A 55,453-nucleotide genomic window follows, 5' to 3' on the forward strand; every position below is an offset into this window, starting at 1 on the left:
CGCCGTTGGCGGTCAGGCGGCCGTGAAAGGCCGAACCGTACCAGGAAGCGAGGCCGACCTTGTTATAGCCGAAATCTTCCTTGGGGTAATACCACTTGCCCTTCACCTGATAGGGATTGCCGACCATGAAGCGGCCGCCGCCCTTCGGCACCGGGCCATTATTGACGACGCGAGGGCTCGCCTTCACGCCATATTCCTTCTCGGAGAAATATTCCTTGCCGTGCTGGCGCTTGCTGGGCACTTTCTGCGTCGTTCCGCAGGCCGTGATGGTTGCGCACATCAGTGAGAGAGCAAACCAACGCATGGCCGTTGTGTATGTCACCGCCCGATTTTCGAATGTCATCTGTCCCAAGCCGCTACTCATTACTTTGACGGAGGTCCACTACCGGTAGTCCCTCGTTCCGGTATCCTGCTACGCTCCAACCACCTAACGGTGCTTTAATCATGATTGCAGTTTGTCCATTTTGCGATGCAAATTGAGCGCACCGAAGAAATTCCGAAGATCATGGTTAATACTCAGTAAAGCAATGCCGGCTTCAAGTAGTCTCGATCAAAATCGTTTCGCTCCGGTAATGGACTGCTTTCTGATCGCCACCCGTCTGTCCGGATTGCAACAGTTGCTTTCGGTTTGTGATTGCGCTGGGATTTTGATGGACAGATTTGGAGCGGTTCTTTCAAGTGCTTGTATCAAGTCGCATCAGTAGTTCGTCGCGATAGATATCGCCGACTCTACCGCCCCGATAACGTGCTTCAGCTTGTCCGGGTTGCGGGTACAATAAATGGCGACGACTTTTTCCCGCTCGATCTGCAGCGCGGTGGTCTGCATGATGTTGCCGCCTTCTATCGTCACGAAGCCGGGTAAGCCATCAATGATCGCATAATGGATCAGTTGCGAGGGCTGTGCCCGGAAGATTTGTGCCAGCTGCTCATGAAGCCGTAGGGTGGCAGGAAGCCCGATATGTGGTCGCAGCGATGTCGGCACCTTGCCGCCGCCGTCGGCATAGACAACGACATCCTCCGAAAGCAGGGCCTGAAGAGAGGCCATGTCACCCGTTCTCGACGCAGTGAAGAAGGCAGTGGCAAACTTGAGCCCCTCTTCCTTGCCGATGGCGAAACGCGGCCGGGCCTCGGTGACATGCGCCCTCGCCCGACTTGCAAGCTTGCGGCAAGCGGCCGCTTCGCGACCGATCGCCAAGGAGACGTCGTCGAAATCCATGCCGAACACGTCATGCAGGAGAAAGGCGGCCCGCTCTAGCGGTGAAAGACGCTCCAGCGCCAGCATCAGCGGCATGGTTATATCGTCAGCGGCATCGCCGTCCTGCGGATCGAAAATCGGCTCGGGCAGCCAGGAACCCACATAGGATTCCCGGCGGCGGCGTGCCGATTTCAGCTCGTTCAGGCAAAGCCGGGTGACGATAGTCCGCAGGAACGCCGCCGGTTCGCGGACCGAGGCGCGATCGGTTGCCAGCCAGCGCAGCCAGCTATCCTGCACGATATCCTCGGCATCCGCGACCGATCCGAGCATTCTATAGGCAAGCCTGACAAGGCGCGGACGCAGTTCGGAGAAGATCGGGTCGGACGTCACCTCATTCATTGGCCGCAAACTCGCGTGCGAATGGATTGGCCTCGCGGCCACGGGCGTACTGCAACGCCGTCAGCGCCACCCGGCGGCCAAGATGGCGGGCCGTGGCGAGATCGGATGCGGGCGGCGCGGTCTCCGGACCTTCGTCCGTATTCGCCTGCGCTGCCGCGCCAAGCCAGAAGCCGAGGCGGTTCATGTCTTCTTCCGAGCCTGTCGAAGAGCAATTGGCCGGCGGCAGATCGAGACCGACCCAATGCATTCCATGCTGAGCTGCGAAGATTACCATCTGCATCAGCGTCGAAAGCTTGTCACCGGATCGTGACCCAGAGGTGGTGAAACCGGCCGCGATCTTGTCCCTCCACAAATAACCCCTCGCAAGAACGGTCTGCGACGTCGCCTCCTGGAATGCTTTGAATGATGCAGAAACTGCGCCCATGTAGGTCGGCGAGCCAAAGATGATCGCCTGCGCCGCATTGAGATCACCCCAATGGTGCTCCACCCTGTCCACGGTCACGACTATCGCCTCCGCGCCGTCAACCTCTTCGACCCCTGCCCTGACGGCCTCGGCCTGCCGGCCGGTATGTCCGTAGCCGCTATGATACACGATTGCGATGCCCTGGCGGATCATTGTCATCTCCTTCGAATTTAGTCTTGCGAAGGACATGACAAGGCATGAGTGCGGATTGTGACGTGCCTGGATTTCACGAGAACGTAAAAATTGGGAACTGCCCGGCCTGAGAGGTAGGTGACGTTTCGTACCGGAGACATGGGTAACACTTTTCGCTTTTTGGCGGGAGGTGTTGATGCCTTGGAAAGAGACTTCGGTGATGGAGGAACGTCTACGTTTTGTCGCCCGGCTGCTGGAGGGCGAAGGCATGAGCGATGTGTGTCGGGAGTTCGGCATCTCGCGCAAGACCGGTTACAAGATCTTCAATCGCTATAAGGATGACGGACTGGAGGCGCTGACGGACCGGTCTCGAAGGCCCGTGCGTTATGCCAATCAGTTGCCTGAGCCGGTCGAGGCGATGATCGTCTCGTGCAAGAAGAACAAACCCCACTGGGGTGCCAGGAAGATCAGGGAGCTTTTGGTGAAGCGCCTGGCCGGCGACGTGCGCGTACCCGCCAAGAGCACGGTGCATGCCGTTCTTGACCGGCACGGGTTAGTCGCTCATGCCCGCAAGCGGCAACGACACCGAGCCGAAGGAACCGTCTTATCTCAGGCCTTGCTGCCCAACGATCTGTGGTGTGCCGACTTCAAGGGCGAGTTCAAGCTTGGCAATGGTCAATACTGTTACCCGCTGACGGTCACCGACCAGACGTCACGTTATCTTCTTTGCTGTGAAGCCTTCGAGTCGACGCGCGAGCGAGGTGTTTTCGACGCCTTTCGGCGGTTGTTTGCCGAGCGTGGCCTGCCGGCGGCGATCCGCAGCGACAATGGACTACCCTTCGCCAGCCCCAACGGGCTCTACAATCTCTCGAAGCTGTCGGTCTGGTGGCTGAGGCTTGGCATTGCCCTCGAGCGCATCAGGCCGGGCCGTCCTCAACAAAACGGCCGGCATGAGCGCATGCACCTGACGCTGAAGCAGGAGGCCACCCGACCAGCTGGCAGAAATATCCTCCAGCAGCAGGCCCGCTTCGATGCATTCGTCAGCGAATTCAATGAGGAGCGGCCACACGAGGCGCTGGACATGAAGGTGCCGGCAGATCTCTACACCGCCTCGTCGCGCCCCTATCAAGGCCTGCCGCAGATCAACTACCCCTTCCATGACAGGAAGGCGCTGGTCACCAATTGCGGCCGCATCTGCATCTATCGCAAGAAGATCAACATCTCGACCGTCATGGCCGGCCAGAAGCTTGGAATCAAGGAAGTCGACGACGGTATTTGGCTCCTCAGCTTCATGCATTATGATCTGGGATATATCGATCTGGAGCAGAGAACTTTGCAAACCATCGACAAACCGTTCGGCACGAGGTTGTCACCCATGTCTTAGGGACGATCCGTTACCTATCTATCCGGGCTGGACAAAAGCCCTTTGGCGGAAGAGGTGGGATTCGAACCCACGGTACGGTTTCCCGCACGCCGGTTTTCAAGACCGGTTCCTTAAACCACTCGGACACTCTTCCAAGCAACTGAAAAGGCCTGAAAAATCTAAGCAGTGCCGATTTTTCGAAACCGGGTGTGGCTACCGGTTTTTTGCCCAATCACTCGACGGCTGGCTTTTTAGCAGCTTTGGTCGCCGCGTCAACTTGTTCCGCCTAGCTCCCTCGCATTCGAGAGGTCGGCTGGAATGGCGATTGAGGAATATCGGTCGGTTCAGGTGGCGCTGTGGTGAATTCATGTGTCAGCGCGCTAAAAATAAGGTGGCCCGGCCGCTGGAAAGGGCCGGCCACCTTCGCCAGGTCAGGGGTCAAATCTGACTGAAGCAAGCAATTAATAAGTCAAGCTTAGTTTTTGTCAATTGTCAGCGCGCCGCACCAAGCAATTGATGTTCGTCGTCCTGTTGATGGCTTCGGCTGTCCGGGATAGTTTCCTCCCATGACTTCGGACGATCATTCCCTCTCGCTCGGCACCAAGCCACTCGCTGGCCCTGCCCTCACCGCTTTTTTTAGTCGAGATGCCGTCGTGGTCGCGTCGGAGTTAATCGGAATGCGTTTCACGGTTGCGGAGATAGGCGGTCATATCGTCGAGACGGAAGCCTATAGGCCCGATGACGAGGCGTCCCATGCATATCGCGGGCCGACGCCGCGCAATGCGGCCATGTTCGGACCGGCCGGCCATGTCTATGTCTACCGCTCCTACGGCATTCACTGGTGTCTGAATTTCGTTTGCACCAAGGGGAGCGCCGTGCTCATCCGGGCGATCGAGCCGGAGAACGGGATCGAGGACATGATCCGGCGGCGGGGATTGGCTGACATCGTCTCGCTTTGCAACGGGCCGGGAAAGCTTTCGCAGGCGCTTGCTATCGATATAAGCCTCGACGGGCGCTCGCTGGATGCGGCACCATTTTCGTTGTCTCGGGCGGAACCGGTGCCGATCGTCTCGGGCAAGCGCATCGGCATCACGAAGAATATCGATCCGCTCTGGCGCTTCGGTGCTGCTGGCTCGCGCTTCGTCAGCCGCCGTTTCCCGTAATCCTGGTCAAGTCATGACCTCCACCAGAGGTGGAGGTTTGAAACGCTGCGCTTGAACCGCTAGAAGCGGTATTGTTAGCGCTTAGTAGCTACGATTGAAGAGGTCGGCAAAGTCGGAAGCTTTGTCGGCCTTTTCCTGATGACGGATATATTGTCTGACGACCTGCTCATTGTAGCCCGTCGTCGATACGAAATACCCGCGCGCCCAAAAGTGATAACCTTTGTAGCGGCGCTTGCGCGCATATTTGTTCGCTACGTAAAGGGCCGTCTTACCCTTCAAGAAGCCGACAATATGCGAAACCGAGTATTTCGGCGGGATCGATATCAACATATGCACATGGTCGGGCATCAGATGACCCTCCTCGATCTGGCAGCCTTTCTGCTGTGCCAGCCGACGTAAGAGTTCTCCCAACTCACGCCGCACGTCCCCGTAGAGTCTCTTCGTGCGGTATTTGCTGCCAAAAACAACGTGATACTTGCAGTCCCACGTCGCATGCGAGAGCGTTTGCTCATCCATATAACCTCCTTGTTCGAAGTCTGGGCCACGCCAGCGGTTCAAGCAGGAGGTCTCTTAACTACCGTGTAGAACTCGTCCAGTCCTCCACCGTAGGTGGAGGTTTATTTATGGATATAAAAAAGACCGCCGGGGTGGTGCCCGGCGGTCGTCTGGCCACGCAGTGAAACTGGAAAGACTGCGTGGCAAGCTTTTCCGCTCTCCATCGAATCGCGAAACGCTTGTCCTATGATTTCTCAACGCATTCCGGACGGAAAACCGCTTCGCACTTTTCCTGGAAATGCTCTATTCCATCGCGACACTGTGGTCGACCGCCGGTGGCGCTTTCGGCTTGCGCAAGAGCACCAGCAGCGGCATGGCGAAGATCGACATCAGCATCAGCAGCTTGAAGTCGTCGATATAGGCGATGATGGTCGCCTGCGTCGTGATCATGCCGTCAAGCGAGGCCCTGCCGACCGCTGTGAACGGGCTCACGCCCTGCGCGGCAGTGAGGTCGAAATAACGGTTGAATGGCGTGACATAGGCGGCAATGTTGGCATGGTTGACCTGTGTGTTCTCGGTAATCAGCATCGAGACGACCGAGATTCCAACGCTGGAGCCGATGTTGCGCGAGAGATTGTAGAGGCCTGTCCCCTCGCCGCGCATCTGCGCCGGCAGCGTCGCAAATGCGATCGTGGTCAGGGGCACGAAGAGGAAGCCGAGGCCGGCGCCCTGGACGAAGCCGACCGATATCAGCGTCCATTGTGAAACATCCGGCGTCCAGCCCGTCATGTCGTACATGGCCCAGGCGGTCAGTGCGAGACCGATGAACAGCAGCCAGCGCGTATCGATCTTGCCGATCAGGCGCCCCACAAGGAACATGCAGAACATCGTGCCGAGGCCGCGTGGCCCCATGACGATGCCGGCTGTGACGACCGGATAGCCCATCAGCGTCTGCAGATAGGGTGTCATCAGAGCCAGCGAAGCCAGATAGGTCACGCCGACGATGAAGATGAACAGGATGCTGACGGCAAAGTTCTGGTCCATGAACAGGCGTGGATTGACGAAACTTCGCTCGGCCGTGAACATGTGTACGAGGAAGAGGTAGAAGGCGCTGACGCAGACGAGTGCCTCGATGATGATTTCGCTCGAATAGAACCAGTCGAGCTGCTCGCCGCGGTCGAGAAACAGTTGCAGGCCGGCAATCCCGATCGACAGCATGCCGAAGCCGAACCAATCGAGCTTGGCGAGTGCATCGAGCTTCGTTTCCGTCACGTAGACGACGATTCCGAAGAAGGCGAGCGCGCCGATCGGCACGTTGATGTAGAACACCCAGCGCCAACTGATATTGTCGGTCAGCCAGCCGCCGATAACCGGGCCCAGCACCGGTCCGACCATGACAGAGACGCCGAACAGCGCCATGGCGCGACCGCGCTCCTCGACATTGTAGATATCGAGCAGAATGCCTTGCGACAACGGCACGAGCGACGCGCCGAACAGGCCCTGCAGCAGGCGGAATCCGACGATCTGTATCAGCGATTCCGACAGGCCGCATAGGACCGAGGCAACGACGAAGCCGGCGATCGCCACCAGCAAGACGCGCTTGCGGCCGAATTTCGCCGAGAGGAAGCCGGAGGGCGGAGTCATGATGGCAGCCGCGACGATATAGGACGTCAGCACCCAGTTGATCTGGTCGGCGCTGGCCGAGACGTCGCCCTGGATATGCGGCAGGGCGACGTTGGCGATGGTGGTATCCAGCGCCTGCATGATGACAGACAGGATGACACAGGCGGTGATCGCGCCGCGATTGGCGACGGGCGCTGATGGCGAGGCGGTGGTGGCGTTACTCATGATCCTGACCGCGGGAATGGCCCGACAGATTGGTAATGAAATCAGGCAGGCCGCGGGCGTGGCCAGTGTCGACATCGGCGACGACGCTCATCCCGACGCGCAGCGGCGACTTGCCTTCGGTGTCGTCGATATCGATGATCATCGGTATACGCTGGACGACCTTGACCCAGTTACCGGTCGTATTCTGCGCCGGCAGAAGCGAGAAACTGGAGCCGGATGCCGGCGCAATGCTGGCGACCGTGCCCTTCCAGCTCACACCCGGATAGGCGTCGACGGAGATATCGACCTTCTGGCCGGATCGCACATAGGTCAGCTCGGTTTCCTTCGGGCTGGCATTGATCCACATATGCGTGGTCGAAACCAGCGAAAAACCAGGCTGGGACGCGGTTAGATAAGCGCCGACCTGCAGGGAGGGAACGTTGGCAGTCACTCCGTCAAAGGGAGCCCTCACCACGGTATCGTCAAGCTCGCGCTGCGCATTGTCGACAGCGGCCTTGGCCTGCAGATAAAGCGGGTTCTGTTCCGCAGGCAGATCGGCAGCGCCTTCACCGCCCAACTGTGCAAGGGTCGCGGCGGCCGTGGCCTTTGCGACCAATACCTTCTGCTGTGCCGCTTCGAGATTGTGTCTGGCTTGGTCGAGAGCTGCCTTGGAAGCGACCGAATTGGTGATCAGGTTCTGCTGGCGGTCGAGTTCCGTCTGATAATACGGAATATCGGCCTGCGCCTGGGCGATTTCCGCCAGGGATTGCTTGTAGCTCGCCTGCAGGTTCAGGATCTGATTCCTGGCATTGCCGAGCTGCGCCTTCGCGCCGTCCAGTGCGATCCGGAATGAATCAGGTTTCAGGCGGAAGAGCACCTGTCCTTTCTTCACCGTTTCGTTTTCATGCACGTCGACCGATATCACCGTGCCGGAAACGTCGGTGGAAACACCAACCATATCGGCCTGGATATAGGCATTGTCCGTGGACATGATCTGCCCGCCGGTGACGTAGTAATAGCCGCCGATGACGAGCGCGACAGGCAGCAGTGCAAACAGCACGGGTCGCGTCAGCTTGCGGCGCTTGCGAGGCATTTCCGGGGGCGAGACCGGCGCCGCCGCTGCAGCCGCCGGCTGTGGCGAGGGATTGGAGGACGGGGCCTCGGCCACCGGGGCCTCAGTCTGTTCTGCGGAATTTGCGTTCGCGGGTACGCGGATTGAGGAAGAAGCTTCAGCCATGTTGTAACTCTTTGTCGACTGCCTTTGAACGGCAGGCGCTAATCAGGTTCGATTTCATAAGGATAAGCAATTCGTAGAGGCGCTCTTGATCCTCTTGCGAGGCTCCTTCGAGCGCTTCCCTGCGTGTCAGGTCGCCCATACCGCGCATCGTGTCCATCAATGGTCGGGCTTCGTCGCGCATGTAGAGCAGCCAGCTTCTTCGATCGTTTGGATGCTGCCGACGCTCCACCAGGCCGCGTTCGCTGAGCTTATCGAGGATGCGAACCAAGGTGATCGGCTCGATTTCCAGCATTTCGGCCAGGCCAGCCTGGTGAATGCCCTCGTTGTTTGCGAGGTAGGCGAGCGTCTGCCATTGCGAACGCGTCAGGCCCAGATCTTTTGCGCGCTGCTCGAATCGCTTCCGAAGAAGCCGGGCAACGTCATGGAGAAGAAAGCCGAGAGTAGGTGTCGAACTCATCTATAAGAAGCCTGCTATTCATAAGCAACCTTATAATGATTGCTACGTATAGTAAGCGCGCATGCGATACAAGGGGTATGTGATCAACAAATGGCGATGGCACAAGATGTCGCAGCCGCCGGCGGCGCTTTGGGCCAGGTATGAACGAAGCGCCTACAAAGGCCTTTAACGTTCAATCAAAAAAAGCGCAGCTCACTCGGCTGCGCCTTTGAACAGATTCGCAAATTGTGAGAGCCAGCCCCCACTAGCGGCGATTCAGCAGCCCGATGAGATAGCCGAGCCCGGCTGCTGCGGCGATCATGAAAATCGGCTCCTCGCGAACGCGCTCGCGCAATTGCTCAGTAAGTTCCTGGGCTTCTTCCGTGACGACAGACTTCGCTCCCTGCCCTATGGCTGCTACGCTCTGCGAAAGCTTTGCCAAATCTTCCCGCAATGCTGCGACCTGGGCGGCAAGATCTTCCATTGCCGTTTCCGTCTGCGCCCGCGCCGAAGATGAGGGAGTAGAAGCTGATTTCGTGTCTGCCATCATGTGCTCCTCATGTTTTCTCGTTGCTAAAACGCCGCTGCCTATCAAAGGTTCCGGCGTAGCTGCGCCTCATCGGGCGATTTCCCCACTGGCTCTTCAATTCCGGTTCGGATTGTTCTAAGGAACTCCGATTGTTTCGCCGTGTGCGAAGACTTGATGATGACGAGGTTTGCTTTCCGATGTTCGACGTGCTGAGAAAAATCGCCCAGACTTGGCTTGCCAAGGGCCTGTTGCTTCTTCTTGCGGCAGCTTTCGGTGTATGGGGCGTCGAGCGGTCCCTCATCAGCGGCGGCAGCAGCAATACGGTCGTCACCGTTGGCGATCAGCATATCGATACCAATGAATTCCGTCTCGCCTATCGTCGACAGATGCAGGCGATCAGCCAGCAGTTGCGCATGCAAATCACGCCGGAACAGGCGCGCGCCTTCGGTATCGGGCAGCAGACGGTGTCACAGTTGGTCGCCGGCGCTTCCCTCGATCAACTTGCCGCCGATATGGGGCTCGGTCTTTCGCAGGATCGGCTGGCCAAGCTGATCGGCGACGATCCGGCCTTCAAGGCTGCGAACGGCGCCTTTGACCGTCAAAAATTCGATACGCTTCTGCGCAACAGCAACATATCGCCCGATGATTACATCAAGGAGCGCAGCAAGGTCGCGATCCGTGGCCAGATTGTCGAGGCCGTATCGAACGGCTTTACCGCACCGACAATCCTTGTCGACGCCGTCAAGCAATACCACAACGAGACCCGCAGCATCGATTACCTGTTGTTGACCAACGCCAATATCGATCCCGTCAAGGCCCCGGCCGACGATGTCCTGCAGAAGTGGTTCGATGGCGTGAAGTCGAAATACCGCGCGCCCGAATATCGCAAGTTCGCCTTTGTAAAGTTGCAGGCCGAGGATATCGCCGACACCGCGAGTGTTACGGATGACGAAGTGCGTGCGCAGTTCGATAAGCGCAAGGACAGCTTCACCACGCCCGCAACCCGCACGATCGAGCAGCTGACCTTCGCCAACAAGGATCTCGCCAATGCCGCAGCCGATGCGCTGAAGACGGGGACCACCTTCGATCAGCTTGTCTCCGACCAGGGCAAGAAGCCTTCCGACGTGCTGCTCGGTACCTTCACCAAGGATCAGGTTCCGGATAAGATCGTTGCCGAAGCAGCCTTCGCCGTTTCCAAGGAAGGCGGCACCACTCCCGTTGTCGAAGGTTCGTTCGGCCCGGTGATCCTGCGCGTGACCAATGTGAAGAACGAAACGGCGAAGAATTTCGACGAGGTCAAGGAAGATATTCGCAAGCAGATTGCGCTCGGCAACGCCGCAAACGAGATCACCAGCGTTCACGACAAGTTCGAAGACCTGCGCGGCTCCGGCGCATCGCTGCAGGATGCAGCATCGCAGCTCAAGCTTAAACTCGTCACCGTCGATTCGATCGATCAGACCGGCCTTGATCAGAATGGCAACGAGATAAAGGACCTTCCGGCCCGCCAGCAGCTGCTTTCTGAAGTCTTCAAGGCCGATCAGGGCGGCAACCCCGCTCCTCTGACGGTCGGCAATGATGGCTATATCTGGTATGACGTGACGAACATCATGCCCGATCACGATCGTCCGCTTGCGGAAGTGCGCGAAAAAGCCGTTGCCGACTGGACTGCCGAACAGCAGAAGATTGCGCTCGCTGCCAAGGCGGTCGAACTGAAGCAGGAAGCGCAGAAGGGCAAGTCGCTTGCCGATATCGCCGCGCCGCTTGGTATCGCTGTTGAAAGCAAGAGCGGCATTACCCGCTCGACGGACGATCCGGTTTTGGGTCGCGGCGGTATCGCTGCAGCTTTCTCCGGTCCCGTCGATACGGCCGGAAGCGCCACCGGCGCCGATGACACCACGCAGATCCTGCTCAAGGTCACCGATGTCAACGACAATCCGACGACCGATGCGCTGAGCAACGACGATCAGCAGGTTGCCCAGATCGCCAACGCCGCCGGCGACGACATTCTCGATCAGATGGTCAGCCAGCTGCAGGGCAAATATACCGTCACGGTCAACCAGAGCCTCGCCGAACAGGCGATGTCCCGCTAGACCCGGTCGGGAGGATGGATAGTCGATGAGCGAATTGAAACCTTTTCTCGCCAAGGTCGCCAATCGCGAGGCATTGACGCGGGATGAAGCCCGGCAGGCATTCGAAATCCTGATGTCGGGTGAGGCCACGCCGTCTCAGATCGGCGCATTCCTGATGGCTCTGCGCGTGCGCGGCGAAACTGTCGACGAAATCGTCGGCGCCGTGACCACGATGCGTGCCAAGATGCTGCCGGTGAAAGCCCCGGCCGATGCCATCGATATCGTCGGAACAGGCGGCGACGGTGTCGGAACCTATAATATCTCGACGCTGGCAGCATTCATCGTTGCCGGCGCCGGCGTGCCCGTCGCCAAGCACGGCAACCGCGCCCAGAGCTCCAAGGCCGGCACCGCCGATACGCAATCCGTGTTGGGCATCAAGCTCGATATCGGGCCGGAGACGATCGCCCGCTGCATTCGGGAAGCCGGCATCGGCTTCATGTTCGCGCAGCTGCATCATTCCTCCATGCGCCATGTCGGTCCCTCGCGCGTCGAACTCGGCACGCGGACGATCTTCAATCTTCTTGGTCCGCTTTCGAACCCTGCTGGCGCCCGTCGCCAGCTGCTGGGCGTCTTCGCGCCGCAATGGGTGCTGCCGTTGGCCGAGGTGCTGAAGGATCTCAATGCGGAAAGCGTCTGGGTCGTGCACGGCGACGGTCTGGACGAAATCACCACGACCGGCAAGACCTCCGTCGCAGCACTTGAGAATGGCAAGATCCGCACTTTTGAGCTGACACCAGCCGACTTCGGCCTGCAGCATGCCGACCTTGCCGACCTCAAGGGTGGCGATGGCGTTGCCAATGCTGCAGCCCTTCGTGCCGTGCTCGCCGGCGAAAAGAACGCCTATCGCGATATCGCCCTTGCCAATGCGGCGGCCTCGCTGGTCATTGCCGGCAAGGCGGAAACGCTGCATGATGGCATGAAGCTCGCGGCCCATTCGCTCGATAGCGGCGCCACCGCCGTTGCGTTGGAAAAGCTTATCGCCGTTTCCAACGAGGAAGAACAGGACTAGGACGTCATGACCGATATCCTTCAAAAGATCGAGGCCTACAAGCGCGAGGAAATCGCCGCTGCCAAGGCCAGGCTTTCCCTTGCTGACCTCAAGGCGATGCAGGCCGGACAGTCCGCGCCGCGCGGTTTCCATAAGGCGCTGCTCGCCAAAAAGGATGCCGGCGCTTTCGGCCTGATTGCCGAGATCAAGAAGGCAAGCCCATCCAAGGGCCTGATCCGCCCCGACTTTGACCCGCCTGCCCTCGCCAAGGCCTATGAAGCCGGCGGTGCCGCCTGCCTTTCGGTGTTGACCGATACGCCAAGTTTCCAGGGTGCTCCGGAATTCCTGACGGCTGCCCGCGCGGCCTGCTCTCTGCCGGCACTGCGCAAGGACTTCATGTTCGACACCTATCAGGTGCAGGAAGCTCGTGCCTGGGGTGCCGATTGCATCCTCCTCATCATGGCCTCGCTTTCGGATGATGATGCCGAGCGTCTTCAGGACGAGGCATTCAGCCTCGGCATGGACGTGCTGGTTGAGGTGCACGACGCCGAAGAGATGGAGCGTGCGCTAAAACTCTCCTCCCCGCTGATCGGCATCAACAACCGCAATCTGCGCACTTTCGAGGTCAGCTTGACGGTTAGCGAGAACCTGGCACCCATGGTGCCGGAGGATCGGCTGCTGGTCGGTGAAAGCGGTGTCTTTACCCATGCCGATTGCAAGCGCCTCGAGGCCGTGGGTATCAGCACCTTCCTCGTCGGTGAGAGCCTGATGCGCAAGGACGATGTGACGGCGGCAACCAAACTGCTTCTGAACGGCGAAACCGATATTCTGGCGGCTGAATGAAATGAGCACCGAGAAGGCCGGTCTTACGCATATCGACGCTTCGGGCGAAGCTCATATGGTCGATGTCGGCGACAAGGCCGAGACGGCACGCAGCGCCACCGCGACCGGCTACGTCAGGATGAAGCCGGAGACCCTGATGCTGATCCGAGAGGGCAACGCCAAGAAGGGCGACGTCATCGGCACGGCGCGGCTTGCCGGCATCATGGCGGCGAAGCAGACCAGCAATCTCATTCCGCTCTGCCATCCCCTCATGTTGACGAAGGTTGCCGTCGACATCGTAGAGGATGCCGCCCTGCCCGGCCTGCGTGTCACCGCGACGGCAAAACTGACCGGCCGCACCGGCGTCGAGATGGAAGCACTGACGGCGGTTTCCGTCGCCTGCCTGACGATCTACGACATGGCCAAGGCCGCCGATCGCAGCATGGAAATCGGCGGTATCACTCTATTGGAGAAATCCGGCGGCAAATCGGGGGATTTCCGCCATCCGGGGGCCTGACACATGAGCCTATTGCCCGTTGCCGAAGCGCAGGCGCGCCTATTGGACAGTGCAGCGCCGATCCATCGTGTTGAAAGCGTTCCACTCGATATGGCCGAAGGCCGGGTTCTCGCCAAAGATCTGACGGCCCGTCTGACACAGCCGCCTTTCGACGCTTCGGCGATGGATGGTTACGCGCTGCGCTTCGATGATGCGGCAATGCCGGGTTCGGAGCTGCAGGTCATCGGTGCCTCTGCCGCTGGCCACGCCTTCGATGGTAGCGTCGGCAAAGGCGAAGCGGTGCGCATTTTCACCGGTGCTCCCGTTCCCACGGGCGCCGATTCGGTTCTCCTGCAGGAAGACGCCGTACGGCTAGACGGCGATCGTATCAAAACCAGCTACCCCTTGCGCAAGGGGCAGCACATACGCCCGCGCGGACAGGATTTCCTGGAAGGCGAAGCCGTGCTTCCGGCCGCTACTGTCATGGATTTTTCGCGCCTTACGGTCGCCGCGGCCATGAATCATCCTGCATTGGATGTCTATCGCCGGCCGCTTGTGGCGATTCTTGCAACCGGCGACGAGCTAGTGGCGCCGGGCAATGAACCAGGGCCATCGCAAATCATTGCCTCGAATACCTTTGGCATTGCCGCACTCGCGCGCAATGCCGGCGCGCATGTGCTCGATCTCGGCATCGTCGCCGACGACAGCGACGAGATCACCGCTGCTATCGGTCGGGCGCAGGTGGCCAAGGCCGACATCATCGTCACGCTCGGCGGCGCCTCTGTCGGTGATCATGATCTGGTACAGGCAACGATGATAGCAGCCGGCATGAAGCTGGATTTCTGGCGCATCGCCATGCGCCCTGGCAAGCCGCTGATGGTCGGCAGCCTTGGCGATATGCACGTCCTCGGCCTTCCCGGCAATCCCGTTTCCAGCCTCGTCTGTGGCCTGCTCTTTCTCGAGCCGTTGATAAGAAAGCTCGCATCCCTACCCCCGGTGAGGCGCGAAGGCATTGCGCGCGCCGCCGTGCCCTTTGCCGTCAACGATCAGCGACAGGATTACATCCGCGCAACACTGACGAAAGCTGCCGATGGCAGCTGGCTCGCCGAGCCCTTCTCTAAGCAGGATTCGTCGATGATGAAAGTCTTTTCGCGCGCCGACTGCCTGGTCGTCCGCCCGCCGCATGCACCGCAATTGGAAGCGGGTTCGCCCACTCCAGTCATAGTCCTGCGGCCCGATCTGCTGGGCTGAAGTTACCCGGGGAAGTGCTTAGCGCGGCTTTCCCGCTAGAAGCATTAAGACAATAAAAGGGGGCACGAAAAAGCCGGGGGGTTTGACCCACCCGGCTCGCAATCATCAGATCGATACGCCGATCAATTACTTTACCGGCTTCTCATGGTGGCCGCCGAAGCCGGCGCGCATGGCGGAGAGAACTTTGTTGGCGTAATCGTCATTGCCACGCGAAGCAAAACGGCCGTAAAGCGCAGCGCTCAGCACCGGCGTCGGAACGCCTTCGTCGATCGCAGCCGAGATCGTCCAGCGGCCTTCGCCGGAGTCGGAAACGCGGCCGGCATATTGCGAAAGAGCTGCGTCGCCATGCAGCGCGTCGGCCGTGAGGTCGAGCAGCCACGAGGTGATCACGCTGCCGCGGCGCCAGACTTCGGAAATTTCAGCAATGTCGAGATCATACTGATAGTATTGCGGATGCGAGAGCGGCGCGGTTTCAGCGTCCTTCTCGGCGTCCTGCTTGCCGATATTGGCATGGCGCAGCACGTTCAGGCCTTCGGCATAGGCGGCCATCAGGCCATATTCGATGCCGTTATGGACCATCTTGACGAAGTGGCCGGCGCCGGAGGGGCCGCAATGCAGATAGCCCTGTTCTGCCGTGCTGTTCTTGGCAGCCTCTTCCGAGCGCATTGCCGACGGAGCGACGTCACCGACGCCGGGGGCCAGCGTTGCGAAGATCGGCGACAGATGCTGGACGGTTTCCTTTTCGCCGCCGATCATGAGGCAATAGCCACGCTCGAGGCCGAAAACGCCGCCGCTGGTGCCGACGTCGACATAGTGAATGCCCTTCGGCTTCAGCTCTTCGGCACGGCGGATATCGTCGTGATAATAGGAATTGCCGCCATCGATGACGATGTCGCCCTCTTCCAGCAGCGGGACGATCGCCGCCAGTTCCTGATCGACGATTGCCGCCGGCAACATCAGCCAGACGACGCGTGGCTTTGCAAGCTTCGATACGAAATCCGCGAGAGACTTGCTGCCGGTGGCGCCGAGCTGCTCAAGCCCGGCGATGCTTTCCGGGCGCGCATCGAAAACAACGGCGCTGTGACCGCCTCGCATCAGGCGCTGCACCATGTTGTTGCCCATACGGCCAAGGCCAATCATTCCGATTTGCATGTTTCAGTCTCCTAGGACGGTTTCAATCGTTTGAATACTGCATAGAGATATTTCGCAATATTTTCCAATGAACAAATGACGGGAGAGCTATGCAGGAGCCATGGAGCGGAGAAAAATGCGCGCGTTCACGCATCCGTGATGTCGCATGCCGAAGCCTCCCGCTTTTCTCCATGATCGCGCTTTGCCGGCTTGGAGGAAAGCTGTATTTTGCTTCCCGTTCGCGTTGATAGATTTAGCATCGATCTCGAATTCCTTGCACAATTCTCTTTCAGGTGGGCCTCACATAGGGCGAAAAAGGGGGCATATGACTGCGTCTTTGAAACTGCCGCTGGTTCCAGCTTCGTTTTTCGGTATGGTTCTTGGCCTTTCCGGTCTCGCCAATGCGTGGCGCGTGGGTGGACGCATCTGGCACCTGCCGGCCCTTATCGGTGAAGTGCTGACCTTTGTTGCGCTAGCCGTCTGGCTGGTGCTGATCGTGCTCTACGCTTTAAAATGGATGGTTGCGCGCGAGGAGGCCTTCAAGGAAGTGGTGCACCCTGTCCAGTGCTGCTTCATCGGCCTCGTCGGTGTCGCAACCATGCTGGTGGCTGGTGGCCTGCTGCCTTATTCGCGCATCGGTGCCGAAACCATATTCCTGATCGGCGCCGTCTTTACCCTGGCATTCTCCGTCTGGCGCACGGGAGGGCTCTGGCAGGGCGAACGCGATATTGCCGCGACGACCGCCGTGCTCTATCTGCCAAGTGTCGCCGGCAGCTTCGTGACCGCTATCGTCGGCGCCGCCCTCGGCTTTCCGCAATGGGCGCAGCTTTTCTTCGGCGCCAGCTTCTTCGCCTGGCTTGCGATCGAATCCGCGCTGCTGCATCGCCTACTGACAGGACCGGCGTTGGCCGCGCCGCTGCGGCCGACCCTTGGAATTCAGCTGGCTCCGCCGGCCGTTGGTGCGCTAGCCTATATCAGCGTCACCCAAGGCCCTCCCGATATGCTCGTCCACGCAATGATCGGCTATGGCTTGCTGCAGGCACTGATCATGTTGCGCCTCCTGCCCTGGATCATGAAAGAAGGTTTCAGCCCCGCCTATTGGGCCTTCACCTTCGGCGCGACCGCACTGGCGACTGCCCCTATGCGCCTTGTTGAGCGTGGCGATGTCGGCGCAGTCACGCAACTTGCCCCCATTCTCTTCGCCGCCGCCAATATCGTCGTCGGTTTGATCGCGCTGGCGACGATCCGGCTGATTGCCAACCGCAAACTCGTCATCGGCTGGGTCGCGCTTGCCGACCGCGACGCTGGCACCGTTGGCCAGCGGTAGAGCTCAATCTCACTTTTGGAGGGTGATTTGCTTGATCATGTGACGATCGGGGTTCGCGATCTCGAGCGATCGAAGATCTTCTATGACACGGTGCTGCGCGCTATCGGCATAGAGCGTCTTTATGCTGAAGGCGAAAGATTTGCGGGTTACGGCGTTGGACAGAAGGCTTTCTTCTGGATCGGTCAGCGCGATGCGCCACAAACAAGTGCACATATAGCCTTCACGGTCGAAAGCAGGAAAATCGTTGACGAATTTCACCGGGCGGCGCTTGCAGCCCGCGGCATCGACAACGGCCCTCCCGGGCTTCGTCCTCACTATCATGCGAACTATTATGGCGCTTTCGTTCTCGATCCGGATGGCCACAACATCGAAGCGGTTTGTCACTTGCCGATGACTTGAGTGGTGGGAGCTGCATTTCCTGTGAAGTCACTGTACGGGTGGCCGTACAAAGCGCATACGCCAAATCGGTGCGAAGGCAATGCGGCTATCGAAACGATAAAAAATGGTCTGAGTATGTGCCGTTCAAGAACGCAAGACTCGTTGGTCGTTAGCGATATCCATGGCTTTCCGGAAACTTTTGTCGAACTATTGGGTGCCGGAGGCTTTAGGCACCGCGGTTTACAACTTGCCAGCCTCAGCGGGCGCCCTGACCTGAGTGGAGAAAATCTTCACGACCACCTTTTCAATAAAGGTGGTTTGCAACAAGCGCTTCGAGGACTTCTCGAACTTGATGGACGCATGTGTGTCGGCATCGGCTTCAGCGCAGGTGGAACTGTTTTATGGAATGCGGTCAAGGAGGGGCTGGAGCTCAAGGCTTTGATCTGCGTGTCATCAACGAGACTGCGCTTGGAAACTTCCCCTTTGAATATACCGACTATGGTACTTTGGGGAGAGGCCGACCCATATCGGCCAACCGAAAGTTGGAACAACACTCTTCCACGTTGTTGGAAAGCCTACGCAGGAAAGCAGCACGATTTCTATCGGATTGACGCCGCTACGCCGAACTCTCCTTTGCACATGGATATTGCAGCCTTCATCGAAAGCCTCTTTCCATAGCGCGTATCTGTGCTCGTTTGGGACCATATGGCCTTCACCGCAGCCAGCCGCCAAATCACTCTACCGGCGGACCGACATAGCGCGCACGCGGCCGAATGAGCCTGCCGCTGGTGGCCTGCTCCATGGCATGCGCAAGCCAGCCGACCGTCCGCGCCAGCGCGAAAATGATCAACGGTGCATCCTCCGGGAGATGATAGGCGTGGGTCATCGCCGTCAGTGCGAAATCAACATTGACGCGCTCACCGACCAATTGCTCGCCGACATCGCGAACCCTGGCGAAGAGCGGAGGCAGTGTGAAGCAGCCAAGCAGCGCCTCGCCACGGATATCGACGTCAGGATAAAGCTGATGGCCGAAAGCCGGCAATGGCCGTCCTTCCGCCAGATAGCTGCGCACCGCTTCGTCCACTCCCGTCGTGGCCGCTCGCGCGATCAGCGTGCGCGCGCTCTGCCATGCGCCGCCATGCAGCGGACCCGTCAGCGTCGAAAGACCGGATAGGGTGGCCGCAGATAATGTTGCGCCTGACGATGCCGTGATCCGCGCGGTGAAGGTCGAAGCGTTCAGCTCATGATCTGCAAGCAGGACGAAGCTACGGCGGATCACATCCTCGGCATCCGGACGGTTCCAGGCAGTCGCGAGACGTCGATGCAGCGGCTGATCCCACGGGCCCGGAGCCAATGCTTCAGCCACCGTACCGAATACGCTTTCAGCTTCGTTTTGGAGGGCCGGAAGTGAGCGTCCGAGCGACGGCAGGTCGCCTGTTATGCGCTCGGCAAGCATGGAGAAAGCGCTATCCAGGGAGGGCGGCTTCCGCCGCGCGGCGTTTGGCTCGAATCGCAATGGCCGCTTCATGTCCCAAAGCAGCAGCGCGACATCTTCGAGGCTTGCGCTTTCGGCAAGCATCGCCGCATCCTGGCCGCGATAGAAAAGCCTGCCGTTCGAAACCGTGGACAGCGCCGATGGCAATACCGGATCGCCCCATTGAATGGCCTCGGCGGCCACCGCCTCCGTCTTGCGCCTTCCGGCATGGCGGGCGGCCAATCGCTTGACGTCATCGGCGAAATAAAGGCTGCGCCGCGTATCTGCGGGATCGGCTTTCGCACGAATGCGCCCGCGGCTGACATTGGCGTAGAGCGTCTGTGATTTCGTTCCCAGCAGGTTCAGCGCCTGCTCTGCCGTCAGCCAGCTCATCGGTTCTCATATTGATCAATTGCATCAAGATTGACGTCAATAGGAATAGATCCGATCTAATCGGATAGTCAAAGGAGAACCGTAATGAAAAGTGGTCTTGAAGATGTCATTGCCGCAGAAACCAAGCTGTCCGACGTCGACGGCGCTGCCGGTCGCCTGATTATCCGCGGCGTGTCGCTCGATGATCTGGTGGCAACCAGCCGCTTCGAGGATGTTGCGGCACTGCTGCTGGATGGCCTGTTTGACGAACATATCGATGCAGCTTCCATCCGAACTCAACTCGGCGCGGCTCGCGTTGCGCTTTTCCCGCATGTTGAGGCTGCCGATGCCGCTCTGCTCGCACTGCCGCCGGTGGATGCCGTGCGTGCCTTGCTGGCACGCGTGGCCGACGGCGAGGATTTCGCCACCGCGATCCGCCTGATGGCGGCACCGGCCGTTTTCCTGCCGGCCATCTTGCGATTGCAGAAAGGCGAAGCACCGATAAGGCCGAATGCATCCTTGTCCCAATCCGGTGATATCCTGCGCATGTTGACGGGCCGGTTACCGACGGCAGAGCAGACGGCAGGTCTCGATGCCTATTTGGTGACGATTTCCGATCACGGCTTGAATGCGTCGACCTTCGCCTCCCGCGTCATCGCCTCGACCCAGGCCGGCCTGACCTCCTCCGTGCTTGCAGCAATCAGCGCCCTCAAGGGACCGCTGCATGGCGGCGCGCCCGGCCCTGTCCTTAATATGTTTGACGGTGTCGGAAAGCCCGAAAATGCACGTGCCTGGCTGTCGCAGGCGCTCGATCGTGGCGAGCGACTGATGGGCTTCGGCCATCGCATTTACCGCGTCCGCGACCCGCGCGCGGATGCGCTGAAGACGGCATTAAAGCCGATCTTTGCCAGCGGACAGGCAGATGCCGGACGTATCGCCTTGGCGGAAGCGATCGAGACGGCGGCACTGGCGCTGTTGAAAGAGCGCAAGCCGGATCGGCCCTTGGACGTCAATGTCGAATATTACACCGCCCTGCTGCTCGATGCCCTTGGCTTCCCCCGCAGCTCCTTCACCGGCGTCTTCGCGATCGGCCGCACGGTCGGCTGGATCGCCCACGCCCGCGAGCAGACGCTTGACGGACGTTTGATCCGCCCGCAATCGCGCTATGTCGGTCCACTGCCGAAGGCGGCATAAGTCAGTCTATCGGAAGACGGAACTTAGGCGGCCGCGGATTGGCGCGGCCGCATCATGCCCTCGCGGATATGGCGGGCAAGCTCTAACGCTTGCGGTGTCGCGCCACTTTTCGGCAAATGCAGATTGATCGAAAAGACCGGCAATTCGGGCAGACCCTGCTCGACGGGGAGAATATCGAGATCAGCCGGAACGGTCGAAGCGAGCCAGGCGGTGATAGCCAGATCCGTGCGCACCGTCGCCGTGGTCGCCTCGATATTGCCGTTCTCAAAGACCGTCCGCCAGCGCAACCCATCCTTGCTGAGTGCGGCAAAGACCGACGATCGGAAGGCACAGGTATCGGCAACCATCGAGATCGGCAGCGGCACCTTGCGATAAGCGTTGCCGCCCTTCGCTCCGACCCAGACGAGCCGCTCCACAGCAAGGCATTCGGCTTGCGACGTGCCATATGGTTCCTCCGCCACACAGAGGTCGACGGTTCCCTTCCCCAGCTCTTCCAGCAGTTCCGGCGACGATGCGCAGACCAGCGAAATCTCCACCTGCGGATGGCGCTCGGCATAGGATTTCAGCACGGGCGCCAGCGTCGCTCCAACAAGGTCATAGGGAACGCCGAGCCGGACGCCGCCGCGAACCGTGCTTTCCGTCATGTCGTCCCAGATCTCGTCGTTCAACGCCAATAGGCGGCGGGCATTGCCGCGCAGGCGTTCACCGGCCTCCGTCAGCCGCAATCCGCGTCTGTCCCGTTCGAACAGAGCGCAGCCGAGCATGTCCTCCAACCGCTTGATCTGCTGGCTGACGGCGCCCTGGGTCATATGCAGCATATTGGCTGCAATCGTCATGCTCCCTTGGTCGGCAACCGTGGCGAAGGTTCTGATGAGGGCAATATCAAAGTTTCGGATCATGCAGGCATTATAATTGCTAATGCATCGATCCTTCAATATTCGATTTCATGATGCTGGAGCCGCGTCTAAGCCTTTTTCAATTAGAGAAAGGCCGGATATGACGATCGAACCCTTGCTGCCGCTGGTACTCTTCGCATTGGTTTCCACCATAACGCCGGGCGGTGCGACCACGCTCGCGACTGCGTCCGGTGCGCATTTCGGTTTCCGCCGCTCGATACCTGTCATGGGCGGCTTTGCCTTCGGCCTGGGCTCCATGGCCGGTGCGGCGGCGGCTGGGCTGGGTGGCGTTTTGATGGCCTTGCCAATATTGCAAATTGCCATGAAGACGCTGGGCTCGCTCTATTTGATCTGGCTTGCTATTCGAATCGGCAGAAGCGGCCAGCCGCACGAGGCGGCGCAGATGGTGAGGCCGACAGGCTTCCTTGCCGGCGTCTGGATGCTCTGGCACAATCCCAAGGGTTGGGCGATGACAATGGGCGCTGCCGCCTCCTTTGCCGCGCTGGCGGATAGTCCGGCCAGACTTGCATTCCTACTTGGCGTGACCTTCTGCCTTATCGCCGCTTTCTCTTTGGCGGTTTGGTGCGCTCTGGGGCAAATGCTCGGACATCTCTTGAAAACGGCCTGGCAATGGCGAGCACTCAACATTTCTCTCGCTTGCCTCCTCGTGATTTCAATCGTTCCCATGTGGTACGAATAAGACCCGCTGAGATCTCGGATCACGGCCGACCGCGCCAAAGCCATATTGTCAAAGAACCGGCGCGGCCACGCAGGCTTGTTTCGATCGGGCCGTTGAGGTGCCCCTCTTTGAAGGGAGTGCTGTCGCGACCCGCCGCAAGCAAGAGGTCGGCGCTGATGGCAGCCTCCGCATGGTGACCTGCGGCAACCTCCATCAAGCGACTGGCAACGTTGACCGTATCACCCGTCGCAGTGATCTGTTGACGATCGCCGCCGCCGAGCCGCGAGGCGACGATGGTGCCGAAATGAGCGCCGATCTTGAAACCGATTCGCGAGGTTATTCCCTGCGGCAGTGCCGAGAGCCAGTCTCTCATGCGGTGCGCCAGGCGAATGCAACAATGCGCTGCATTGGCAGGATCGGCAGGCTTGGGATGCGGCAGGCCGAAAAGGATCATGGCGCCGTCACCCATGAAGCTGGTAATGGCACCGCCGGATGCAGTGACTTCTTCGTCGACGAGATTGTAGAAGCCGTTCAGCAGTTCACGCACGGCGGTCGGGCCGATCGATTCGCTAAGGCCGGTGAAGCCATTGATATCGATGAAGACGACGGCCGCCTCCTGATGTACCGGCTCTGCGAGAAGGCCGGGATCGCGCGCAAGATGCTCGGCCAGACCAGGCGCCTGGATGCGCTGCAGCAGCTGGCTTTGCTCGGCGAAGCGGGTGGCACGTCTGCGGTCGAGCCAAAGCTGGATCGCGCCAAACAGCAGCGCCGGCGGGACAGTTGCCGCAATCGGAAGGGCGGCGCTTAGCCAAATTCCGTGCTTGAAGGTGCTGACGTTGACGGCAAACCAAAGGAGGACGACGCCCAGCACCGTGATCAGGCCTATGGTGCTGCGCCGCCATGAAAGAAGGCTGACAACGGCAATCGGCAGGCCGACGGCGAAATAAAGGTCGATAAAACGGACGTTGCGGTCGCGTACCAGGCCATCCCCCGCAATCAGATGCGTGATCGAGGTCGCGATAACCTCGACACCGGGCAGAACAGGATCGAACGGCGTCGGAAAGACATCTCCTCCCCCCGTAACGGTCGCGCCGATAACGACGACATGGTCCCTGATCGCGGCTTCAGGCAACTGGCCGCTCAGCGCCGCGCTGGCGCTGATGGTGCGGATCGTTCCGCGCGGACCGTAGAACGAGAGCGGCATGAGATAGCCGGCGTCGGTATGGATGGAGCGGTCGCCGATCTTGATATGGTCGGAAAGAACAGTCGTCTGCTCGCCGCTTGCGGCGGAAACCACGCGCAGCGAAAAGGATGGCTCGATCCGTTCGCCGCTGCGAAACAGCATCGGAACGAAACGCGGCGTGCCCGCCTTGTCGGTCTGCAGATTGACGATCCCATAGCTTGCGGCATCGGCGAACCGCTGCTGCGGCTCGAGGAATTGCAACGCGCTGGGCACGCGGGCGAGAGGCTCGTTGCTGTTGTCGACAACGCGCTGGCGGCTTTCGGGAAAGATGCTGGCTGCGGCCAGCACGACCTTGGTTCGCTTGAGTGATTGCTCCAACGCCGCATCGCCGGCTTCGTCACCGGGATCGACCAGAAGCACGTCGAGGGCGATGGCTTTGGGTCCCTGGGCGGCGATGGCATCAACGATCCTGGCAAGCGTGGCGCGCGGCAAGGGATAGCGCCCGGCCACTCGCGAGGTCTCATCGTCGATGGCGACGATCGTGACGAGATCGGGCGGTTGGCTATGGCCCCCGAGCGTATTGCGGAGATTTGTAAGCGTTGCTTCCGCGCCGTCGATGAAGGGAATGTCGCCGCGCAGGTGCGCAATGCCAAGACCCAGGCTCCAGGCGACAGTCAAGAGAAGCGCAATCAGCGTTTGCAGCGATGGTCTGCGCATGGCGTCGGGATCTCACTGGCCGAGGCGTGCCATCAAGGCGTTTATGCGCGGCTGTCCCCACGGATTGACACGCAAGGCAGAGCGGGTGCGATCCACATCGACGCCTTGCCCTTGCCCGAGCGTCACCCCCTGCTCGGTCGATACCTTGTTAACCGCAACACGGCCGCGCAACACGAGCACGGATGTCTTGCCACGTTGCGCGTCGACGGCCCATCGCGTGCCGCGGACGGCAGCGATCGCCTGCGGCGTTACAACTTCGAATCCACCCTGAACACGGCTACTGTCCACATCGACCAAGGCCGCCTTGCTATCGAGCACGATAGCATCCACCCGGCCATCCCGATTTCGATCAGCAAGGTGGAAATGCGCCCCGCGCTCGACGGTGATGCTAAGCCCAGGCTGACAATTCAAAGTTCGGCGTTCGGTGCTGACGGTCGGCTGCAGCGGGCAATTCGTGACACCTTGCGCGAAAGCTGTGCCGGCGCCGATGACGAACAGGATGCCTGCCGTCAGTCCTAGGCTGCGAATACTGCTTGCATGGATCATGGTGGTGGCCCCTCATCGCATATAACTGGAGCCGCGGACGACGATGTCCAGTCAAAACATGCTCGATCCCCGGGCGCAATGATGCGTCATGAGCGATTGATCTGCAAGTTGTCGTAGCCTCCGGCTTTATAGAGCACCGTCGAAACCAGCCAGCTCAAAAGGAAAATGCCGACGACGGCGAAGCCGAAATTGGCGAGATTGTCATTAAGTTCGCCGATGAAGCTCCAGAAGCCGCCTTCGAGGCCGAGTTTGTCGGCGATGAGCCCCAAAGCCTCGATGCCGCCGATGAAGACGGCGACGACGACCGAAGCCGCGGTAATGGTCAGATTGTACCAGAGCTTGCGCACCGGCTTGACGAAGGCCCAGCCATAGGCGCCTGTCATCAGCGTGCTGTCGAGAGTGTCCATCAGCGACATGCCGGCGGTAAATAGCGCCGGAAAGACGAGTATGGTCCAGAAGGACATGCCCTGCGCGGCTTGAGCGGCGGAAATCCCTAGGAGCCCGATTTCCGTTGCGGTATCGAAGCCGAGGCCGAAAAGGAAGCCGATCGGATACATGTGCCAGGAGCGGGTTACGACCTTGAACATGGGCCGGAAGATGCGCGCCAGGAAGCCGCCGCCGGCAAGCAGCGTATCGAGATCTTCCTCGGCGATCCGCTCACCCCTCTGCGCTCTTCTGAAGGCCGACCACACGCCCTTCAGGACGAGGAGATTGGCCATACCGATCAGCAGCAGAAAAACAGCCGAAACCGTCGTACCGATGACGCCGCCGATATCATGGAACGAATCGAGCTGGCTCTGCATGGCAGCTGCCGTCGCGGCAATCAGGATCGAGGCGATTACGACGATAGAGGAATGACCGAGCGAGAAGAAAAAGCCGACGGCATAGGGCTGCTTCTTTTCCTGAATGAGCTTGCGCACGACATTGTCGATGGCGGCGATGTGATCGGCATCGAAAGCGTGGCGTAGGCCGAACATATAGGCAAGAAGCGCAATGCCAAGCAAAGACGGGCGGTCTGCAAAGGCGACCCAGGCCCAGATCCAAGCGGCAATATTGAAAGCGATCAGCAGCGCGAAGGTGAAGGCGATCTTCGCTCTCGGCTTTTCCGCGCGATCGTCAAATGGATTGAGAATCATACTTTTGTTCCCGTTATGCTTACTCGCAGATTGCCACGGAAACGAATGCGGCGCGACAGTCAAATGACGTAGATGCCGAAGTTTTTCGCAGTGTCGTAAAAATGGGCAGACCCGGCATATGCCAGCCTGCCCTCGCGTTCAGCCCTTCTCGAACGGATAACCTTCATCGGCCCAGCCGGTCATGCCGCCGATCATGACCTTCACGCGCTTGCCGAGCGTGCCCAGGCGCCAAGCAGCCTTGTCAGTGCCATTGCAATGCGGCCCGGCGCAATAGACGACGAACAGGGTATCGTCTGGCCATTCCGCCATCTTCCTCGCGGTCATCTTGCCATGCGGCAGATTGATCGCAGCCGGGATATGCTTCTCCTGGAACATGGCAGGGCCGCGGACATCGAGCAGGACGAAGTCGACATTGCCTGACTTCATGGACTGGTGGACGTCGGAGCAATCGGTTTCGAAGCCAAGCCTCTTGGCATAGTGCTCGGCGACGAGACTGGGATCTGCGGTTGGGATTTCACTGACTAGCGACATGGAACGCTCCTTCTTTGCTTCGGTGCATTCATGCCTGAGGGATCCCGTGGTTGAAATTGGCCGAAATGCCATATAACGTTAATATCATGCCAAACTCAGATAACCCCAATCTTCACGGCCCACATGTCGTCACCCTCGTCTATGACGGGCTCTGCACCTTCGAATTCGGTGTCGCCTACGAAATTTTCGGCCTGCCGCGACCGGAGATGGGTGAGAATTGGTATCGCTTTTCCGCCTGCGCGATCGAGGAAGGCCTACTGCGTGCCGCGGGTGGGCTGACGGCGCAGGTCGATCATGGCCTCGAGGTCATTGCTGATGCCGATCTGATCGTCGTGCCCGGCTGGCGCGGCATAGGCACGCCGGTCCCTGCTCCGCTGATTGCCCAGCTCCAAGCGGCGAGCCGCCGCGGCGTCCGCGTCATGTCTCTCTGCTCTGGCGTCGCGGTCCTCGCCGCCGCCGGCTTGCTTGCCGGCCGCAAGGCGACGACGCATTGGCGCTATGTCGATTCTATTGCCGCGCGCTATCCGGATATATCGGTCGATGCCGATGTTCTCTATGTCGATGAGGATAAGGTGCTCACGGCCGCCGGCAGTGCCGCTGCGATCGATCTCTGCCTGCATGTTGTCCGTCGGGACTTCGGACCTGACGCCGCCAATAGCGTCGCCCGCCGTCTGGTGGTGCCCCCGCATCGCGAAGGCGGGCAGGCACAGTATATCGAGACGCCGGTTTTAAGGCAGCGCGAGGGCGCGCGTTTAGGCCCCCTGCTAGAATGGATGCGCGAGCGTTTGCAGGAAGATCAGCCCATTTCGGCACTTGCCGCGCGAGCGGATATGAGCGTGCGAACCTTCCAGCGCCGTTTCGAGGCGACCACCGGCATGGCGCCGGGCGAATGGCTGCTCAGCGAGCGGCTGCGGCGCGCCCGCGATCTCCTGGAGAAACAGACCGCTATTTCGCTTGACGATGTGGCGGTGGCAAGCGGGTTTGGATCGCTCGCCACCATGCGCCATCATTTTCGGGAGAGGCTTGCGGTAAGCCCAAGCGACTACCGCAAGCGATTTGCAGTCCTCAAAGCAGTTCCAGGAAAAGCGCGTAGCGGTTTTCCATCCGGAACTGCGTAAAACAAAGATGTAGAGCGCTTCGGTGAAGTGCTCTATACCAGCCGGCTCTGTTCCGTCGCCGCTTCGATAAAGCTGGAGAACAGCGGATGCGGTTCCAGTGGACGGGATTTCAGTTCCGGGTGATACTGGACGCCGATGAACCAGGGATGATCCGCATATTCGATCGTCTCAGGCAGCACGCCATCCGGTGACATGCCGGAGAAGGTCAGGCCGCAATCTTCCAGCTTATCCTTGTAGTCGATGTTGACTTCATAGCGGTGGCGATGGCGCTCCGAAATATCGGTGGAGCCGTAGATTTCCGAAATCTTCGTGCCCTTCTTCAGGGCCGCCTTATAGGCACCGAGACGCATGGTGCCGCCGAGATCGCCTGATGCGGTGCGCTTCTGCAGTTCGTTGCCCTTCAGCCATTCCGTCATCAGACCGACGACCGGCTCTTTGGTCGGGCCGAACTCGGTCGACGAGGCATGTTCGACACCCGCCAGATTGCGGGCCGCTTCGATGACGGCCATCTGCATGCCGAAGCAGATGCCAAAATATGGCACCTTGCGTTCGCGCGCGAAACGGGCAGCCAGGATCTTGCCTTCGGAGCCGCGCTCGCCAAAGCCGCCGGGAACGAGAATGCCATGCACCTTCTCGAGATAAGGTGCTGGATCTTCCTTTTCGAAGACCTCGGACTCGATCCATTCCAGCTTGACCTTGACCCGGTTGGCAATGCCGCCGTGGTGCAGCGCTTCGATCAGCGACTTATAGGCATCCTTGAGGCCGGTATATTTGCCGACGATGGCGATGGTCACCTCGCCTTCCGGCGTGCGGATGCGATTGCAGACCTCTTCCCACTGTTCCAGACGCGGCTTCGGAGCCGGCTCGATGCCGAAGGCGGCCAGCACCTCGTTATCCAGGCCTTCCCTGTGGTAAGCCATCGGCACGTCATAGATGTTCGCAACATCGAGCGCTTGAATGACGGCAGATTCCCGCACGTTGCAGAACAGCGAGAGCTTGCGGCGTTCGGCTTCGGGGATTTCCCGGTCGGCACGCACGAGCAAGATATCGGGATGGATGCCGAGGGCCTGCAGTTCCTTGACGGAATGCTGCGTCGGCTTGGTCTTTAATTCGCCAGCAGCCGGAATATACGGCATCAGCGTCAGATGAACGTAAACAGCCGTGCCGCGTGGCAGGTCGTTGCCGAGCTGGCGGATCGCTTCCATGAAAGGCATGGCTTCGATATCGCCGACCGTGCCGCCGATCTCGCAGATGACGAAATCATACTCGTCATTGCCTTCGGTGACGAAATCCTTGATCTCGTTGGTAACGTGCGGAATGACCTGAACGGTCGCGCCGAGATAGTCGCCACGGCGTTCCTTGTCGATGATGTTCTTGTAGATGCGACCGGTGGTGATGTTGTCGGTCTTGGTGGCCGAGCGGCCGGTGAAGCGCTCGTAGTGGCCGAGATCGAGGTCGGTTTCCGCTCCGTCGTCGGTGACGAAGACCTCACCGTGCTGGGTCGGGCTCATGGTGCCCGGATCCACGTTCAGATAGGGGTCGAGTTTGCGCAGGCGGACTCGATAACCACGAGCCTGCAACAACGCTCCGAGAGCCGCAGCCGCAATTCCTTTTCCGAGGGAAGAAACCACGCCGCCAGTGATGAATACATATCGCGCCATGGGAGTCACCGGATACCTTTTCACAAATGATTCCGCTAGCCCTAAAATTCGTTTCCGGAATTTTGGCTACAGAACGCGGAATATGGACAAAACAAAACCGGCAGATCCGAGGACCTGCCGGGGATGATCTTTGGCGACCGGAATTACTTACCGGTCGGAACGCCGCCGTTGTCGGCTGGCGCGGGAGTGGTCGTCGCCGGCGCGGTCTGTTGACCCGTCGCGGCCGGAGCCTGCTGCGCAGGTGCTGCCTGATTCGTTGCGGCCGGCGGGGTCGCCTGCGATTGCGGAGCAACGGCGCCACTGTTCGGCACGCCGCTATTGTCGGCCGGCTTCGGCTGGGTGGTTGCCGGAGCAGCACCCTTCTGGCCACCAAGCGAATCGAGGATACCGTTGCCCTGACCCGCCGTGCTCGGAATACGATTGAGAACGTCGGTCGGACGTGCCTCGAAGCGGGATAGCACGTTCATGCCGAGCGCAAGTGCGAAGAACAGCGCCGCAAGAATGGCCGTGGTGCGCGTCAGCGCATTGGCCGTACCGCGCGCAGACATGAAGCCCGATCCGCCGCCAATGCCAAGGCCGCCACCTTCGGAGCGCTGAATCAGCACCACGCCGATAAGGGCGACGACGATCATGAGATAGATGACAAGCAGTACGGTTTGCATAGATCCAGTCCTGCCCGGTGCGGGCATCAAAAATAAAAGCTCGCGGCTCTTTACATGAGGCTCTCGCCTATTCCAAGCCCTTTTAAGGCCGGAACTCCGGGCAAGTTGTTGCTTCAGGCGAACTGCCGTTCGAATGCGGCATAAATGGCAAGGAAGTCGGCGGCTTTCAAGCTCTGTCCGCCGACAAGCACGCCGTTGACATGCGGAATGTCGAGAAGATTGCGCGCATTCGCGCCGCTGACGGATCCGCCGTAAAGAATTCGCATGTTTGCGCCCTCCTTGCCGAAGCGTTCGATAAGCTCTGCGCGCATGAAGGCATGGGCTTCCTCGACATCTTCGCTGGTCGGAACCACGCCGGTGCCGATTGCCCAGACTGGCTCGTAAGCAATTACGGTCGTTGCCGCGGTCGCACCATCGGGAACCGAGCCGATCAACTCCCGCTTCAAAACGTCGAGCGTCTGGCCGCTATTGCGTTCATAGGCAGTCTCGCCGATGCAGATGATGGCAATCAGGCCGGCATCGTGCGCGGCCTGCGCCTTGGCGCGCACAAGCATGTCGCTTTCCGCGTGATTTCTGCGGCGCTCGGAATGGCCAACGATGACATGCGTGCCGAAGCAATCGGCAATCATTTCGGCCGAGATGTCACCCGTATGAGCGCCGCTGACCTGCTGATGGCAATCCTGGGCGCCGATGGCGAGCGGGCTGTCGTCGCAAAGCGCCGTTGCCACATAGAGCAGCGTCGCCGGGGGGCAGAGCAGCGTGTCGATTTTCTCCGACAGTGGCGTCTTGACGCCATCCGCGATCGCCTTGATCTGATCCAGGCTCGCGCGTGTGCCGTTCATCTTCCAGTTTCCGGCCAAAAGCGGCCGTATCGTCTTCGTCATTCCGTTTCTCCCCCTATTTCATCCATCGGACTAACAAAAAGGCGGAGCAAAGGAAAGTTAGCGAACAAGGCCGAAACCTGTTCAAATCGTTTGAAAAAATGCTTATCCGGAAAATAAATCGAATTGTGCGATGTGTTTCACGACGCCTGTGGATCGACGAGCCAGTTTAGGACGTTGCGCCAATCGGTCATGCGCACCGGCGTTCCGTGGTTTCCGGTTTCGAAAAGCGTAAAACGCGTGGGATAATGCGCCTTGTAAAGTTTCTCGAACAAGGCTTGCTGGTCGGCGGCGGCGTAGACTGGATCCTTGCTGCCATGGGTAAACCAGAGCGGCAGCTTTGCCTTGTAGAATGCGCTCTTCGTGAAATCCGGATCGGTAACGCCACTCAGGATCGCCATGCCCTTCAGCCGTTTGACGCTTTCGGCATCGCGCGTGATGCCCCAGCAGATGAAGCTCCCCATGGAAGCACAGGTGAGGATGACGGGCTTGCCGCCGGATTGCTCGTAGGAATAGCGGATGAGCGCCGCGATATCGGCAACGCCATTGCTGTCGAAACCTCTGACGCTCGGCGCATAATAGGTGCCGCCGTTCTTGTAAGCCAGGTTCTTCAGCCGGTTGAAATTGCCGCCGAACGTATAGTCGTTGGAGCCAAGCCGGCGGTCGCCGCCTCGGCCGTGAATGAAGATCACGGTAAAGGCCTGTTTGGATGCGGGGCCTATGCGGGTGACATCGACCCTGCGATCGCCGATCTCGAGCGTTTCGTCTTCCTGCGCCTTCCAGCGCACGCCGGTATCGACATAAGCCGGTTTGACGCGCTTTTCCGGAATCTGATCGCGGCCGTTAATGTCACGCATTTCCTGATAATCGATCGTCTGGAAGGCGCCGTTGTCGTGACTCTCAATGACCGTCTGGCTGGAAAACAGTTCGTCCTTGAACGGCTTGAGCATCTCGGCAGAGGTTCCCGAGGCGGTCGCGAGCAACAAAATGCCCGAGATTGCGGACAGAACGGGCAAATGAGCTGTGGACATTGGCATGCGGATACTTCCTCCGATCGGCCATCGGGCTTGCCATTCTTCACCCGGCAACGCAAATCTCTTTCATGAATCTGCCCCGTCGTGGGGCGCCATCGCTCTTGTGCGCTGTTTCTGGCAGAATCACGGTGATTCGCGAATAGCGGCGACAAATGCGATAATGAAGGGGTCTGGCCCCACCAGAACAAATCTGAGCAGCTTGAAATTCTATGGACAATAGCAACGATCTCTTCTCCGGACTCCCCCACTCCCCGAAGCCGGAGGCAGCGGAAAAGCCGGCGGTAAAGGCAGAAAAGCCTGCTCCTGCGCCCGCACAGCGCGCGGCGCCGACGACCCAGTCGTCGGAGGAATATGGCGCGAGTTCGATTCGTGTTCTCGAAGGGCTCGAGCCGGTCCGCATGCGCCCCGGCATGTATATTGGTGGCACAGACGAGAAGGCGCTGCACCACCTTTTCGCCGAAGTGATCGACAACTCGATGGACGAGGCTGTGGCCGGTCACGCCAATTTCATCGAAGTCTATCTCGATCGTGAAGGTTACCTCACCGTCACGGATAACGGCCGTGGCATTCCGGTGGAAAACCATCCGCAGGTGCCCGGCAAATCGACGCTCGAAGTCATCATGACCAAGCTGCATGCCGGCGGTAAGTTCGACGGCAAGGCCTATGAGACCTCCGGCGGTCTGCACGGTGTCGGCGTGTCCGTCGTCAATGCGCTGTCCGACGACCTGGAAGTCGAAGTTGCCCGCAATCGCAAGCTCTATCGCCAGCGCTTCTCGCGGGGCCTGCCGGTGGGCGGCTTGGAAGAGCTGGGCGATGTGCATAACCGGCGCGGCACCCGCGTCCGCTTCCATCCCGATCCACAGATCTTCGGCGATCATGCCCGCTTCGATCCGGCCCGCGTTTTCCGCATGGCCCGTTCCAAGGCCTATCTGTTCGGCGGCGTCGAGATCCGTTGGAGCTGTGATCCCGAGCTGGCGCCGGAAGGCGCCGATGTTCCGGAAAAGGCGGTCTTTCACTTCCCAGGCGGCCTGAAGGATTATCTCAAGGCGACGATGGGCAACGAATTCACCGTCACCCGCGAAATCTTTGCAGGCAAGTCTGAGAAGGAAAGCGGCCACGGCTCGCTCGAATGGGCCATCACCTGGTATGGCGGCGACCCGCAGATCCATTCCTATTGCAATACGATTCCGACCCCAGAAGGCGGCACGCACGAGGCGGGCCTCCGCATCGCATTGACGAAGGGCCTGAAAAACTACGCCGATCTCACCCAGAACAAGCGTGCGGCCAATATCACGACCGATGACGTGATGATTTCCGGCGTCGGCATGCTGTCGATCTTCATCCGCGAGCCGGAATTTGTCGGCCAGACCAAGGACAGGCTTGCGACGGTCGAAGCCCAGCGCATCGTCGAAAACGCCCTGCGTGACCCTTTCGACCACTATCTTACCGATAATCCGGCCGAAGCCGAGAAGCTGCTGGAATGGGTGATCGAGCGCTCCGAAGAGCGCATGCGCCGCCGCAAGGAGAAGGAAGTCAATCGCAAGACGGCTGTGCGCAAGCTGCGCTTGCCCGGCAAGTTGGCGGACTGCTCGCAGAACTCCGCCGCTGGCGCTGAACTTTTCCTGGTCGAAGGTGACTCGGCTGGTGGCTCTGCCAAGCAGGCGCGCAACCGCTTGAATCAGGCGATCCTGCCGCTGCGCGGCAAGATCCTCAACGTCGCCAGCGCCGGTCGCGAGAAGCTTTCCGCCAACCAACAGATTGCCGATCTGGTGCAGGCGCTCGGTTGCGGCACGCGCTCGAAATATCGCGAGGAAGATCTTCGCTATCAGCGCATCGTCGTCATGACCGATGCCGACGTCGATGGCGCTCACATCGCCTCCCTGCTGATCACCTTCTTCTATCAGGAGATGCCCGAGCTGATCCGCCAGGGCCATCTCTTTCTGGCCGTACCGCCGCTCTACAAGATCACGCAGGGCTCGAAATCCATCTATGCCCGCGACGACGCCCACCGCCTGGAACTCATGCAGACGGAATTCAAGGGCAAAGGCAAGCTCGAGATCAGCCGCTTCAAAGGTCTGGGCGAAATGCTGCCGGCCCAGCTCAAGGAAACGACGATGGACCCGGCCAAGCGCACATTGCTGCGCGTCGAGATCGACGAAGTGGATTTCGAAGGCACCCGCGACGCGGTCGACAATCTGATGGGCACCAAGGCCGACGCACGCTTCCGCTTCATTCAGGAGCGCGCTGCCTTTGCAGAGGATCTGGATATCTGACGGCGAACCCACCGCCGAACGGATTTGCTGATCCTGCTTACCAAAACAGTTTCAATTGGACGCAGAAACTCAGTCTTTTACGTTCAAGATGCTTTGTGGCCTTGATTATGGCGCGCAGGGCAGTCGTGCTATTGTCATGACGGCTGAATAAGAAGCTTGAAGCCGTTGCTCTTGAAACGGCCTAGATCATACCCCATAACCGGGTGATCTGGTAAATAGGGGCGAAGTAAGACCGGTGGGTGTATTTGAACGTCATAAGCCAAAGGAACACCGGTGGCTGGGGCCGAGCGCGCATGCGCGCATGCCTTTGATCCCATCCATTTCCGCGGCACGCTGGCTGCTGATTCTGATTGCCATTGCCGGCATTTATTTCTTCTACGGCTTTCTCGTTCCGGTTCTGGCCGCCGCGGTGATCGGCTTTGCCACTTGGCCGCTTTACAGCGATATCGTCCGGCGAACGGGCGGGAACACCACAGTTGCCGCCACCATCGCCATCGCATTCATCGTGACCTTTCTGGTTCTGCCGATCGTTCTTTCCGCCCTCTACATGGCAGGAGAAGTACGCGACTGGTTCGGCTGGGCAATCCATGTGAATCGTGAGGGGGCGCCGCCGCCGCAATGGATTCTGGCTTTGCCGGTCGTCGGCTCCTGGCTCGGCGAGCAGTGGACGCAATATGTCGGCAGCCCTGGCTCACTCGGTGAGTTGGCGCAGCTCGTAAGCGGCGCCCATATCGGCAATATCTACAGGGCAGTACTTGCAGCAGGCGGTGGCGCCTTTCACGTCGTCTTGACCCTGCTCTTCATGCTGATCGCGCTGTTTTTCATCTATCGCGATGGCTCGACCTTCGTTCGTCAGGTCGATCTGCTCGGCGAGAAGATTCTCCCAAATCGCTGGGAACGCATTTCCCGCGTCGTGCCGGCGACGATCAGCTCTACCGTCATGGGCATGACGCTGATCGCTATCGGTGAAGGCATCGTTCTCGGGGTGGCCTATTGGATTGCCGGCGCTCCATCGGCCATCACGCTCGGCGTCCTCACGGGCGTCATGGCTCTTGTCCCGGGTGGCGCCCCGCTCTCGATGTCGCTCGTTTCGATCTATCTCGTCGCCAGCGGCTCGCTTTGGGCCGGTATTGGCCTCTTCCTCTGGGGTACGATCGAGCTTTTCATTGTCGACAAGACGCTTCGCCCCAAACTCGTTGGCGGGCCGATCAAGCTGCCGTTCCTCCCCACCTTTTTCGGCCTGGTGGGCGGCGTGAAGACCATGGGCTTCCTCGGGCTCTTCATCGGCCCGGTGCTGATGGCCATCATCGTTGCCATTTGGCGCGAGTGGATTCGCGAAGCCGAATTGACTGAGGAGCAGCACGCGCAGGAGCCAGAACTGCAGTTGCACGTCCGGGACGCTGCCGAGGGTTGATTGCTCAGCTGGTTTGTTTCAGCCGTTTTTCCATGAAAAGGCTCAGTGGATCCGGCTGATAGCTGCCGAAAGGCGGAATTTCGAGATAACCGAATTTCCGGTAGAGTCCGATCGCTTCCGGTTGATATATGCCGGTTTCAAGCCGCACCGCGGAAAGGTCTTTTTCGAGCGCCGCCGCTTCGAGCGTTTCCATGAGGCTGCGTGCGACGCTTCGGCCCCTGGCGGCCGGATCGACGAACATGCGCTTGATCTCCGCCGTGCCGTCACCGGCTTCCACCAGTGCGCAACATCCGACGATCATCTCCTCCACCCTGGCGACCCAGAAGGTCACCTCAGCCTTCTCCAGCGAAGACAGATCAAGCATATGGTTGCTTTCCGCCGGATAGAGCGATTCCGCATAGGCGCTCGACATGTCGAGAAGGCGAATGACGCCTTCCTGACGCGGGGATTCGATAGCGATCGTCAGTGACAAGATGAACCTCGGAACCTAGAGCATGTCGCGCAAAAATGTGCAGCGGTTTTGCGATAACGACATGCGCGAAATCAAAGACCTAAAGCGCCGGAAGCGAATCTGAAAGATCGCGACGCGCTTTAGAACGCCGGCTGGATATCACGCGGCGGCGAGCGTCGCCAGTGCGGCAAAGCTGCGCGCAGTTTGCCGCTTTTCGGCATTGGCAAGCTTCTCGACCATGTCGAGGAGCTGCGTTGCAGCAACCGGGCTTTGCTCCGCAAGGCGGAACTTTCGCATCAGCCGCGAAGAAACATCTTCCAGCATCGCCGTACCGTTCCTGCGGGAGGATTCGCGCCAGATCATCGTCGCCTCGACGAAGATCGTGCTGATATCCCGAGGCAGCCCTGCGCTTTCGTAGAGCGCCCGCAAGGCATGGACGCGTCCTCTGGAAACGATCGAGCGCACGCGCCGTTCGTCGCATCCGGAAAGATTGGTGATCGCGCTGGCAAAGAAATCGACCTTGCCGGAGCAAAGCGCATGCATCAGGAATGCCGGCGTCAGCCAGCCGCTGCGCCTCAGATGCTCGACCAGATCGGGCAATTGCTCGTGCTGCGCCGTTCCTGCAATGGCAACAGTTGCGGATTCCGTCGCCTCACGCGTGACTTGTTGCAGTCTGGAGCTGCCGACAAAACTCTGCACGAGAGGTGAATCGGAAAGCGCCACGCTGACCTTGCGCATCAGTAGGTGTGTGATGTCCGAGGCGAGCATATCGCGTGAAAGAAGCAGTCCGCGTATGTCGGCGCAGTCGCCCATGCGCTCGGCGATGCGCTTGAGCGAGGCCTGCGAAAGCAAGGCACCGTCGTTCTCAAGCAGACACAGAATTTCGGCCTCTCCGCCCATCTCGGCAAGCGCAGCACAAACGGCACGCGGCACCTCCCCGCGTGACGCGATCAGTACCCGCGTCACGTCGCTACCCCGCAATGCGAGATCGACGAGATCGGCATCGGTGAACACGGGCGAAAACAGGATGATCTGCCCGGCGATTTCAGGCTGATCCTCGGCTAGAGACAAAATGACGTTCCGCGGGGCGCCGGCCGAATGCGCGACCGCCTCTGCGAGCGCCAGCCGCACGCGAGGAGACGGATCGTCGAGCAGATAGGTCATCGCCATCTCGGCGGCTGCGCGCTCTTCCTCCGGCATCTCCGACTGCAGATAGGCCCTGCCGAGCGCATTGGCCGCCCGGGTTCTGCTTTCTGCCTTGGCGGTTTCAGCCCAGCGAAGGAATGCTTCTATGATCACGTAACGCCCCGATATCGGCGAGGCGATTCTTGCCCCGCAAATTCCTAGGCTTCACCTTATCGAGCAAAGGTTTACGGGACGTTTACCTTGCTTGTTAACCTTTCGTCTGCAGGCGTGAGTGGCGCCTTCAGGGCGCCTTTGGCCTCATCATCTCGAAGACCTCGCTGCCCTCGCTATAATCCATATAGCCCATGCGTGCGATGGGACGCGCTAGCGCCATGTCCAGCCGACCTTCGCGAATGATCGTCTCGTCAATATGGATACCGACGACCTGGCCGATGACCATGATATTTTCAGATGTCTCGCCATTCAGACCCTTGGGCTGGAGGACTTCAGTCACCCGGCATTCGAGCACGGCAAAGGCTTCGGCAACATAGGGCGCATCGACCAGCTCGCCCGGCTTCGCTGTCAGTCCGGCAAGTTCGAATTCGTTGACCCCATAGGGAACGGCAATCGAAGAGTGGTTCATCTTCTCCACGATATGGCGACTGACGAGGTTGGCGGTAAAGACGCCGGTTTCCTCGACATTGCGCACGCTGTCCTTTCGACCAGCGGAAGAAAACATTACCAGCTTCGGCCGATCGCTGACGGCATTGAAAAAGGAATAGGGCGAGAGGTTCAGCGAACCGTCCCTGCCCTTGCTGCCGATCCAGCCGATCGGCCGCGGCGCGACGATCGCCTTGAACGGATCATGCGCCAGACCGTGGCGATTGGTGTCTGTCGTATAGAACATCACGCGTCCTCGCCGCCGATCCAGGTCACCGTTTCCGATAGCTCCGGGCGCGGGCGTTCGACCGGCGGGAAGCTTGTGGAGCCGATATGGATGAAGCCGGCGACCTTCTCGCCAGGCTTTACGCCGAGCAGCGGATAGGCGCGTTCGTCGAAGGCGAACCATTCCGTCAGCCAGTTGGAGACCCAGCCATGGGCATTGGCCGCCATTAACAAGTTCAAGCAAAGCGCGCCCGCCGACATCAACTGCTCCCACTCCGGGATCTTGAAATGCGGCGCCGCCTTGCTGACGACTGCGATGACTACGGGTGCACGAGTGAACCGGGTGCGCTCGACCTGGATCATTTCCTCCGACAGGTCCGGCTTGGCTTCCAGCGCGAGCTTCAGCAACCCTTCACTGATGCGGGCGCGTTCTCCGCCGCGATAGACGATGAAGCGCCAGGGCGCGAGCTTGCCATGATCCGGCACGCGCGAGGCCAACCGGAGAATCTCCTCGATTTCAGCCTTGTCCGGACCCGGTTCAGACATTTGAAACGCGGGAATAGATCGGCGCACCGCGAGATAGTCGACCAGCTTGATATCGGTTTTCATTAAGGAACTGCCTTCATTTGGGCTTTATGGGATGTAGGTCTTGAATTTGCCACCGCATTGGTTTTGAAGTGGCGTGTGTTTTATCGGAAGTCAATCGGTTGGGTATTCATGTCAGGCATTTCATCCGCTCGCCGATTGAGCGCGGCTTTCGCGATGCTTGTGAGCATGAACACTGCCGTCCCGGCGCAGGATGCCTTTAAGGAATTCAAGCAGCTCGACGGCAGCGCCAAGATGCCGAAGCTCAATGCTTTCGTGGCACCGAATGGCGAGAATTCGCCTGCGCGCACATTGCGCGACGTTTCCCTCGAAGCCAAGCTCACGCCCCAGAGCGGCCCGCAGCAGCAGGGCCTTGCCTGGTACGTCTTCAGCCCGATTGCGGGCGCTGATGGCAAACTGCCGCTGGTCGCCAGTTCGCGCGGAGGCTCGGCCTCCTTTCACCTTTTGCCCGGCGACTATTTCGTCAATGTCTCTTTCGGCCGCGCCGGCGTCACCAAACGGCTGAGCGTGCCTGAAAGCGGCGATACCCAGAAGCAGACGATGGTTCTCGATGCTGGTGGCATGGTTCTGAACGCCGTATCCGGACCCGATGTCCGCATCCCTCCGAACGAGCTGAGCTTCTCGATCTATTCGAGCGAAACCAAAGAAGACGGCGAACGCGGTCTTGTCATGGACGACGTCAAACCAAACACGCTGGTCGGCCTCAGTGCCGGCACCTATCATGTCGTCTCCGAATATGGCGAGGTCAATGCCGTCATCCGCGCCGATATCCAGGTGGAAGCCGGCAAGGTAACGGAAGCGACCATTCAGCACAGGGCGGCGAAGATCACCTTCAAGCTGGTTTCGGATGCCGGCGGCGAGGCAATCGCCGATACCGCTTGGTCGATCCTGACGGCTGCAGGCGATATCGTCGGGGAGAGCGTCAGCGCGTTTCCGACCATGGTGCTTGCGGAAGGCCGCTACACGGCCGTCGCCCGCAACAAGAACAAGATCTATCAGCGCGATTTCACGGTCGCCGCCGGCATGAATACGGATGTGGAAGTGTTGATGAAGCAGCAGCAGCCGCAGGAGGTCGATACCGAGCAATCGGCCCGACAGCTGCCGATCCAGATGCCGCCAATGCGCCAGAGCCAGACACCGCCGGCCACCACCAACCAGCAGCCGCTGCCCACCTATGAACAATTGGCGCCGGCCGCTGGCGGCGACGACGGCGATAGCATGGATTGACGACTGCGACGGCGCCATTTGGTCGCTGGCGCGAACCATCCAGACAGTTGTCATTCGGCGACAAAAGTCTCGCGATTCATTCCGCCCGGCGCCGCAGCAGCTTTCTCGGTGGGGCCATGGAGAAGACTGCGCCATAGAGCTTCGCCAGCAGATCCTTGCGGTCACTGCCCTCGCTAAGGGCCTCCCAGCTGCGAGGAGCGCCGATATGGGCAGTGATGGTGCTGCCGGAGAGACGCCGGAATTCGCGGATTAGCAGTGAGATGCGCAGGGTCATCGAAATGCGGCTTGCCAGATGGAACAGCCGGCCGTTCTGCCCCTCGAAATAGATGGGAATGACGCTGGCACGGGCCGCCTGAATGAGTTTTGCCGGGAATATTTTCCAGGGCAGATCTTCTGCCCGGCCGAAACCCTTCTTGGCGGTTGCGACACCGCCGGCTGGAAAGACGATGATCGTCGTGCCTTCCTTGAGCAGGCGAACCGCCTCATGCCGGGTCTTCATGTTGATTGCCATCGCTTCCTTGGTTTCCTCGAAGGAAACCGGCAGCGAATAATCGTTCATTTCAGGCACTTTCAACAATTCGTTGTTGATGAGGACCTTGAAGGGGCGCCCCAGTTGCTCGGCAAGCGCCAGCACCGCGATCCCGTCGCCGATGCCGTAGGGGTGATTGGCGACGATGACGATCGGCGCCTCTGGAATCTGGTTCGGCGGCCACTCGCCCTTGATGAGCAGGCGCACATCGATGAGATCGAGCATCTTGCCGAAGACCCGCTCGCTCTTGCCGACGATATCGGTGCGCCAGATATCGTAGAGCCGGGCGTAACGGTCCCGGCCGGAAAGACCTTCGATGGAGCGGATGAACCAGCGCTTGATCCGCGTGTCCCGTTCGTTGGCGTAGGATAATTCTTTGAATTCCAAGTGCGCGACGGGGCTGCCCCGCTCCTATGGTCTCAGTTGCGTCACATGCTGCAGCCACAGCAACGCGTTGATTCATCAACTATATGAAAGCTGTATGTCAGTTCTCTGACGGCACCCTGAAGGTGCCGCCAGGTATGAGGGCGTCAAGCGGCCTTGACGCGCCGTGCTTCGCGCTTGCGCAGAATGTCCGGCGGCGTCGCTTCGAGAGCAAGCGAGGTGATCGCCTCGTCGAGCGACATCGACGTTTGCGACTGGCTGCCGAGGCGGCGGATGTTGACCGAACGCTCTTCGGCTTCCTTCTTGCCGCAAACGATGATCACCGGAACCTTCGTCACCGAGTGCTCGCGGATCTTGTAGTTGATCTTCTCGTTGCGGAAGTCGGTCTCGACATCGAGGCCGGCATCGCGCAGTGCTTCCGCCACCTCTTCGCCATAGGCATCGGCTTCCGAGGTGATGGTGGCGACGACGACCTGCAGCGGCGAGACCCACAGCGGCATGTGGCCTGCGAAGTTCTCGATCAGGATGCCGAGGAAGCGTTCCATCGAACCGCAGATGGCGCGGTGGATCATGACCGGCTGCGTCTTTTCCGAGTGCTGGTCGATGTAGAAGGCACCGAAGCGCTCCGGCAGGTTGAAATCGACCTGCGTCGTACCGCACTGCCATTCACGGCCGATGGCATCCTTGAGCGTATATTCGAACTTCGGACCGTAGAAAGCGCCCTCGCCCGGCAGAATGCCGGTCTTGATGCGCCCTTCGGACTGCGCCTCGATCGTCTTCAGCACGTCCATCATCACGCTTTCGGCGCGGTCCCAGAGCTGGTCCGAACCGACGCGCTTATCGGGGCGGGTCGAGAGCTTGACGACGATCTCCTTGAAGCCGAAATCCTCATAGACCGAGAGGATGAGATCGTTGATCTTCAGGCACTCGGCCGCCATCTGCTCGTCGGTGCAGAAGATGTGCGCATCGTCCTGCGTGAAGCCGCGCACACGCATCAGACCATGCAGCGCGCCCGAGGGCTCGTAGCGATGGACCGCACCGAATTCCGCAAGGCGGATCGGCAGTTCGCGGTAGGACTTCAAGCCATGCTTGAAGATCTGGATATGGCCCGGGCAGTTCATCGGCTTCAGCGCGAAGACGCGATCGTCGTCGGTATCGTCGCCGGCGACGGTGACCTTGAACATGTTGTCACGGTACCAGCCCCAGTGACCCGAGGTCTCCCAAAGCGACTTGTCGAGCACCTGCGGTGCGTTGACTTCCTGATAGTCGCCCTGCAGCCGCCGGCGCATATAGGACACCAACGTCTGGAACATGCGCCAGCCCTTGCCGTGCCAGAAGACGACGCCGGGACCTTCTTCCTGGAAATGGAACAGGTCCATTTCGCGGCCGAGACGGCGGTGATCGCGCTTTTCGGCCTCGGCAAGAATGTGCAGATAGTTGTCGAGATCCGACTGTTCGGCAAACGCCGTGCCATAGATGCGGGTTAGCATGGGATTGTTGCTGTCCCCACGCCAATAGGCGCCGGCGACCTTCATCAGCTTGAAGGCATTGCCGATCTGACCCGTCGAAGCCATGTGCGGACCTCGGCAGAGATCGAACCAGTCACCCTGGTAATAGATCTTCAGATCCTGACCTTCCGGAATCGCATCGACCAGCTCCACCTTGTAGTTTTCGCCCTTGGCGGCAAAGACTTCCTTTGCCTTCTCGCGCGACCAGATTTCCTTGGTGAATGGCTTGTTGCGCTGAATGATCTCGCGCATCCGCTTCTCGATCACAGGCAGATCATCGGGAGTAAACGGCTCGTTCTTGGCGAAATCGTAATAGAAGCCGTTTTCGATGACCGGGCCGATCGTCACCTGCGTTCCCGGCCAAAGCTCCTGTACGGCTTCGGCGAGAACGTGGGCGGTGTCATGACGGATCAGTTCCAGCGCACGGTCGTCCGACCGGGTAATGATTTCGATCTTACCATCGGTCACCGGATCGGAAAGGTCGCGCACGGTGCCGTCGATAGCAATGGCGACAGCCTTCTTGGCCAGCGACTTGGAAATGGATTCGGCGACATCGCGACCGGTCGTGCCGGCAGCGAAGCTGCGCACGGAATCATCGGGAAATGTCAGGGAAATGGGTTGGGACATCGATATGCTCCTTGTCCAGTCCCGCCAACGAATGCGGGTGGTTTTGAAAGATATGGACTAAGTAAATGCGTACCTAAGTCCGCGCGCCTGATAGCGGTATTTCGTATTCTAGTAAAGGAAAAGCGGCGCTAGGCCCGGATCATCTCGGCCAAACCGCGCACGGTGTTCCAGTTTCGCATCGTTCCGACGCCGAGCCGCTTTGTCGTCAGGGCCGGCAGCATTTTCGACTCGCTGGCTTTGAGGCCGAAATCGATCCAGAGATCGCCGTTGACAACGGCCATGCGCTCATCTCGCCTGTATCTCGCGAGCATATCAAGAACGTCCGGTTCGAGCGGCTGTCGCATCACCCGCACGATGACCTCGCTAGCGATCCCGTCGAGGAAGGGATTGCCCTCGGCAAGTTTCAGCCATGCGTCGGCATCACGCGCGATGATATCGACATGCTTGCCGAAAGCCGCGGCAAAACCCGCTTCGAGTTGTGCCTCGATCGACGCAATCGGCTGCGGCTCGGCTTCGAAAACGAGATTGCCGGTTGCGACAAGCGTTCGGGCATTGCGAAAGCCCAAACTCTCCGCCATGGCCTTGAGATCGGCCATAACAACTCTGCGGCCCGAGTCGAGGCCAATGCTGTAGAGCAGCGCGACATAGACCGCCAACGGTCAGGCAGCCTTTTGCCCAAGGCGGAAATAGCGCCAGGGCGTCCACCAATGATAGCGGCGCTCCAGCTCGCCGGGCACCGGATCGAGCCCACTTGTCCCTCCCGGGCCGCAGCGCGCCACGCGAAACAGTGTCATCCAGCCTCCGGCCCAAAGCCCATGGCGGGCAACGGACTCATAGCCATATTCCGAGCAGGTCGGGATATGGCGGCAGGAATTGCCAATGAAGCCGGAAAGCGTCAGCTGATAGAGGCGAATGAGGCCCATGCCGAAAAGCCGGTCGGGTGTTTTACGGAAGGGACCGGAATAGTTGCGGCCAACCTGCCGTGCCCCATACCCCCCTCTGTCACTTCGTGACATCTCCCCCACAAGGGGGGAGATCGGCTTGGAGCCGGCCGCAGCTCCGCCTTCATCCTCGTCATCCTGTACGGAACAGAGATAGCACATGAGCGGCTACCCCTCGAGACCTAGTGGCAATATCGGAAGGGTGCGGCTTTCTCCCCACAATCTCCCCCCTTGTGGGGGAGATGTCACGAAGTGACAGAGGGGGGTACGCGCTCTCGGCACAAAGATACTCACGATACGGCCTCAACAACCTCGGCCCGCGCCGCCTCGACCTGCCCGATGGCATCCACGACCGCATCGAATGTCAGCATCGTCGAGGCATGACGCGCCTTGTAATCCCTGACGGGCTTCAGGTAACGCATATCCTCAAAACGGCCCTCCGGCCCCTCGCCGTCAGCCTTGAGCATGGCAAGCATGTCTTCCCTGGCCTTGCGGACTTCTTCCGCCGAAGCACCGACAACATGGCGGGCCATGATCGACGACGATGCCTGACCGAGCGCACAGGCCTTGACGTCATGGGCAAAATCGGTCACCACATCGCCGTCCATTTTCAGCCAGATTTTTACGCGAGAACCGCACAGTCTGGAATGGGCCTGGGCGCTGGCATCGGCGTCGGAAAGGCTGCCGATGCGGCCGATATTGCCGGCAAACTCCAGGATTTTGCTGTTGTAGATGTCGTCCATCACAGATTTCGCTCCGATGCACCTGTTTTGCGTTTCAAAACAAAAAACACAGCGTGTCCGTTTAGGACACTTTCACAGGGACAATGCCATACTATATGTATGTCGTTCGAAGACCATCGAAATGCAATGGTCTTCTGTAAGTTTGATGGGAAACCGTGCAGGACGGCAGCTTGTTCGCCAGCCAGAACGCCCCGGAGCCCGCCAAAGGTACACAATCTCCGTACCTCGGGGAATGCCAGTGGCGAGTCCGACAAGATGATATCCGCTTGGCGGATCAGGAGAACCACAGGTAATGGACGCCATTGTAAAGAACTTTCCGCAATCCGTTGATTCCGAACGCCCGTCGCAGAAGGAAGCCGAAGACGCAGTTCGCGTTCTGCTTCGCTGGGCCGGCGATGATCCGCTGCGCGAAGGACTACTCGATACGCCTGCGCGTGTCGCCAAGGCGTACCGCGAGCTTTTCGCCGGATACGACATGAATCCCGAAGACGTGCTCGGCCGAACCTTCGAAGAAGTTTCGGGCTACGACGACATCGTCCTCGTCCGCGATATTCCGTTTTTCTCCCATTGCGAACACCATATGGTGCCGATCATCGGCAAGGCGCATGTCGCCTATCTGCCGAATGGCCGCGTGCTTGGCCTCTCCAAGATCGCTCGCGTCGTCGAGATCTTCGGTCGTCGCCTGCAGACGCAGGAAGCCATGACGGCGCAGATCGCCAATGCCATCGACGATACGCTGCGTCCGCGCGGTGTCGCGGTCATGATCGATGCCGAGCATATGTGCATGGCCATGCGCGGCGTGCAGAAGCAGGGGTCCTCGACGCTGACGATGACCTTCACGGGCGCCTTCAAGGCCGATCCGGCTGAGCAGGCCCGCTTCATGTCTTTGGTCCGAGGTCGCTGACCGGGCTTCAACGAAAGAGCCGGAGATGAATCTGATTTTCAATGCACCTTCCGAAGATAAATCCGAACTCGAAGATGCCGGCGATTTCACCCCTCGCTTCGACGACCGCGGCCTGATCACCGCGATCGTGACCGATGCGCAGGATGGCGAGCTGCTGATGGTTGCGCATATGAATGCCGAAGCGCTCGCCCTGACGATCAAGACAGGCACGGCGCATTATTTTAGCCGTTCACGCGGTAAAATCTGGAAAAAGGGCGAAACCTCCGGAAACCTGCAATCGGTCAAGGAGATCCGCACGGATTGCGATCAGGATGCAATCTGGCTGAAAGTGGAGGTGGCCGGACATGACGCGACATGCCATACTGGCCGTCGTTCCTGCTTCTACCGAACGGTCGAGCTTGAAAATGGCAAGCCGGTGCTGAGCGTGACCGACGATCACCTGCATTTCAATCCGGAAGAAGTTTACAAGCAGTAGATCTATCGGGGATGGTGTTTCAACCAGCCACAACCAGTATACGATTTCGAAACGAAAAAGGGACAGTATTTTAGCCGAGGCACACGGAGCCTTGGAGGAGGCGTTTAAATGCTGAATTGGGGCTTGAATCGTCATAACGGCGGACAGAACTTGACGGGTTCAGGCCTCTCGCAGGATACCTCCAATCCGCTTCTCCCTCCCTCTCCCCCCAGGAAAGTCAAAATCGCTCTGGCGCTCGGCGGCGGTGCGGCGCGCGGTTGGGCGCATATCGGCGTTCTGCGCGCGCTCGACGAGGCAGGCATCGAAGTCGGCATGATCGCCGGCACATCGATCGGCGCCCTGGTTGGCGGCTGCTATCTTGCAGGTAAGCTCGACGAACTCGAAGCCTTTGCCCGTTCGCTGACTATGCGTCGCATCGCCAGTCTTCTTGACCTGACCATCGGCGGCAGCGGCCTGTTCGGCGGCATGCGGTTGACCAAGCGCATGCAGGAGCACCTGGAAGGCTTTTCGATCGAGGATCTGGACCGCCCCTTTGTCGCTGTCGCATCGGAATTGAATACCGGGCATGAGGTCTGGATTGCCAACGGCTCGCTGATCACGGCGCTGAGGGCTTCTTATGCCCTGCCCGGCATTTTCGAGCCGGTACGAAGCAATGGCCGTACCTTGGTCGACGGCGCGCTCGTCAATCCCGTTCCGGTTTCGGTATGCCGTTCATATGAGCAGCCACTCGTGGCGGCGGTCAATCTAAACTATGATCTTTTCGGTCGCTCGGCTGTCGTCAAACACAATGTGGGCCAGCCGAACGGAGATTTGCTGCGGCGGGATGAGACGCCGCCCATGAAGCTCGGCATGACCGGCGTCATGGTGCAGGCTTTCAATATCATCCAGGACAGGATTGCTCGCGCCCGTCTGGCCGGAGACCCGCCGGATCTTGCGATGCATCCCCGCCTTAGCGATATCGGTCTGTCGGAATTCCATCGCGCCGGCGAAGCTATTGAACGCGGCTATGAGGAAGCTTTGACGCGGTTGCCGGAAATCCGCCGTATGCAGGAAACCTACGCGCGCTAGCGCAATTTCAGGAAAAGTGCGTAGCGGTTTTCCGTCCGGAACTGCGAGACAATAAAGAGATAGAGCGGCTCAGAGATTCCGTGAAAAATGAACCGCTCCAGCGGGTCATCCGAAATCTGTAATAAAACGAGCCTTGCCCTCGCTTTCGGCGTGAGACGCTAATCGCTGCAATCGACCCAGTGGGTCGATTGCTTCGGCCGGGCCGCACTTCGCCTCACCCGGCGATATAGGCCTTGATCTGTTCGGCCTCGAGTTCGATCTCACGGATACGCCATTTGACGACGTCGCCGATGGAGATGATGCCGGAAAGCTTGCCTTTCTCCTCGACGGGAACATGACGGAAGCGGCGCATCGTCATCAGTTCCATCAATTCGTCGGTTGTCGTGTCTTCCTTGCAGCGGTGTACTTTGGCCGTCATCATTGATGCAATCGGCTTGTCGAGGCATTCCTGCCCCTGCTTGGCAACGGCATTGACCACGTCCCGCTCGGTGAAGATGCCGGAAATCTTGCCGCCAGGTCCGACAACGACGATAGCGCCGATCCGATTCTCGTTCAGAATTTTCGCGGCCTCTGCAACGGTCGTATTGCCGCCCGTCGTCACGACGTCGCGGCCCTTGGCTTCAAGTATGGCCTTTACGGAAACTGACATTCGATCCTCCCATCTCGAAAGCATGATGAACACCTGAAGCGTCCGATATGTTCCGAAATTACCCCCGGAGCTCAAACCGGCGCTTTGCCCGTCGGTCGGTCGATCTCCTCATCCCACGATCGACGGATGCCAATGGTGCGCCTGTGTCAGTAAGAAAGCAACAGCTCATTCATCGAGTGGTAAAGGTTCCCGAATTTCCTCAGGCGGCTGCCGGTCGAAGGGGGCGAAAAGCAGGAATCCGAACAGGAAGCCGCCGATATGGGCATCCCAGGCCACCGGCTGTGAGCTGTCGCCCGCGAGGTTGATGCCGAAAGCAACAAGCGCATTGCCGGCGACCCACATGACGATATAGGCGACGACTGTCCGGCTTCGAAGCGACTGCAAAATGCCGAGGCGCGGGTTGAGATGCGCCTGCCGCATGGACACTCTGCGACCGTCCATGGCCGGAAAGGCAAAGCGGCAAGCCGCCCCCATCAGCGCCGAGACGACACCGGACGCACCGATCAACAGCGTCTGGTCCCCCCAATAGAGTGCCGCATGCAGGAAGGCGGAGGCCGCCGATGAGAAAATCCAGAAAATCACATAGCGCAGCGCGCCGATGCGTCGTGCCACGGGTGCCGCAAAGACCATCAGCCAAAGGCTGTTGAACACGATATGCTCGATCCCGCCATGCAGCAGCGAATAGGTGACAGGCGTCCAAAGCCATTCCAGCCCCTGCTGTGACAAGGGAAAGGCATAGCGGGCCGGGATGAAGCTGAAGGCGAAATAAATCCAGTTCAGCGTATCGTCCGACCACCAGGGAAGGTTCATGACCGCAAAAATGACAATCAGGACGGCAAGGCTCGCCAGAATGGCAGGAGGCAAGTTGAAGGCCGGGGCTCGCTGCCGCGGATTTTCCGGCTCTGGGCGCGGCAGCTGTTCGTCATCCATGTCTTGCTCTGCTTGTCGATAGAGCAACTCCAGGAAAAGTGCGAAGCGGTTTTCCGTCCGGAATTGCGTAAAACAAAGGGATGGAGCGTTTTCGCGATTCGAAGAAAAGCGGAAAGACTCCGGAAGTCATCGACACATAACGCAGCGAAAATCAAAAAAAAAGCCGCCCGTAGTGTCGGGCGGCATACCGCGGCGCTCCTCTCCGGATCTGACCTCAATGGTTCGTCCGGCGCCCGGGAAATTCGTGCTGAAGGTCACTTGGTGAAGTGATGAACAAAGTTTTACATCGACCGCTCGACAAGGCAACCGAAACCCTTCGTTAACCCTAACGGGCCGGTTCTGGCATGGAATTCGCAACGTCAGTTTCGAGGGCAATGAATGCCCTTGTAGTTGAAGTGAAATGGGACACGGACGCATTATGCGCCATAAGACGAGCACCGATATATTTACCTATTGGGAGCGTATACGCGGCAACGCGGACGCTCCCCTGCGCAGCTTGATACAGCCATCGGCAATCGGCCACATTCTTCCCGAGCTGTTTATCCTGGAAAATACGGTAGACGATAATCCCCGCTTCCGTCTGGCCGGTACGGCGATCTGCAACCTCATGGGGCGCGAACTCCGTGGCGAGAATTTCGCAGCGCTCTGGGCTGGCAGTCAGCACGATGACCCGGTACGCATAGCCGCCGGCGTGATGAAACACGTGGTTCCCGCATTGGTCCACGCGACGGGCTACTGTATCAGCGGCCGCAGCATGACCTTCGAGATGATATTGCTGCCGGTTCGCACATCGAGCGACACTTGCGACAGACTGCTTGGCTGTCTGACGCCAACCGTTTATGCGCCTTGGCTCGGCAACGAACGCCTTGAATTTCTGGCACTGGATCGCAGCCGGTTGCTTCGCGAGCGCCGCGTGCGGCTCGTGGATGCGCCTCCCCATCCAGACCCCGCAAATCTTCTGCCGCATCAGGAAAGCACGAGCCTTGGTGAATGGGTGCGGAGAAAGTTGATTCAAGCAAAAAATGGGGCGCGACAGGGTTAGAACTGACCCAGTGCGGAACAAGATAGGTGATCGTCTCCTATTTATGCCTCTGAAAAGACAACCTTACTTTAAGGAGTTGCGGCTATTAGTTGGATGAGACGCAATAGGATTCAAGACGCCTCCATGCACTCGTTTCAGCCGACCCAGGCGACGCGGCCCAATCAAATGACAGGCAATGCTGCTCGTAATGATCAGCGGACCTTTCAACGGGTCCCGATCAATATGCAGGGTCGTCTGATGCTGGCAAATTATGAGGAATTCGAATGCGTTGTCACGGAAATGTCGCCGGGCGACCTTCACGTGACCTGTTTGGGACGGCCGCGCGCTGATGAGCGGGTCGTGGCCTACATCGACCACCTTGGCCGAGTCGAGGGCTACGTCGTTGCGGTCGACGGCCGTGGTTTCACCATGTCGATCAATGCAACCGAGCGGAAGCGTGAAAAGCTTGCAGCGCAACTGACCTGGCTTGCCAACAAGCACGAACTCGGCCTGCCGGAAGATCGCCGCCACGATCGTCTGACGCCGCGCAATACCCGCAGCGAACTCACGCTCGACGACGGTACGCAATATGTCTGCCGCATCATGGACCTCTCGCTCTCCGGCGCAGCGGTCGATGTCGAAATACGCCCCACCATCGGAACGCCGGTGCGTCTCGGCAATATGCGCGGCCGCGTCGTGCGTCATTTCATAGAGGGCGTTGCGATCGAATTCCTTTCGCTACAGTCTCGCGAAACCTTGCGCGAATTTCTCTGATACCGTCATCTTCCCGTCACGCAGCGTCGCGAAATAGCGATCTCTGTCTTCTCATCGATGCGTGACCACGACATGCCCTACCCGGACATAATCCCTTTTGACGATGGCCTGCTTGAGGTCGGCGACGGCCAGCGGATCTGCTGGATGCAATCGGGCAATCCCGAGGGTAGACCCGTCCTCATCCTGCACGGAGGTCCGGGATCGGGCAGTTCGGCTGGAACGCGGCGCTATTTCGACCCGCAATATTATCGGATCATTCAATTCGATCAGCGCGGCTGCGGCGGCAGTCTTCCGCATGCGTCGGAACCGCTGATCGATCTCTCGGCCAACACGACATGGCACACGATTGCCGATATCGAGCAATTGCGGCTGCTCCTCGGAATCGAACGCTGGATCATATTCGGCAATTCCTGGGGCTGCACGCTTGCGCTTGCCTATGCCGAAACCCATCCGCAGCGGGTGGAAAGCTTGCTTCTCGTCGGTGTTACCATGACGAGGCAATCGGAAATCGATTGGCTCTATCTAGGTCTCGGCCGTTTCTTTCCTGCGGAATGGGCGCGCTTTCGGGCCGCGGTGCCTGAGACGGGTCGTGATAGTGATCTGGTCGCCGCCTACTATCACCTTCTGCGAGATCCCGATCCGGTAATCCATGTGAAGGCAGCCAGGGATTGGCACCAATGGGAAGCCGCCTCTATCCTGATCGATCCGCGCGCGACCCTGTCGCCGCGCTGGTCCGATCCACGTTATCTGACGGCGCGCGCCCGGATCATCACCCATTATTTCCACCATCTGGCTTGGCTCGAGGAGCGGCAGATCCTGCGCGACATCCATCGGCTCGCCGGTATCCCCTGCACGATGATCCATGGTCGTATGGACCTCGAAGCACCGCTCGTCACCGCCTGGGAATTGTCACAGGCATGGCCAGAGGCGGAACTGGTGGTCGTCGCGAACGCGGCACACTCGCCGGCGGTCGCGGAGATGGCGGCTGCGATCACCCGCGCGACCGATGGGCTTCGCCGGCACACTCGGCAATAAAAATCAAAAATATTTTTTGAGCCGGCTTTCCCGAAATGGGACAGGTTCAGGCTCTTGCAGCCATTTTCAACACCAAATCCGACCTGTCGCCACACGAGCTTTGTATCAATACACACGTCTACAGCCTTAATCGGCACGGGGGCGTTAACGATCCCCATTGCTGAAAGCCGTTTGGAAACAGCGGATGTCAGACTCTTGCACTGCTGTAATCCATACCGAAATCCCTCAAATTTTAATCGAATTCGCCGCGAACTTGAATCAAGTTTTCTGCGTATTTTATGAGAATTTTCGCCAGATTTGATTTAACTAAGCCATTAATTTGACTGTGCAATTTTGCGTCAGATAAAATCACGCGTGTCATTCTGATCCCAATAAAACAGGGACAGGGACATGAACTTTCAAATCGCACTTCGCGGCCTTGCCGCTCTGGCGTTTTCCACTTTAGGCTTCTTCGGCGTTGCTCAGGCAGCACCCGCCAACATGACGATAACAGGCGACGCTGCTCCCCCTATCGGTCATTACGAATTCTGCAAGGAAAACCCGCGTGAATGCGCTTATTCCGGTGGCGATGCAGGGCCGATGATCCTCAATGAGGATAGCTGGAAGACGATCCTGAAGGTCAACTACACGGTCAATACGACCATCAAGCCGATGACGGATATGGAACTTTACGGTGTTGAGGAAAAGTGGGCGATCCCGACCACCGCCGGCGACTGCGAGGATTTCGCGCTGCTGAAGCGCAAGCAGCTCATCGATGCCGGCGTCTCGCCTTCCGATCTGCTCATGACCGTCGTGCTGCAGCCGAACGGCGAAGGCCATGCCGTTCTGACTGTCCGCACGGATCGTGGCGATTTCATTCTCGATAACATGCGCAACAAGGTGAAGCTCTGGTCGGAGACCGAATACACCTTCCTGAAGCGCCAGTCCGCAGATCATCCGGCTCGCTGGGTCAAGATCCAGGACGGTCGCGCTGTTGCGGTCGGCAGCTTGAAGTAAGCCCCCTCATACCAAATCGCCGGCGGCGTAGCGTCGGCGGTAAAGTCAGAGGCCCGGTCTCGTCCCCTGATTTCTGTCCAGGCCGGTGCCTCCGAGCCGTTCCCGCTGTCCCCGGGAACGGCTCTTTTCATTTCGCGGCCGCTCGAGAGATAAGCACTGAACATTCCGGCGAATTAACTGTGCCGTTAGCACGGGTTGCGACCTATATTTAACCGTCAATTAACCATCGCCGCGCCAATCATATCTTCAATGAGACTCGAAAGTTGGACGCCCTCGGTACTCGTCATCGAAGATGGCGGGCGCAAGGAGATGAAGGCAAGAACATGGCTCCTCTGTCATCCGCCACAATGGTCGAAGAAAGCCCGCTGATATCGAGCGGCTTTGTCTATCGGCTCATGGCGGGTGTTGCCGTCCTGGCTGCGCTGACCGTAGCCATATCCGTCGGCGGAAACTGGTTCGGCGAGAAAATTTCGCTCGCGGGCCATACGACCGATACCAAACCTATCTCCACCACGATCGGCGATGACACGCTACGCCTCGCCGCAAACACCATCCGCTTTCCGAGCGAGCGCCTCAATGGCCCGGCCGAGCGCGTCGATCTCTATCTGACCTGGCCGCAGATGCAGGGCTATAGTGAAGCCGACCGGTTGCGCTTCGACGATATCTCGCAATCGTCTTCGCTGATCTTTCTTCAGATCAGCCAGAGCACGATGTCTCGTGATATGTCCGGCCGGCTTGGTCCGATCTATTCGCAATTGATGGACGGCGCTTCCTATGCCGGCCCCTTTGGCCTGACGGCACATCGGCTTCGCGCCGATGCCGGCTACAATGGTGAAATTCTTTTAACCGCTTCGCGATCCGGTGAAACCGACTATGTCGTGCGCTGCCTCCTGCCCTCTTCGCCAGCCTTGGCAACGAGCGGTGATTGTCAGAGGGATGTCAAGGTTGGCAAGGATCTGAGTGTTCTCTACCGCTTTTCCAGCAATCAGCTCGGGGATTGGCGCACGATGGATGCCGCCATCCAGGACTTCGTCAAGACGCGCCTTGTGGATGATGCCGCGCCCGCGGCAATGGCTGTTGATGGCCGCTAAAATGGCGCAAAAACCTGAAACCAACTGTTCATCATAAACCGATTGGTAACGCTAAGCCTCTACTGTCGAGCGGAACGGCCGTTCATGGAGGCGGCGGCCGGATAATCGAGAATGTAAATGCAAGCAGAGAGTGATTTAGTGTCCAGATCCATTCTACCCGTTTCGTCGTCTCAAACCGGTAAAATTCTGGCGAGAGCGCTTCTTGGTTTTTCGATCGCGACGGCGACGATCACTGTGACTGTCGTTGACGCAAGCGCGGCCGGTCCGAAATATGCCGGCATCGTCATCGACGCCAATACAGGCAATGTTCTCTATAGCGAAAATGCCGACACGCTCCACTATCCCGCCTCGCTGACCAAGATGATGACGGTCTACCTGACCTTCGAAGCGCTTGAGGCCGGGCGCATCACCCTGGATACTCCCGTCGTATTTTCAAAGAATGCTGCCGCTCAGGCGCCGACCAAGCTCGGTATCGGCCCCGGTCGCTCCGTGACCGTGCGCGAGGCGATCCTCGGCATCGTCACGAAGTCCGCCAACGACGCCGCGATGGCGCTTGGCGAGATGCTCGGCGGTTCGGAGGAAGGTTTTGCCCGGATGATGAACGATAAGGCGCGAGCGCTTGGCATGACGCGCACGACCTATCGCAACCCGAACGGCCTGCCGAACACAGCGCAGATGACCACGGCACGCGACCAGGCTCGCCTTGGTATTGCCCTTCGCGAACATTTTCCGGAGTATTACGGCTTCTTTTCCGAAACGAGCTTTCGGCTCGGCAATCGCACGATCCTCGGCCACAATCGCCTGGTCGGCTCCGTGCGCGGCGTTGACGGCATCAAGACCGGTTACACGCGCGCCGCCGGGTACAATCTGGCGACCTCTGTCAAAGTCGACGGTCGTTCCATAGTCGGTGTGGTCCTTGGCGGCGCTTCGACGCCGGCTCGCGACAATCAGATGCGCAAGCTGATCGCTGACTATCTGCCAAAGGCATCGACAAAGCATATTGATTCCAATGTGATCGCGCAGGTGCCAGCCGCATCACCCAACGTGCAGGCAGCCAGCGCACGCATGGCGGATATCAGCCGCGCAAAGATCAAGAATACCGGAGCGACTGAAGTCGCCGATTCCAGCCCTTCCAGCGCGGCCGCCTTCGCAGCGGTAACGCCACAATCTTCCTCCTCCAATCCACTGCTTTCGGCAAAGCCCGAGCCCGTTAAGCGGCCCGCCTATGACGAGACAGCCTCCGCCGGATCTTCGGACGATGCTGATGAGGATGAAGTCGATACCGTAACGACGGCATCGACCTCCAGAAGCGATACGAAGCTAGTAAAGCTGCAGCGCACCGAAAAGGCCGAGAAGGTTGCAAAGACAACCAAAGCTGAACGCGGGCCTACCGGCTGGATCGTTCAGATTGGTGTTTCCTCCAGTAAGGATGGCGCGACCGACCTCCTTGGTACGGCGAAGAACAAAGCCGGCAAGGCATTGCATTCGGCCAAGCCCTATGCGGTCGCCTTTGACGGCGGTTACCGCGCCCGCTTCGGCGGCTTTGAAGATCAGAGCGAAGCAGTAAATGCCTGCAAGGCGCTCAAGCGTGCCGGCGTGAAGTGCTGGGCGAGTATGGAATAGGCATGTGGCGGGTGTTTTCGCGCCGCATGATTTGAAAATTGGTCGGGCCTTCTATGGCTTCGATCTTCCGGTTCCGAACGTCAAGCGGGCCGGCCCTGAGTTTGTAACGTGTACGGGGTTTTGAGATGGCAATGAACGAGAACTTTCCCGGTTTCTCGCTCGATAGCGGGGGCAAGATGAAACAGAAGAGCTTTGCTCTTCATCCGCTGCATGAAGCGGCGATGCGGCTGGCGGACCTCGGTCTCAGCCGTTCGCGCTCGCGCAACAAGACGAAAGATCTGATCGGCATCCTGCTCTGCCACGGCGCGCGCGCCTGGCGTTATTCACAG

General features: G+C 59.3%; 56 protein-coding genes and 1 tRNA gene (2 of these 57 running past the window's edge). 26 read left to right on the plus strand and 31 right to left on the minus strand.

Features of this window, described 5'->3' with window-relative positions; translation table 11 throughout:
• The 3 genes from RTCIAT899_RS09050 to RTCIAT899_RS09060 all read right to left on the minus strand — a co-directional run.
• Positions 1-343: the start of a septal ring lytic transglycosylase RlpA family protein gene (locus tag RTCIAT899_RS09050; protein ID WP_041677436.1), read on the minus strand. 830 nt of this gene lie to the left of the window's left edge; 343 of the gene's 1,173 nt are visible here — the first part of the coding sequence; it begins with the start codon at positions 341-343; the stop codon falls past the left edge of the window.
• 354 nt (positions 344-697) lie between these two features.
• Positions 698-1,594, minus strand: a complete 897-nt coding sequence (locus RTCIAT899_RS09055; RefSeq protein ID WP_015339921.1) for a sigma-70 family RNA polymerase sigma factor — start codon at positions 1,592-1,594, stop codon at positions 698-700.
• Positions 1,587-2,210 carry a flavodoxin family protein gene (locus RTCIAT899_RS09060; protein WP_015339922.1) on the minus strand — a complete coding sequence of 208 codons (624 nt, stop codon included), beginning with the start codon at positions 2,208-2,210 and terminating at the stop codon, positions 1,587-1,589. Before RTCIAT899_RS09060 ends, RTCIAT899_RS09055 begins: the two co-directional genes overlap by 8 nt.
• Before the next feature lie 175 nt (positions 2,211-2,385).
• On the opposite strand from RTCIAT899_RS09060, the gene RTCIAT899_RS09065 reads away from it, so the two are divergent.
• Positions 2,386-3,573 (plus strand): IS481 family transposase, encoded by a 1,188-nt coding sequence (locus RTCIAT899_RS09065; RefSeq protein ID WP_015339923.1) that lies wholly within the window; start codon positions 2,386-2,388, stop codon positions 3,571-3,573.
• A 43-nt stretch (positions 3,574-3,616) separates the two neighbouring features.
• Here the strand turns inward: RTCIAT899_RS09065 and RTCIAT899_RS09070 are convergent.
• Positions 3,617-3,706, minus strand: a tRNA-Ser gene (locus tag RTCIAT899_RS09070).
• Between the two features lie 412 nt (positions 3,707-4,118).
• On the opposite strand from RTCIAT899_RS09070, the gene RTCIAT899_RS09075 reads away from it, so the two are divergent.
• A complete protein-coding gene (locus RTCIAT899_RS09075; RefSeq protein WP_015339924.1) occupies positions 4,119-4,715 on the plus strand; it encodes a DNA-3-methyladenine glycosylase in 597 nt (198 codons plus the stop codon).
• An 81-nt stretch (positions 4,716-4,796) separates the two neighbouring features.
• Here RTCIAT899_RS09075 and tnpA read toward each other — a convergent pair whose 3' ends face one another.
• From tnpA to RTCIAT899_RS09100, 5 genes are all read right to left on the minus strand, one after another.
• Positions 4,797-5,231, minus strand: a complete 435-nt coding sequence (gene tnpA, locus RTCIAT899_RS09080; RefSeq protein ID WP_015339464.1) for an IS200/IS605 family transposase — start codon at positions 5,229-5,231, stop codon at positions 4,797-4,799.
• A 282-nt stretch (positions 5,232-5,513) separates the two neighbouring features.
• Complete coding sequence (locus tag RTCIAT899_RS09085) at positions 5,514-7,058, minus strand: DHA2 family efflux MFS transporter permease subunit (RefSeq protein ID WP_015339925.1); 1,545 nt, start codon at positions 7,056-7,058, stop codon at positions 5,514-5,516.
• Positions 7,051-8,274 (minus strand): HlyD family secretion protein, encoded by a 1,224-nt coding sequence (locus tag RTCIAT899_RS09090; protein ID WP_041677437.1) that lies wholly within the window; start codon positions 8,272-8,274, stop codon positions 7,051-7,053. Before RTCIAT899_RS09090 ends, RTCIAT899_RS09085 begins: the two co-directional genes overlap by 8 nt.
• Positions 8,267-8,731, minus strand: coding sequence for a MarR family winged helix-turn-helix transcriptional regulator (locus RTCIAT899_RS09095; protein ID WP_015339927.1), 465 nt, complete (start codon positions 8,729-8,731; stop codon positions 8,267-8,269). Before RTCIAT899_RS09095 ends, RTCIAT899_RS09090 begins: the two co-directional genes overlap by 8 nt.
• Positions 8,732-8,975: 244 nt before the next feature.
• Positions 8,976-9,257 (minus strand): hypothetical protein, encoded by a 282-nt coding sequence (locus RTCIAT899_RS09100; protein WP_041677890.1) that lies wholly within the window; start codon positions 9,255-9,257, stop codon positions 8,976-8,978.
• A 179-nt stretch (positions 9,258-9,436) separates the two neighbouring features.
• Between RTCIAT899_RS09100 and RTCIAT899_RS09105 the strand changes: the two genes are divergently transcribed.
• The 5 genes from RTCIAT899_RS09105 to RTCIAT899_RS09125 are packed head-to-tail and all read left to right on the plus strand — an operon-like array spanning position 9,437 to position 14,925.
• Positions 9,437-11,329, plus strand: a complete 1,893-nt coding sequence (locus tag RTCIAT899_RS09105; RefSeq protein ID WP_041677438.1) for a peptidylprolyl isomerase — start codon at positions 9,437-9,439, stop codon at positions 11,327-11,329.
• A gap of 25 nt (positions 11,330-11,354) precedes the next feature.
• Positions 11,355-12,377, plus strand: coding sequence for an anthranilate phosphoribosyltransferase (gene trpD, locus RTCIAT899_RS09110; RefSeq protein WP_015339930.1), 1,023 nt, complete (start codon positions 11,355-11,357; stop codon positions 12,375-12,377).
• Between the two features lie 6 nt (positions 12,378-12,383).
• On the plus strand, positions 12,384-13,199 hold the full coding sequence (trpC, locus tag RTCIAT899_RS09115; protein ID WP_015339931.1) for an indole-3-glycerol phosphate synthase TrpC: 816 nt from the start codon (positions 12,384-12,386) through the stop codon (positions 13,197-13,199).
• 1 nt (position 13,200) lies between these two features.
• Positions 13,201-13,695, plus strand: a complete 495-nt coding sequence (moaC, locus tag RTCIAT899_RS09120; RefSeq protein WP_015339932.1) for a cyclic pyranopterin monophosphate synthase MoaC — start codon at positions 13,201-13,203, stop codon at positions 13,693-13,695.
• A 3-nt stretch (positions 13,696-13,698) separates the two neighbouring features.
• Positions 13,699-14,925, plus strand: coding sequence for a molybdopterin molybdotransferase MoeA (locus RTCIAT899_RS09125; protein ID WP_015339933.1), 1,227 nt, complete (start codon positions 13,699-13,701; stop codon positions 14,923-14,925).
• Between the two features lie 126 nt (positions 14,926-15,051).
• Here RTCIAT899_RS09125 and gnd read toward each other — a convergent pair whose 3' ends face one another.
• Positions 15,052-16,077 (minus strand): phosphogluconate dehydrogenase (NAD(+)-dependent, decarboxylating), encoded by a 1,026-nt coding sequence (gene gnd / locus RTCIAT899_RS09130; protein ID WP_015339934.1) that lies wholly within the window; start codon positions 16,075-16,077, stop codon positions 15,052-15,054.
• A 304-nt stretch (positions 16,078-16,381) separates the two neighbouring features.
• Here gnd and tehA point away from each other — a divergent pair, with 304 nt between their 5' ends.
• The 3 genes from tehA to RTCIAT899_RS09145 are packed head-to-tail and all read left to right on the plus strand — an operon-like array spanning position 16,382 to position 18,439.
• Positions 16,382-17,383: a dicarboxylate transporter/tellurite-resistance protein TehA gene (gene tehA / locus RTCIAT899_RS09135; RefSeq protein ID WP_015339935.1), complete on the plus strand. Its 1,002-nt coding sequence runs from the start codon at positions 16,382-16,384 to the stop codon at positions 17,381-17,383.
• Positions 17,384-17,410: 27 nt separating this feature from the next.
• Positions 17,411-17,782: a VOC family protein gene (locus RTCIAT899_RS09140; protein WP_015339936.1), complete on the plus strand. Its 372-nt coding sequence runs from the start codon at positions 17,411-17,413 to the stop codon at positions 17,780-17,782.
• A 21-nt stretch (positions 17,783-17,803) separates the two neighbouring features.
• Positions 17,804-18,439 carry a dienelactone hydrolase family protein gene (locus RTCIAT899_RS09145; RefSeq protein WP_244441450.1) on the plus strand — a complete coding sequence of 212 codons (636 nt, stop codon included), beginning with the start codon at positions 17,804-17,806 and terminating at the stop codon, positions 18,437-18,439.
• A 55-nt stretch (positions 18,440-18,494) separates the two neighbouring features.
• On the opposite strand, the gene RTCIAT899_RS09150 is transcribed toward RTCIAT899_RS09145, so the two are convergent.
• Positions 18,495-19,628 carry a citrate synthase gene (locus RTCIAT899_RS09150; RefSeq protein WP_015339938.1) on the minus strand — a complete coding sequence of 378 codons (1,134 nt, stop codon included), beginning with the start codon at positions 19,626-19,628 and terminating at the stop codon, positions 18,495-18,497.
• Positions 19,629-19,712: 84 nt separating this feature from the next.
• On the opposite strand from RTCIAT899_RS09150, the gene RTCIAT899_RS09155 reads away from it, so the two are divergent.
• Entirely contained in the window at positions 19,713-20,801 is a 1,089-nt protein-coding gene (locus RTCIAT899_RS09155; protein ID WP_015339939.1) for a citrate synthase/methylcitrate synthase, read from the plus strand.
• A gap of 23 nt (positions 20,802-20,824) precedes the next feature.
• Here the strand turns inward: RTCIAT899_RS09155 and RTCIAT899_RS09160 are convergent, their stop codons facing one another.
• Positions 20,825-21,700, minus strand: coding sequence for a LysR family transcriptional regulator (locus tag RTCIAT899_RS09160; RefSeq protein ID WP_184461907.1), 876 nt, complete (start codon positions 21,698-21,700; stop codon positions 20,825-20,827).
• 97 nt (positions 21,701-21,797) lie between these two features.
• Here RTCIAT899_RS09160 and RTCIAT899_RS09165 point away from each other — a divergent pair, with 97 nt between their 5' ends.
• Positions 21,798-22,397 carry a LysE family translocator gene (locus RTCIAT899_RS09165; RefSeq protein ID WP_015339941.1) on the plus strand — a complete coding sequence of 200 codons (600 nt, stop codon included), beginning with the start codon at positions 21,798-21,800 and terminating at the stop codon, positions 22,395-22,397.
• A 19-nt stretch (positions 22,398-22,416) separates the two neighbouring features.
• Here RTCIAT899_RS09165 and RTCIAT899_RS09170 read toward each other — a convergent pair whose 3' ends face one another.
• The 4 genes from RTCIAT899_RS09170 to RTCIAT899_RS09185 form a co-directional block, all read right to left on the minus strand.
• On the minus strand, positions 22,417-24,276 hold the full coding sequence (locus RTCIAT899_RS09170; RefSeq protein ID WP_015339942.1) for a CHASE2 domain-containing protein: 1,860 nt from the start codon (positions 24,274-24,276) through the stop codon (positions 22,417-22,419).
• 12 nt (positions 24,277-24,288) lie between these two features.
• Positions 24,289-24,822, minus strand: coding sequence for a FecR domain-containing protein (locus RTCIAT899_RS09175; RefSeq protein WP_015339943.1), 534 nt, complete (start codon positions 24,820-24,822; stop codon positions 24,289-24,291).
• Between the two features lie 86 nt (positions 24,823-24,908).
• Positions 24,909-25,958 (minus strand): HoxN/HupN/NixA family nickel/cobalt transporter, encoded by a 1,050-nt coding sequence (locus RTCIAT899_RS09180; RefSeq protein ID WP_015339944.1) that lies wholly within the window; start codon positions 25,956-25,958, stop codon positions 24,909-24,911.
• Positions 25,959-26,096: 138 nt separating this feature from the next.
• Complete coding sequence (locus RTCIAT899_RS09185) at positions 26,097-26,489, minus strand: rhodanese-like domain-containing protein (RefSeq protein ID WP_015339945.1); 393 nt, start codon at positions 26,487-26,489, stop codon at positions 26,097-26,099.
• A 65-nt stretch (positions 26,490-26,554) separates the two neighbouring features.
• On the opposite strand from RTCIAT899_RS09185, the gene ftrA reads away from it, so the two are divergent.
• Positions 26,555-27,607 (plus strand): transcriptional regulator FtrA, encoded by a 1,053-nt coding sequence (ftrA, locus tag RTCIAT899_RS09190; RefSeq protein ID WP_015339946.1) that lies wholly within the window; start codon positions 26,555-26,557, stop codon positions 27,605-27,607.
• 32 nt (positions 27,608-27,639) lie between these two features.
• Here the strand turns inward: ftrA and RTCIAT899_RS09195 are convergent, their stop codons facing one another.
• The 4 genes from RTCIAT899_RS09195 to RTCIAT899_RS09210 all read right to left on the minus strand — a co-directional run bounded on the left by RTCIAT899_RS09195 (position 27,640) and on the right by RTCIAT899_RS09210 (position 31,848).
• Positions 27,640-29,277, minus strand: a complete 1,638-nt coding sequence (locus RTCIAT899_RS09195; protein ID WP_015339947.1) for a CTP synthase — start codon at positions 29,275-29,277, stop codon at positions 27,640-27,642.
• A gap of 134 nt (positions 29,278-29,411) precedes the next feature.
• The gene (gene secG / locus RTCIAT899_RS09200) at positions 29,412-29,930 is read right to left on the minus strand and encodes a preprotein translocase subunit SecG (RefSeq protein ID WP_015339948.1); all 519 of its coding nucleotides are present in this window, start codon (positions 29,928-29,930) and stop codon (positions 29,412-29,414) included.
• Positions 29,931-30,043: 113 nt separating this feature from the next.
• Positions 30,044-30,814: a triose-phosphate isomerase gene (gene tpiA / locus RTCIAT899_RS09205; RefSeq protein WP_015339949.1), complete on the minus strand. Its 771-nt coding sequence runs from the start codon at positions 30,812-30,814 to the stop codon at positions 30,044-30,046.
• A gap of 137 nt (positions 30,815-30,951) precedes the next feature.
• Positions 30,952-31,848: an alpha/beta fold hydrolase gene (locus RTCIAT899_RS09210; protein ID WP_015339950.1), complete on the minus strand. Its 897-nt coding sequence runs from the start codon at positions 31,846-31,848 to the stop codon at positions 30,952-30,954.
• Between the two features lie 206 nt (positions 31,849-32,054).
• Between RTCIAT899_RS09210 and parE the strand changes: the two genes are divergently transcribed.
• Positions 32,055-34,118 carry a DNA topoisomerase IV subunit B gene (parE, locus tag RTCIAT899_RS09215; RefSeq protein WP_015339951.1) on the plus strand — a complete coding sequence of 688 codons (2,064 nt, stop codon included), beginning with the start codon at positions 32,055-32,057 and terminating at the stop codon, positions 34,116-34,118.
• Between the two features lie 235 nt (positions 34,119-34,353).
• Positions 34,354-35,532 carry an AI-2E family transporter gene (locus RTCIAT899_RS09220; protein ID WP_041677444.1) on the plus strand — a complete coding sequence of 393 codons (1,179 nt, stop codon included), beginning with the start codon at positions 34,354-34,356 and terminating at the stop codon, positions 35,530-35,532.
• Between the two features lie 4 nt (positions 35,533-35,536).
• Here RTCIAT899_RS09220 and RTCIAT899_RS09225 read toward each other — a convergent pair whose 3' ends face one another.
• The 4 genes from RTCIAT899_RS09225 to RTCIAT899_RS09240 all read right to left on the minus strand — a co-directional run bounded on the left by RTCIAT899_RS09225 (position 35,537) and on the right by RTCIAT899_RS09240 (position 38,602).
• Complete coding sequence (locus RTCIAT899_RS09225; RefSeq protein WP_015339953.1) at positions 35,537-36,004, minus strand: GNAT family N-acetyltransferase; 468 nt, start codon at positions 36,002-36,004, stop codon at positions 35,537-35,539.
• 138 nt (positions 36,005-36,142) lie between these two features.
• Positions 36,143-37,297 carry a DUF2336 domain-containing protein gene (locus RTCIAT899_RS09230; RefSeq protein ID WP_041677445.1) on the minus strand — a complete coding sequence of 385 codons (1,155 nt, stop codon included), beginning with the start codon at positions 37,295-37,297 and terminating at the stop codon, positions 36,143-36,145.
• 112 nt (positions 37,298-37,409) lie between these two features.
• Complete coding sequence (locus RTCIAT899_RS09235; RefSeq protein ID WP_015339955.1) at positions 37,410-38,015, minus strand: flavin reductase family protein; 606 nt, start codon at positions 38,013-38,015, stop codon at positions 37,410-37,412.
• A complete protein-coding gene (locus RTCIAT899_RS09240) occupies positions 38,015-38,602 on the minus strand; it encodes a nitroreductase family protein (RefSeq protein WP_015339956.1) in 588 nt (195 codons plus the stop codon). Before RTCIAT899_RS09240 ends, RTCIAT899_RS09235 begins: the two co-directional genes overlap by 1 nt.
• A gap of 108 nt (positions 38,603-38,710) precedes the next feature.
• Between RTCIAT899_RS09240 and RTCIAT899_RS09245 the strand changes: the two genes are divergently transcribed.
• Positions 38,711-39,826, plus strand: a complete 1,116-nt coding sequence (locus tag RTCIAT899_RS09245; RefSeq protein WP_041677446.1) for a hypothetical protein — start codon at positions 38,711-38,713, stop codon at positions 39,824-39,826.
• A 76-nt stretch (positions 39,827-39,902) separates the two neighbouring features.
• On the opposite strand, the gene RTCIAT899_RS09250 is transcribed toward RTCIAT899_RS09245, so the two are convergent.
• From RTCIAT899_RS09250 to RTCIAT899_RS09270, 5 genes are all read right to left on the minus strand, one after another.
• Positions 39,903-40,742 carry a lysophospholipid acyltransferase family protein gene (locus RTCIAT899_RS09250; protein WP_015339958.1) on the minus strand — a complete coding sequence of 280 codons (840 nt, stop codon included), beginning with the start codon at positions 40,740-40,742 and terminating at the stop codon, positions 39,903-39,905.
• Between the two features lie 143 nt (positions 40,743-40,885).
• Positions 40,886-42,874 (minus strand): threonine--tRNA ligase, encoded by a 1,989-nt coding sequence (gene thrS, locus RTCIAT899_RS09255; RefSeq protein WP_015339959.1) that lies wholly within the window; start codon positions 42,872-42,874, stop codon positions 40,886-40,888.
• 128 nt (positions 42,875-43,002) lie between these two features.
• Positions 43,003-43,530, minus strand: a complete 528-nt coding sequence (locus RTCIAT899_RS09260; protein ID WP_015339960.1) for a DUF1697 domain-containing protein — start codon at positions 43,528-43,530, stop codon at positions 43,003-43,005.
• Between the two features lie 3 nt (positions 43,531-43,533).
• Complete coding sequence (gene yidD / locus RTCIAT899_RS09265; RefSeq protein ID WP_015339961.1) at positions 43,534-43,977, minus strand: membrane protein insertion efficiency factor YidD; 444 nt, start codon at positions 43,975-43,977, stop codon at positions 43,534-43,536.
• Positions 43,978-44,105: 128 nt separating this feature from the next.
• Positions 44,106-44,558, minus strand: a complete 453-nt coding sequence (locus RTCIAT899_RS09270; RefSeq protein ID WP_041677447.1) for an iron-sulfur cluster assembly scaffold protein — start codon at positions 44,556-44,558, stop codon at positions 44,106-44,108.
• A gap of 292 nt (positions 44,559-44,850) precedes the next feature.
• Here RTCIAT899_RS09270 and folE point away from each other — a divergent pair, with 292 nt between their 5' ends.
• The 3 genes from folE to RTCIAT899_RS09285 all read left to right on the plus strand — a co-directional run bounded on the left by folE (position 44,851) and on the right by RTCIAT899_RS09285 (position 47,005).
• On the plus strand, positions 44,851-45,462 hold the full coding sequence (gene folE / locus RTCIAT899_RS09275; protein ID WP_015339963.1) for a GTP cyclohydrolase I FolE: 612 nt from the start codon (positions 44,851-44,853) through the stop codon (positions 45,460-45,462).
• Positions 45,463-45,487: 25 nt separating this feature from the next.
• Positions 45,488-45,937, plus strand: coding sequence for a phosphoribosyl-AMP cyclohydrolase (gene hisI / locus RTCIAT899_RS09280; RefSeq protein WP_015339964.1), 450 nt, complete (start codon positions 45,488-45,490; stop codon positions 45,935-45,937).
• 108 nt (positions 45,938-46,045) lie between these two features.
• Positions 46,046-47,005, plus strand: coding sequence for a patatin-like phospholipase family protein (locus RTCIAT899_RS09285; RefSeq protein ID WP_015339965.1), 960 nt, complete (start codon positions 46,046-46,048; stop codon positions 47,003-47,005).
• 214 nt (positions 47,006-47,219) lie between these two features.
• On the opposite strand, the gene RTCIAT899_RS09290 is transcribed toward RTCIAT899_RS09285, so the two are convergent.
• Complete coding sequence (locus RTCIAT899_RS09290; protein ID WP_015339966.1) at positions 47,220-47,654, minus strand: CBS domain-containing protein; 435 nt, start codon at positions 47,652-47,654, stop codon at positions 47,220-47,222.
• Positions 47,655-47,819: 165 nt separating this feature from the next.
• Positions 47,820-48,584, minus strand: a complete 765-nt coding sequence (locus RTCIAT899_RS09295; protein ID WP_015339967.1) for a rhomboid family intramembrane serine protease — start codon at positions 48,582-48,584, stop codon at positions 47,820-47,822.
• 418 nt (positions 48,585-49,002) lie between these two features.
• Between RTCIAT899_RS09295 and RTCIAT899_RS09300 the strand changes: the two genes are divergently transcribed.
• The 7 genes from RTCIAT899_RS09300 to RTCIAT899_RS09330 form a co-directional block, all read left to right on the plus strand.
• Positions 49,003-49,626, plus strand: a complete 624-nt coding sequence (locus tag RTCIAT899_RS09300) for a PAS domain-containing protein (protein WP_041677448.1) — start codon at positions 49,003-49,005, stop codon at positions 49,624-49,626.
• Positions 49,627-49,749: 123 nt separating this feature from the next.
• Positions 49,750-50,379, plus strand: a complete 630-nt coding sequence (locus tag RTCIAT899_RS09305; RefSeq protein WP_015339969.1) for a PilZ domain-containing protein — start codon at positions 49,750-49,752, stop codon at positions 50,377-50,379.
• Positions 50,380-50,451: 72 nt separating this feature from the next.
• Positions 50,452-51,414: a prolyl aminopeptidase gene (gene pip / locus RTCIAT899_RS09310; RefSeq protein ID WP_015339970.1), complete on the plus strand. Its 963-nt coding sequence runs from the start codon at positions 50,452-50,454 to the stop codon at positions 51,412-51,414.
• A gap of 390 nt (positions 51,415-51,804) precedes the next feature.
• Positions 51,805-52,410 (plus strand): transglutaminase-like cysteine peptidase, encoded by a 606-nt coding sequence (locus RTCIAT899_RS09315; RefSeq protein WP_015339971.1) that lies wholly within the window; start codon positions 51,805-51,807, stop codon positions 52,408-52,410.
• A 323-nt stretch (positions 52,411-52,733) separates the two neighbouring features.
• Positions 52,734-53,501 carry a hypothetical protein gene (locus RTCIAT899_RS09320; RefSeq protein ID WP_041677449.1) on the plus strand — a complete coding sequence of 256 codons (768 nt, stop codon included), beginning with the start codon at positions 52,734-52,736 and terminating at the stop codon, positions 53,499-53,501.
• A gap of 117 nt (positions 53,502-53,618) precedes the next feature.
• Positions 53,619-55,124, plus strand: a complete 1,506-nt coding sequence (locus RTCIAT899_RS09325) for a D-alanyl-D-alanine carboxypeptidase (RefSeq protein WP_041677450.1) — start codon at positions 53,619-53,621, stop codon at positions 55,122-55,124.
• 125 nt (positions 55,125-55,249) lie between these two features.
• Positions 55,250-55,453, plus strand: the 5' portion of a protein-coding gene (locus RTCIAT899_RS09330; RefSeq protein ID WP_041677451.1) for a hypothetical protein. The gene runs 72 nt beyond the window's last position; the window shows 204 of its 276 coding nt (coding positions 1-204); the start codon lies at positions 55,250-55,252; its stop codon lies beyond the right edge, outside the window.

This window comes from Rhizobium tropici CIAT 899 (assembly GCF_000330885.1).
Classification (GTDB): Bacteria; Pseudomonadota; Alphaproteobacteria; order Rhizobiales; family Rhizobiaceae; genus Rhizobium; species Rhizobium tropici.

Bases quoted from the DNA above. Each gene is read 5' to 3' on its own strand.
- trpD (WP_015339930.1), top strand. From the start codon at position 11,355: ATGAGCGAATTGAAACCTTTTCTCGCCAAGGTCGCCAATCGCGAGGCA.
- RTCIAT899_RS09185 (WP_015339945.1), bottom strand. From the start codon at position 26,489: ATGTCGCTAGTCAGTGAAATCCCAACCGCAGATCCCAGTCTCGTCGCC.
- gnd (WP_015339934.1), bottom strand. From the start codon at position 16,077: ATGCAAATCGGAATGATTGGCCTTGGCCGTATGGGCAACAACATGGTG.
- RTCIAT899_RS09295 (WP_015339967.1), bottom strand. From the start codon at position 48,584: ATGGATGACGAACAGCTGCCGCGCCCAGAGCCGGAAAATCCGCGGCAG.
- RTCIAT899_RS09085 (WP_015339925.1), bottom strand. From the start codon at position 7,058: ATGAGTAACGCCACCACCGCCTCGCCATCAGCGCCCGTCGCCAATCGC.
- RTCIAT899_RS09055 (WP_015339921.1), bottom strand. From the start codon at position 1,594: ATGAATGAGGTGACGTCCGACCCGATCTTCTCCGAACTGCGTCCGCGC.
- RTCIAT899_RS09240 (WP_015339956.1), bottom strand. From the start codon at position 38,602: ATGAAAACCGATATCAAGCTGGTCGACTATCTCGCGGTGCGCCGATCT.
- RTCIAT899_RS09285 (WP_015339965.1), top strand. From the start codon at position 46,046: ATGCTGAATTGGGGCTTGAATCGTCATAACGGCGGACAGAACTTGACG.
- trpC (WP_015339931.1), top strand. From the start codon at position 12,384: ATGACCGATATCCTTCAAAAGATCGAGGCCTACAAGCGCGAGGAAATC.
- RTCIAT899_RS09090 (WP_041677437.1), bottom strand. From the start codon at position 8,274: ATGGCTGAAGCTTCTTCCTCAATCCGCGTACCCGCGAACGCAAATTCC.
- RTCIAT899_RS09125 (WP_015339933.1), top strand. From the start codon at position 13,699: ATGAGCCTATTGCCCGTTGCCGAAGCGCAGGCGCGCCTATTGGACAGT.
- RTCIAT899_RS09210 (WP_015339950.1), bottom strand. From the start codon at position 31,848: ATGCCAATGTCCACAGCTCATTTGCCCGTTCTGTCCGCAATCTCGGGC.
- RTCIAT899_RS09320 (WP_041677449.1), top strand. From the start codon at position 52,734: ATGGCTCCTCTGTCATCCGCCACAATGGTCGAAGAAAGCCCGCTGATA.
- moaC (WP_015339932.1), top strand. From the start codon at position 13,201: ATGAGCACCGAGAAGGCCGGTCTTACGCATATCGACGCTTCGGGCGAA.
- RTCIAT899_RS09160 (WP_184461907.1), bottom strand. From the start codon at position 21,700: ATGATCCGAAACTTTGATATTGCCCTCATCAGAACCTTCGCCACGGTT.
- RTCIAT899_RS09270 (WP_041677447.1), bottom strand. From the start codon at position 44,558: ATGGACGACATCTACAACAGCAAAATCCTGGAGTTTGCCGGCAATATC.
- RTCIAT899_RS09165 (WP_015339941.1), top strand. From the start codon at position 21,798: ATGACGATCGAACCCTTGCTGCCGCTGGTACTCTTCGCATTGGTTTCC.
- RTCIAT899_RS09095 (WP_015339927.1), bottom strand. From the start codon at position 8,731: ATGAGTTCGACACCTACTCTCGGCTTTCTTCTCCATGACGTTGCCCGG.
- RTCIAT899_RS09100 (WP_041677890.1), bottom strand. From the start codon at position 9,257: ATGGCAGACACGAAATCAGCTTCTACTCCCTCATCTTCGGCGCGGGCG.
- RTCIAT899_RS09315 (WP_015339971.1), top strand. From the start codon at position 51,805: ATGAACTTTCAAATCGCACTTCGCGGCCTTGCCGCTCTGGCGTTTTCC.
- ftrA (WP_015339946.1), top strand. From the start codon at position 26,555: ATGCCATATAACGTTAATATCATGCCAAACTCAGATAACCCCAATCTT.
- RTCIAT899_RS09300 (WP_041677448.1), top strand. From the start codon at position 49,003: ATGCGCCATAAGACGAGCACCGATATATTTACCTATTGGGAGCGTATA.
- tpiA (WP_015339949.1), bottom strand. From the start codon at position 30,814: ATGACGAAGACGATACGGCCGCTTTTGGCCGGAAACTGGAAGATGAAC.
- secG (WP_015339948.1), bottom strand. From the start codon at position 29,930: ATGCAAACCGTACTGCTTGTCATCTATCTCATGATCGTCGTCGCCCTT.
- RTCIAT899_RS09305 (WP_015339969.1), top strand. From the start codon at position 49,750: ATGCACTCGTTTCAGCCGACCCAGGCGACGCGGCCCAATCAAATGACA.
- RTCIAT899_RS09155 (WP_015339939.1), top strand. From the start codon at position 19,713: ATGAAAAGTGGTCTTGAAGATGTCATTGCCGCAGAAACCAAGCTGTCC.
- RTCIAT899_RS09065 (WP_015339923.1), top strand. From the start codon at position 2,386: ATGCCTTGGAAAGAGACTTCGGTGATGGAGGAACGTCTACGTTTTGTC.
- RTCIAT899_RS09180 (WP_015339944.1), bottom strand. From the start codon at position 25,958: ATGATTCTCAATCCATTTGACGATCGCGCGGAAAAGCCGAGAGCGAAG.
- RTCIAT899_RS09245 (WP_041677446.1), top strand. From the start codon at position 38,711: ATGTCAGGCATTTCATCCGCTCGCCGATTGAGCGCGGCTTTCGCGATG.
- tehA (WP_015339935.1), top strand. From the start codon at position 16,382: ATGACTGCGTCTTTGAAACTGCCGCTGGTTCCAGCTTCGTTTTTCGGT.
- RTCIAT899_RS09235 (WP_015339955.1), bottom strand. From the start codon at position 38,015: ATGTTCTATACGACAGACACCAATCGCCACGGTCTGGCGCATGATCCG.
- RTCIAT899_RS09150 (WP_015339938.1), bottom strand. From the start codon at position 19,628: ATGAGCTGGCTGACGGCAGAGCAGGCGCTGAACCTGCTGGGAACGAAA.
- RTCIAT899_RS09175 (WP_015339943.1), bottom strand. From the start codon at position 24,822: ATGATCCATGCAAGCAGTATTCGCAGCCTAGGACTGACGGCAGGCATC.
- parE (WP_015339951.1), top strand. From the start codon at position 32,055: ATGGACAATAGCAACGATCTCTTCTCCGGACTCCCCCACTCCCCGAAG.
- RTCIAT899_RS09075 (WP_015339924.1), top strand. From the start codon at position 4,119: ATGACTTCGGACGATCATTCCCTCTCGCTCGGCACCAAGCCACTCGCT.
- hisI (WP_015339964.1), top strand. From the start codon at position 45,488: ATGAATCTGATTTTCAATGCACCTTCCGAAGATAAATCCGAACTCGAA.
- thrS (WP_015339959.1), bottom strand. From the start codon at position 42,874: ATGTCCCAACCCATTTCCCTGACATTTCCCGATGATTCCGTGCGCAGC.
- folE (WP_015339963.1), top strand. From the start codon at position 44,851: ATGGACGCCATTGTAAAGAACTTTCCGCAATCCGTTGATTCCGAACGC.
- RTCIAT899_RS09325 (WP_041677450.1), top strand. From the start codon at position 53,619: ATGCAAGCAGAGAGTGATTTAGTGTCCAGATCCATTCTACCCGTTTCG.
- RTCIAT899_RS09290 (WP_015339966.1), bottom strand. From the start codon at position 47,654: ATGTCAGTTTCCGTAAAGGCCATACTTGAAGCCAAGGGCCGCGACGTC.
- RTCIAT899_RS09170 (WP_015339942.1), bottom strand. From the start codon at position 24,276: ATGCGCAGACCATCGCTGCAAACGCTGATTGCGCTTCTCTTGACTGTC.
- yidD (WP_015339961.1), bottom strand. From the start codon at position 43,977: ATGTGCTATCTCTGTTCCGTACAGGATGACGAGGATGAAGGCGGAGCT.
- RTCIAT899_RS09060 (WP_015339922.1), bottom strand. From the start codon at position 2,210: ATGATCCGCCAGGGCATCGCAATCGTGTATCATAGCGGCTACGGACAT.
- pip (WP_015339970.1), top strand. From the start codon at position 50,452: ATGCCCTACCCGGACATAATCCCTTTTGACGATGGCCTGCTTGAGGTC.
- RTCIAT899_RS09105 (WP_041677438.1), top strand. From the start codon at position 9,437: ATGTTCGACGTGCTGAGAAAAATCGCCCAGACTTGGCTTGCCAAGGGC.
- tnpA (WP_015339464.1), bottom strand. From the start codon at position 5,231: ATGGATGAGCAAACGCTCTCGCATGCGACGTGGGACTGCAAGTATCAC.